We start from the raw sequence: 57671 nt of genomic DNA on the forward strand, positions 1-57671 counted from the left end.
AGGACAGACAAAAGTACTGAAAAATCAATAGAATGGGTAAGATTATAGAATCCTATAGGCGTTCTGGGAGCCAACAACCTAGTGCGGTAGCTTTGACATTTCATGGTTTTCCACCTCTATAAAGCATACATTACACAAATAACTTAATAAATTTATTAAAGATTCAGCTATTAAAGTAAAACTAATGAAAATAAATAGCATTCAACTAAAAACCAATGCTATTTATTTTCATTGGTTCATTTTTAAGTCATCATCCTTAAAGGCAAAATATGTCATCACTCAATATTCTCACCGATAAATTTGATAATAAAACAGCCATTATTGCCATTGTTGGCCTTGGTTATGTTGGCCTACCGTTAATGCTGAGATATAACGATATTGGCTTTAAAGTTATTGGATTTGATATTGATAAAACAAAAACAGATAAATTAAATTCAGGCCAAAGTTATATCGAACATATTCCTGCATCCAAAATTAATCAAGCAATCAATACAGGTTTCGAAGCAACGAATAATTTTGCCAAAATCGCTGAATGTGATGCCATCATTCTTTGCGTCCCAACGCCTTTGAATAAATATCGTGAACCCGATATGAGCTTCGTTATTAACACTACGGATATGGTAAAACCTCATTTAAGGACAGGACAAGTCCTGTCCTTAGAAAGTACCACTTATCCCGGCACCACCGAAGAAGAGTTATTACCCCGGGTGGAAGAAAACGGGTTAACAGTGGGTGAAAACTTCTTCCTGGTCTATTCACCCGAACGCGAAGATCCCGGTAATCCTGATTTCGAAACCCGCACCATCCCGAAAGTCATTGGCGGCCATACGGCGAACTGCTTAAAAGCCGGGATGGCCGTTTACCAACCTGCAATTGACCGGGTGGTTCCCGTCAGCTCAACCAAAGCAGCCGAAATGACTAAACTGCTTGAGAACATACACCGGGCGGTCAACATTGGTTTAGTCAACGAAATGAAACTGGTCGCCGACAAAATGGGCATTGATATCCACGAAGTTATCAGGGCTGCGGCAACCAAACCCTTCGGCTTTGTCCCCTATTACCCCGGCCCGGGATTAGGTGGTCACTGCATCCCGATTGATCCCTTCTATTTAACCTGGAAAGCCAGAGAATACGGTATCAATACCCGCTTTATTGAACTCTCCGGTGAAGTCAACTCATCCATGCCCGATTATGTTGTCACCAAAACGGTCTTAGCCCTGAATAAAGCGAATAAATCCATTAATAATAGCCGTATCTTAGTCTTGGGGATCGCCTATAAAAAGAATGTTGACGACATGCGAGAAAGTCCCTCAGTCCATATCATGGAAAAACTCAGGGATTTAGGTGCCAACGTGGAATATTCCGACCCTCACGTCCCGGTATTCCCTAAAATGCGTGAACACCATTTTAATTTAATCAGCCAGCCGGTAACTGAAAAGAGTTTAAAAGAATTTGACTGCGTTATTTTAGCCACCGATCACGACAAATTTAATTATGAATTCATCATCAATAACGCAAAATTAGTCGTTGATACCCGCGGTAAATATTCTCCAAATCACCAAAACGTCATAAAAGCTTAATCCAGGACAAACCATGCTTAACATAATTAAAGACAGAAAAATAAAATTCGCTTTAGTGGGTTGTGGAAGAATTGCTAAAAACCATTTTAATGCTCTGGAAACACATCAGGAACACGCGGAATTAGTGGCAATCTGTGATAACGACCAAGCGGTATTAACAGCGACGATAGAAAAAACCGGCGTCCCGGGTTTTAACAACCTCAATACCCTGCTGGATAATATCACCGCCGATATCATCATCCTGACCACCCCTTCCGGGCTGCATCCCGAGCAAGCTATTACCTGCTTTAATAAAGGCTTTCATGTCGTCACCGAAAAACCGATGGCGACACGACTGGCCGAAGGCGAAAACATGGTCAAAGCCGCCGATAAAGCCGGAAAACATCTCTTTGTCGTCAAACAGAATCGCTTAAACGCGACATTACAATTACTGAAACGGGCCGTCAGTGAAAAACGGTTTGGCAAAATCCATCTGGTTCACCTCAATGTTTTCTGGACCCGTCCGCAAGAATATTATGATCAGGCCGCCTGGCGGGGCACATGGGAATTTGATGGCGGCGCCTTCATGAATCAGGCGAGCCATTACGTTGATTTAATTGAATGGCTGATCGGCCCGGTCAAAGATGTGCAGGCCATGACATCAACACACCGGGATATCGAAACGGAAGATACCGGGGTACTGAACATCCGCTGGCGAGACGGGACCTTAGGCTCGATGGCCGTCACCATGTGCACTTACCCTCAAAACCTTGAAGGCTCTATCACCATTCTGGGTGAAAAAGGCACCGTCCGAGTGGGGGGTTTAGCCGTCAATGAAATCCAGGAATGGCGTTTTTCTGACGAAAAAGAGTATGACCGGCAAATCAAAGAAACAAATTATGAAACCACTTCCGTTTATGGGTTTGGTCACCCGCTTTATTATAAAAATGTCATTGATGTCATGAAAGGCGAAGCCCAACCCATCACGGATGGCCGGGAAGGCTTAAAATCATTAGAGTTGCTTATCGCCGCCTATCTCTCAGCCCGGGACAATAAAACCATTTCTTTACCTTTAACGTATTAAATAAAAGGAAAAGATATCATGTCAACCGAACACCTAATGATACATCCCAGCGCCATCATTGATGAAGGGGCCCAAATTGGGAAAAACAGCCGCATTTGGCATTTTACGCATGTCTGTTCCGGTGCCCAAATTGGCGAAAGCTGCTCTTTAGGCCAAAATGTCTTTATTGGCAATCAGGTCACCATCGGCAATCGCTGCAAAATACAAAATAACGTCTCTGTTTATGACAACGTTCATTTAGAAGAGGGCGTATTTTGTGGCCCAAGCATGGTGTTTACCAATGTCTATAATCCACGCTCATTGATTGAAAGAAAAAGTGAATATAAAACCACCCGGGTGAAAACAGGTGCCACGTTAGGCGCCAACTGTACCATTATTTGTGGTACCACCATTGGTGCCTATGCCTTTATTGGTGCCGGCGCGGTCGTCAATAAAGATGTGCCGGATTATGCCCTGATGGCCGGCGTGCCGGCCAAACAGATTGGCTGGATGAGTGAATTTGGTGAACAATTAGATTTACCCCTGCATGGACAAGCCATAACAACCTGCCCGCACACGCAGCATATTTATCAACTCAACCATCATACCGTGACCCGAATTAAAGTATAAAAGGTAAAGAAGAATGCAATTCACCGATCTCGCGGCACAGCAACGCAGAATTAAAGATAAAATTGACGCGAATATCCAGAAAGTCCTCACCCACGGCAAATATATTTTAGGGCCCGAAGTAGCAGAATTAGAAGAAAAGCTGATGGCCTACACGGGAGCCAAATATTGCATTACCTGTGCGAACGGCACCGATGCCCTGCAAATTGCCTTAATGGCGATTGGCCTCAAACCCGGCGACGAAGTTATCACCCCCGGGTTTACCTACATTGCCACCGCGGAAACCGTTGCGCTGCTGGGTGGCATTCCGGTCTATGTTGACGTCAAGCCCACAACCTATAATTTAGATCCGGCTCTACTGGAAGCCGCCATTACCCCGAAAACCAAAGCGATTATTCCGGTTTCTTTATTCGGCCAATGTGCCGATTTTGACGAAATTAATGCCATCGCCGAAAAACATAACCTGACTGTAATAGAAGACGCGGCCCAAAGTTTTGGCGCGACTTATAAAGGTAAAAGCTCCTGCAACCTAACCACAATTTCTTGTACCAGCTTCTTTCCCAGCAAACCCTTAGGTTGCTACGGTGATGGCGGAGCTATTTTCACCCACGATGAAGAACTGGCGAAAATTATCCGTCAAATTGCCCGTCATGGCCAAGACAGGCGATACCATCATATCAGAGTCGGCATTAACAGCCGCTTAGACACGCTGCAAGCGGCCATTCTGCTGCCCAAACTGGACATCTTTGAGGAAGAAATGGCATTACGTCAGACAGTTGCCACAAACTACAATCAGGCATTGAATAACATTGGCATCATGACCACGCCATATATAGAGCCACACAATCTTTCTGCTTATGCGCAATATACTATCCGGGTTAAAAACCGGGACGAATTACAGCGCAAATTAAAAGAACAAGGCATCCCAACCGCAATTCATTATCCAATTCCCTTGAATAAACAACCTGCGGTGGCCAGTAATCATATTCTGCCTATCGGTGATGAAATCGCCCAGGAAGTGATTAGCTTACCGATGCATCCTTATTTAGAAACATCTTCGATCATAGATATCTGCAAGCAAATACTATGACTATAAAAGTAAATGATTATTGGTCAAAGGTTGGGACAGTTTTTTCAGGAACACTGATATCACAATTAATTCCAATCTTTGGCTCTTTACTAATAGTCAGACTATACAGTCCAGGTAATATTGGTGAATTCGCAACTTGGCTTAGTATTACTATATTACTTTCAATAATACTCACAGCCAGATTTGAGTCTTCCTTTGGTATAGAAGAAGATGGCTATGAAAGAAATAATACATTAATAGTAACTTTAATAAATATAACACTAATATCATTTTCACTAATAATATTAATGTTATTCTATATTTATATAGAAAGTCCCGAAACCTCAAAGAATATTTTCCTTATAACAATTATTCCCGTAAGTATCTGTTATTCCATTTATACAACAACTCAATCATGGCTATCATGTGGAGGATATTTTAAAAAGTTAGGAATTATAAGAATCTCTCAGAACTTCTTTATTACAGTTCCACAAATAATATCTGGATATATAGAACCTAACTTATCAAATATAATCATAGGATATGTATCAGGAAGTATATTTTCTTGTATTTTTTGCCTAAAAGTATTACCTATAACTAGAAAAGAGTTAAAAGCTTTTACTTTTCCAATATTCAAGAAAAAATGGAGAAAGCATAAAAATTTCCTATTATATTCTTTACCAGCCGATGCGACTAACAACTTATCTGCTCAATTGCCAATCATCTTAGTGAATTATAGATTCGGTGCAGAATGGGCAGGATACCTTTCCTTAACTATCAGAACACTTGGTGCACCAATATCTCTACTCGGAGGTGCAGTAAGAGATGTTTTCATTAAAAGTGCATCTACAAGCTATCGTGTCAAAGGTTCATGTAGAGATGAATATAAGAAAACCTTTAATGTATTAATAATATTATCAATCATCATGATAGTATGTTCTATATTTCTTCTAAGACCAACATTTTCGTTATTATTTGGTGAAGAATGGGAAATATCTGGGCTAATAGGTGTATGGTTAATGCCAATGTTTGCTTTGCGTTTTGTTTCAAGTCCATTAAGCTATACCTTGTATATAGCACAGAAACAGCACATAGATCTTATCTGGCAGCTTTCTTTATTAACTTTCACATTATTCTCTTTTACTGTTATTTCAACAGTTAAGATAAGCATAATCTCATATTCTTTATACTATACAACCCTATATATTATTTATCTATATATTTCATATAAATATTCTAAATATGTCAATTAAATATATTCATAGATTGATAATTAACTTTGTGTTAATTCAGGTTTTTCTAATAACAACCCTTTTAATTTATAATTATCAAATACAGCCCAATAATTCATATTCTGGAATGAAAGAAGTAACATGGAATCAATATAGCACACTTTATTGTATAATAAGCTGTATTATATGTACATTGCTAATATCAAGAAAGATAAGAACTCCATCAGACATCTTCATTATTATATATACTATATTTACCCTATTATATACCAGTTACTTTTCTAATATCACTAAACTAGCATATAATAACTATATGTTATTTTATTTATTCCTATATATTCCTCCAATATTAATAGCAATTCTAAATAAGAAAATAGCGCATGAGTTAAGAAAGATAAAATTATATTATCCTATTTTACCAAGAAATACATTATTTCTTATATCAATACTTTTTTCTATAATCACTATATTCAATCTAATCATTGAGATCCCAGTTGGTTCTTTATCTCTAGATTCAATGTATCAACGAAGACTATTAGCAAGAGACTATTTAGGGAAGGATCTATTATTTCCTTATATATTAAATATTACAACAAATGGATTAATTCCACTACTAGCCTTTTATAGTATAATATACAAAAATAAAAAATGCTTCATTGCTTCTTTGTTATTTCCATTTGTAACTTTTTGGTTTATAGGTTTAAAGAGTCCCTTTTTATATGTCATAGCTATGATGATTTTTGCTGCTTATATGAAGAAAAATAAAATAGAAAATATGGCTTTACTCATAATAAAATTATTAGTTTTTATTAGCCTAACGTCACTAATAGAATTATTCATATTTGAGTACTCATACCTTGCTGATTATTTCATAAGGAGGTTGATTTTTGTTGCATCCTTAATACAGAATTATTATCTTAATGAAATCAGCATTCCTGATAACTTTTTATATGGAAAAAGACTCACCGACTCTGATGTTACTTTTTACATCGGTGAAAAATATTTTCATAATCAAAGCACCAATGCCAACACAAATACCTTTTTATATTATTTTTTAAAATATGGACTAATAGGATATATGATAAACCTAATTTGTATCTTTATAATTTTCATGTATCTAGATCTATTATGGTTAAAAACAAAAAAAATAGAAATAATAGCCGCATCAATTCTATATAGCTTTCTCCTAATAGAACAATCTTTTACAACTGCTCTAATAAGCTCGGGCATTTTATTGCTCATAATTATATTATCAATTACAAAAAAATCGGATAACATTTATAGTAGAAGATAAAACATGTTAATCACAATAATAGATTATGGAATGGGTAATAGCAGTTCCATTCAAAATATACTCAGAAAAGTCGGATATGATTCTGTCATTACTTCTGATTTAGAAATTATATCAAATTCTAATTTTATCATCTTACCCGGAGTTGGAAGTTTTGACTATGGGATGAAAAAATTATCCAATTCTGGTATACAGACTATACTTAGCAAAAAAGTAATTAAAGAAAAAACCCCATTCCTTGGAATATGTTTAGGAATGCAACTATTATTTAATACTAGTGAAGAAGGTACTGCAAACGGACTATGCTGGTTAAAAGGTAACGTTAAAAAATTTAACAACCAAGAAGATAGGAATCTAAAAATTCCACACATGGGATGGAATTATATATCATTAAAAACTAACAATAATTTATTTCAACAAGATCCTGATAATCCCGATAGATTCTATTTTGTACATTCTTATTATGTAGAATGCCAAGATAATGAAAATATACTAACAACGACAAATTATATTAATGAATTTGTAAGTTCAGTTAAAAAAGATAATATTTATGGTGTTCAATTCCATCCAGAGAAAAGCCATAAATTCGGAATGTTTTTCTTTAAGAATCTAATTGAGTCTCACTGTAAATGCTAAGACACAGAGTTATCCCCGTACTATTATTCAATAACGATGGTCTCCAAAAAGGTAGGATATTCAAAAATCATCGTTATATAGGAGATCCGATCAACGCTGTAAAAATATTTAATAATAAAGAAGTAGATGAATTAGTATTATTAGATATAGAAGCAAGTGTGAAAAATAAGGAAATTAATTTTGATATTTTAAAAGAAATTGCTTCAGAAGCATTTATGCCGCTTTCATATGGAGGAGGAATAAAAAATATTAAAGATATAGAAAAGATATTTTCTATAGGATTTGAAAAAATTATTTTGAATACAAGTGCAGTTAATAATCCTAAGCTCATTCAAGAAGCAAGCTCACTGTTTGGTTCTCAAAGTATAGTTGTCTCCATCGATGTCAAAAAGAATTTTATAGGTAAATATATTATATATACCAAATCTGGGACACAAAAGTGTACATTGAACTTCAAAGAACACATAAGAAATATAGAAAGTCTTGGTGCAGGAGAAATAATTTTAACCTCAATTAATAATGAAGGAACAAAAAAAGGATTTGACACCGTTTTAATAAAAGAAGCATCTCATTTCACAAATATTCCTATAGTTATTTCTGGTGGCGCAGGCTCATTTAATCATATAAGAGATGCAATTAATTCTGGAGCTCAAGCTTCAGCAATAGGAACCATGTTCACCTTTTATGGACCTAATGATGGAATTCTACTGACTTACCCCAATCATAAAGAAATTAATAGTTTATCATCGTAGTACTAAGTAGTACTAATTTTATTAAGAGCAAATTTATATGAAAAAATATCAAGTGTGCACGAGATGTGTAATGGATACCACAGATCCAACAATATCATTTGATAGCAATGGAATCTGTAATCATTGCAATGATTTTGATAATAAGACAAGCAAATTATGGTATCCAAATGATCTTGGGAAAGAAAAGCTAAATAATATAATTGATAAAATAAAATCATCTAAGAAAAACGAAAAGTATGATTGTATAATCGGTCTCAGTGGTGGGATAGACAGTGCATATTTGGCAGTTATATTAAAAGATTATGGATTAAATCCGTTAGTAATTCATATTGATGCTGGTTGGAATAGTGAATTAGCCGTCTACAATATAGAACAGGTTATAAAGCATACCGGATTCGACTTTCATACACATGTTATGAATTGGAATGAAATTAGGGATCTTCAAGTAGCATATTTAAAATCCGGAGTTGCAAACCAAGACGTAGTACAAGATCATGCATTCTTCGCCACCTTATATCACTACGCTATAAAACATAAAATTAAATATGTAATCAGTGGTGGTAATATAGCAACAGAATCAGTATTTCCAACTAGTTGGCATCACTCAGCAATGGATGCTATTAATCTCCATTATATACATAAAAAATTTGGCGTAAAAAAATTAAAAAACTATAAAACTATAAGTATATTCCAATATTATTTTACTTATCCATTTATACATAAGTTTAGAACTATACGACCATTAAACTATCTCCCTTACAATAAAAGAGATGCATTAATTTTTCTAAAAGAGAAAATAAATTACAAAGATTATGGAAGGAAACATGGGGAATCAGTATTTACAAAATTTTTCCAAAATCATTATTTGCCGACTAAATTCAATTACGATAAGAGAAGGCCTCACTTATCTAGTCTTATATTAAGTAAACAATTAACTAGAGAAGAATCACTATTAGAATTGGATAAGCCATTATATGATGAAGGTGAATTAAGAGAAGACTTTTCATATATCGCGAAGAAATTAAAAATCTCAGAAAATGATCTAAATGAATTCATTCGATCACCTGGAAAAAATTATAGTGAATATAAAAACTGGGATAGTTACTTTAAATTTTTCAAAAAAATTCAGCAAATTGCCGAAAAAATAATTAACAAGAATATAAAAAACTACTCTTAGAAAATTATAAATGATAAAATCAAATCATTTTCAGAGATAATTTTAAGTATATTATTCATAAACCTTATTTCTATTTTAGAATTTCATAAAAATTTATATTTTTCAACTTATAAAATTAAAACCAGAAGATACTTCGACATAGGAAATATTAATGAAAATAGCTCATATGACATCTGTTCATTCTCGTTACGATACTAGAATTTTTTTCAAAGAATGTATTTCCTTACAACAAGAAAAATATGATGTCTCTCTTATTGTTGCTGACGGAAGGGGAAATGAAACAAATAAAAATATTAATATTTATGATGTTGGTTTATTACCTAGTCGCTTAAATAGAATACTCAGAACAACAAAGCTAGTTTATAAGAAAGCCTGTGAACTAAATGCGGATATTTATCACCTTCATGATCCAGAACTAATCCCAATTGGACTTAAATTACTTAAAAAAAATAAAATAGTAATATTTGATGCTCATGAAGATGTACCAAAACAATTATTAAATAAACCATACTTAAATAAATATATACTTAAATTCCTATCAAAAGGATTTTCTTTATACGAGAGGTGGGCAATATCAAAATTTAGTGGTGTAATTACAGCAACACCTATTATTCGTGATAAATTTCTATCAGTAAATAAAAAAACCATAAATATAAATAATTACCCAATATTAGGGGAATTACAAGCTGAATATAAAGATTGGAATAATAAAAAAAATCAGATTTGTTATATAGGTGGAATAAGCAAGATAAGAGGTATAAAAGAAATAATTAACTCGATGGAATATATCACAACGCCGAATATACAACTTAAATTAGCAGGAAGCTTTGCGGAAAATGACTTTAAACAAGATGTAAAAAAAATAAAAGGCTGGAATAAAATTGACGAAACAGGATTTCTTTCTAGAAAAGAGGTAAAAAAAACCTTAGAGGAATCTTTGCTAGGTCTGGTTACTTTGCATCCTACTGACAGTTATGTGGAAGCTTTACCTATAAAGATGTTTGAATATATGAGTGCAGGCATTCCTATTATTGCATCCAACTTTCCACTTTGGAAAAGTATTATTGAAAAAAATAATTGTGGATTATGTGTTGATCCTTTAAATCCAAAGGAAATTGCAAAAGCCATTGATTATATTGTTAATAATAGAAAAATAGCGGAAGAAATGGGTAACAATGGACTTCTGGCAGTGAATAAAAAATACAATTGGGATATTGAACAGAATAAACTTATTAAATTCTATCAACAATTTGGAAGTTAATGAATATGAAGAAGATCATCACAGTATTAGGGGCAAGACCACAATTCATTAAAGCAAGTCCAGTATCTCGTGCTTTAAAAAAGCATAATAAATTTAAAGAAATTATCATTCATACAGGTCAACATTTTGATACTAACATGTCTGATATATTTTTTAATGAATTAAAAATTCCTCATCCTGATTACACTCTTAATATTCATGGCGGCTCTCATGGTGAAATGACCGGTAAAATGCTCATTGATATTGAAAAAGTACTAATTACAGAAAAGCCCGATGCGGTCATGGTATATGGTGATACTAACTCCACTTTAGCTGGTGCATTAGCGGCGTCTAAATTACATATTCCGGTTATACATGTTGAATCCGGTTTGCGTAGTTTTAATATGAATATGCCAGAAGAAATTAATAGAATATTAACAGATAATATTAGCTCAATTCTTTTCTGTCCAACAGATACCGCAATCAACAACCTACAGCGAGAAGGCTTCGATTCAAAACCGGTTGAGATAAGAAAAGTTGGAGATGTTATGGAAGATGCTGCTTTATATTTTAGCCAAATGGCAAAAAAACCTGATGGGCTGAATTCTATACAAAACTTTATATTAACTACACTGCATCGTGCTGAAAATACAGATAACCAAAAACGTTTAACTGAAATAGTTAGCTCATTAAATTATATACATAAAACAATTTATCCAGTTGTTTTTCCACTTCACCCAAGAACTAAAAAAATGTTAGAGAAATATGATTTACATTTAGATGTCCATTTAATTTAACCCATTGGATATTTAGAAATGCTCTGGCTACTTAAAAACACAACTATAGTTATCACAGACAGTGGAGGACTACAAAAAGAAGCTTTCTTCTTCCGGAAGCCTTGTGTAACAGTTAGGGATCAAACTGAATGGGTAGAATTAATTGAAGCTGGTGTGAACAAACTCTCAGATGCTGAAAGTAAAAAAATAACTCAATCAGTTCATGATATTATGGGTATTAATATAAACATAGTTCAATCCATGTACGGTGGTGGTGTCGCTGCTCTAAGAATTGCTAGTGAATTAGAACAATTACTATAAATTTATTATTCATAAATCACTATGAAAATTTTATAAATATTAAGGTAGAATCTTGATAGAATCATTTTCTATAATCGCCTATTACGAATATCTTACTTCCTATTCCCATAAGGCTATTTTATTTTTAACTTTGTCAGTGCCCTAACTATCCTTAATAATTACACCTATTTGGGATAGGATTCTAACCAATACAGATTAGTAAAAACCATATTTTATATACCCAAGAAACTTCAAGATGCAGTTTTTAGCACCTGAAAATGGTCGTTAATTCTAGACATCAGCGAGTCCGCTATATCCGGTAGCGTTGTGGTGAAAAATTTGAAGACTTTGTCTCGAAATTCATGTTTATCAGCGAAATAACGGTTATTTCGAATATGTTCATTCATGACCTTCCATAATCGCTCTATCGGGTTTAAATTTGGGCTATAGGGAGGAGGAAGGTAATGTAATTCAATATTGCTAACATAAGCCCACTCCTTCACAAGATGAGCTTTGTTGTCACCCACTCCATCCACAATAAGATGAATTTTTTGATGATAGTTAGGATAAGACTTTCTTATTTCATTGAAAAAACAGCAAATATTGTAGTCATTGAGGGTTTGATATTCCTGGAACACCGTATGACCAATGGCATTCAGGTTGAGTGCACCCAATATATTCAGGCGAGTTCGGCTTCCTGTTGTTTTGACTGTTTTTTTCTCGCCTTTTCGCATCCAGCCATAACCGAGTTTAGTGCCTTGAGTCGGGTGAACAGCATCAAGAAAAAGGATGGGTTCATCTTTCGCTGTGATTTTAAGATTTTCATAATATTCAATAAATTGTATCTGTTTTTCTGCCTCGAATTTATGAGGGACACCACAAGGTTTTTTATAAGAAAAACCCTGACGGTGTAGCCATTTATTCATGCCGGGAATGCTAAAGGTAATATTCCAGAGCTGAGCAACATAGGCCACGATTTCATGGGTGTGATGGAAAAGGTGTTGAGATAAGGGGTTGATTAAAAAATCAGTTTGTTCTCGGGAAAGCAAACTATCAGACCCTCCATTATCAGATTGAAGTTTCCCCTGATTGAGGTAATCACCGATATGGCGGTCAACGGTGGTCTGATGGAGTCGCAATGCCTAGGCTATCATCACAGAACTCCACCCTTCAGAAGCCAGAAGGATAGCTTTTATTCTGTCTCGTACCTGACCATCACGAGTGGTGTCGTGAAGACGTTCAAGTTTGATTTTTTGTTCTGATGTAATAAATATTTTCATAGCGAGGATAATGATCTCCATTTCGGATAAAATCAAGCATCTTCAATGATTACGGGTATATATCAAAAACATCGGCAATGAAATATGAATAGTTTAATTTCTATAATAATGCCCACATATAACTCAATTGAACATATTGAACATATTGAACATATTGAACATATTGAACATATTGAACATATTGAACATATTGAACATAGTATTAATTCAGTTTTAAAATAAACATACTCTAATTGGAAATTGTTAATTACAGATGATTATTCAACTGATAATACTTTTGATCTAATTTCAAAATATGCATCTATGGATTCTAGAATAAAGGTCTTTAGAAACGAAAAAAATTTAGGTGCTGGGGCAAAAAGAAATAATAGCATAAGAAATGCAAGCGGTATATTTATTGCCTTCTTAAATAGTGATGATATGTGGCATCCGGCCAAACTAGAAAAACAGATTTATTTTATGATCAATAAAAATTGTGCTCTCTCTTATAGTTATTACCAAAAAATAGACGAAAAAGGTCAACTATTAAGTGTTATTAATCCACCGATAACAACAAGCAGTAAAAAATTATTATTTACAAATGGTCATAGGCTGTTGGACAGCTATTTACGACACTGAGAAAGTTGGGAAGGTATATACCCGTAATCATTGAAGATGCTTGATTTTATCCGAAATGGAGATCATTATCCTCGCTATGAAAATATTTATTACATCAGAACAAAAAATCAAACTTGAACGTCTTCACGACACCACTCGTGATGGTCAGGTACGAGACAGAATAAAAGCTATCCTTCTGGCTTCTGAAGGGTGGCGTTCTGTGATGATCGCCCAGGCATTGCGACTCCATCAGACCACCGTTGACCGCCATATCAGTGATTACCTTAATCAAGGTAAACTTAAATCTGACAATGGAGGGTCTGATAGTTTGCTTTCCCGAGAACAAACTGATTTTTTAATCAATCACTTATCTCAACATCTTTTCCATCACACCCATGAAATCGTGGCCTATGTTGCTCAGCTCTGGAAGATTACCTTTAGCATTCCCGGCATGAATAAATGGCTACACCGTCAGGGTTTTTCTTATAAAAAACCGGGTGGCGTCCCTCATAAATTCGACGCAGAAAAACAGCGACAATTTATTGAATATTATGAGAATCTTAAAGTCACAGCGAAAGACGAACCCATCCTTTTTCTTGACGCTGTTCACCCGACTCAAGGCACCAAACTCAGTTATGGCTGGATGCGAAAAGGCGAGAAAAAAACCGTCAAGACAACAGGAAGCCGGACTCGCCTGAATATATTGGGCGCGCTCAACCTGAATGCCATTGGTCGTACGGTGTTCCAGGAATATCAAACCCTCAATGACTACAATATTTGCTGTTTTTTCAATGAAATAAGAAAGTCTTATCCTGACTATCATCAAAAAATTCATCTTATTGTGGATGGGGCGGGTGACAACAAAGCTCATCTTGTTAAGGAGTGGGCTTATGTTAGCAATATTGAGTTACATTACCTTCCTCCCTATAGCCCAAATTTAAACCCAATAGAGCGATTATGGAAGGTCATGAATGAACAGGTTCGAAATAACCGTTATTTCTCTGATAAACATGAATTTCGAGACAACGTCTTCAAATTTTTCACCACAACGCTACCGGATATAGCGGACTCTCTGATGTCTAGAATTAACGACCATTTTCAGGTGCTAAAAACTGCATCTTGAAGTTTCTTGGGTATATATGCCTTTAATAAGAAAAAGACAGGACATGGCTCTTTGGCTTAAAATAATGGATATGTCAAGGAAAACTTATGCAATACCTGAAGTTTTAGCTCAATTATAGGATATCTAAAAATAACCTGTCTGGTAATTCTATCGTAAAGTTTTAAATTTAGTATTAAAATAAAATCAATAATTTATTTCTCTTCACATGTTTTTTTCGGATTCCTGAAAAAAATAACCACTTTACTAGTAAAAAATCACTATATAAAGAAAAATTAGCATGAAAAAGATAGTTATCGCAGGGATTGGATACGTTGGTTTATCAAACGGAATCCTTCTATCACAAAACCACGAAGTTATTGCTCTAGATATTAATGGAGAAAAAGTTGATCTCCTTAATCAGAATAGATCTCCTATTTATGATAAGGAAATAGAATATTTTCTAAAAGAAAAAACTCTAAATTTCAGAGCAACTTTGAATAAAGAAGATGCTTATGATAACGCTGATTTCATTATTATAGCTACTCCAACTGATTACGATCCGAAAACTAACTATTTTAATACTTCATCTGTTGAAGCGGTTATTAAAGATGTTCTGAAATATAATCCAGAAGCTGTAATAATAATAAAATCTACAATCCCTGTAGGTTTCACAAATCAAATGAGAAAAAAATTCAGAACAGAAAATATCATTTTCTCTCCAGAATTTCTCCGTGAAGGTCGCGCATTGTATGATAATTTGCACCCATCAAGAATTGTAGTTGGCGAACGCTCAGAAAGAGCAACGGTTTTCGCCAATTTGCTTGTTGAAGGTGCTGTTCAAAAAGATATTCCAATCCTCTTTACTGACTCAACAGAGGCAGAAGCTATAAAACTATTTTCAAATACTTATTTGGCAATGCGTGTTGCTTATTTCAATGAATTAGATAGCTATGCTGAGGCCCAAAGCTTAGATTCTCGTCAGATAATTGAGGGTGTATGTTTAGATCCCAGAATTGGCTATCATTATAACAACCCATCTTTTGGTTATGGTGGTTACTGTTTACCAAAAGATACTAAACAACTTTTATCCAATTACCAAAATGTGCCTAATAATATTATTGGTGCCATCGTTGAAGCAAATCGTACTCGTAAGGATTTTATTGCCGACTCTATTCTCAGCAAAAATCCTAGAATTGTTGGGGTTTATCGCTTAATTATGAAATCTGGTTCAGATAACTTCAGGGCATCATCCATTCAAGGGATCATGAAACGTATCAAAGCTAAAGGAATAGAAGTGGTAATTTTTGAACCAGAAATAAAAGAAGAAGAATTTTTCCATTCAAAAATCATACGGAATCTCACTTATTTTAAGGATATCTCAGACGTTATCATTTCAAATCGAATGACTTTAGAGCTCAATGACGTAAAAGATAAAGTCTATACTAGGGATCTATTTGGTAGTGATTAATAAGCCAACACGTTATAATTTACATATTAATCCCTACGTGAAATTTTAATATATTCTTCAATATATATTATATAAAAAACTAATAGGATAGAAATTTATATCATGAAAGAAGGTAGCAATAAAGTAATAGTTTCCATTATTATGCCAAGCTATAATTCATCTAATTTTATTGAACAGTCAATAAATTCGGTATTGCAACAAACATTCTCTGATTGGGAGCTATTGATTATTGATGATTGCTCTAAAGATAACTCTATTGAAATAATAGAAAGATTCAAAGATGATAGAATTAAACTTCTCCCTTTAAGCAAAAATATAGGTGCAGGTGAAGCAAGGAATGTTGGCCTAAGATTAGCTAAAGGTAAATATATTGCATTTATAGACTCCGATGATTTATGGCTACCTAAAAAACTAGAAACTCAAATTAATTATATTATAGACAATCAGGAATTAGCTGCTATATGTACAGGTTATAGTTTTATAAATGAAGAAAATGAAGTTATTCGTGGAAAGGTTATTCCCAACAAAAAAATCACCCTTGATAACTATATGCAGAATACATGTATTGGCTTCTCAACATCAATGATAAACAAAAATGTCACAGGTGAATTCTATTTAAACAAAATAAGATTACATCAAGATGCCCATTTATGGATAAACTTATTATCACAAGGCTTCAAAATAGCCGGTTTACAAGAAGACCTAGTTAAATATAGAGTTAGAATTAATCAGATATCTGGCAATAAATTCATGTCAGCAATAAAAATACTAAAATTATATTGGTCTTTTAAAGAAATTCCTTGGAAAAATAGATTATTTAACTTTATATATTATAGCATCAATGGAATATTAAAAAGATTAAATAAATAAGAAGCCTATCTCTTCTTAAGTTTAGATAATTAATCTATTACTATGAATTTAGCGATTATAAGTCTATATATATTATTTTAATCCTTAAAGAAACTCTAAATATAAGTACCTCTAAATTTTATATTATCATGCTCTTATAAAAATTCTGAGGTTAAATATATGTACGCTATTGATGTCTAACTGATATGAAAAAATCACAAACTACCCTCAAGAGAACGTTTGATCTTATATTATCAATATCAATTATTTTGATTATATTTCCTCTAATATTTATAAGTTGGCTTATTTCTACCGTTGAAACAAGGTCTAATGGTTTTTTCTTACAAAAAAGAATAGGACGAAATGGGAAAATATTTTCAGTTATTAAAATAAAAACAATGCGACCAATTATTAAAAATGAAAGCAGATCGTCAATCACTTCTGAGAATAATCAATTGATTACGAAAAGTGGTCGTTTTTTTAGGAAGTACAAAATCGATGAACTGCCTCAATTAATTAATGTGATAATTGGTGATATGAGTTTTGTTGGGCCTCGACCTGACGTTCCTGGATATGCAGATAAGTTAATTGGGGATGATAGAATCATTCTTAAATTAAAACCAGGAATAACAGGTCCTGCATCAATAAAATATAAGAATGAAGAGGCCTTACTAAAAGAAAAACCTAATCCTAAAGAATATAATGACCTCGTTATCTGGCCTGATAAGGTAAATATTAATAAGGAGTATTACCTAAAATATTCCTTCCTTAAGGATATAAAATATATTATGTATACATTAAAATAATGAGATGAAAATGTTAAATACACATTTTTCCCCTTGGCCATCTTTTACAAATGAAGAAGCCAAAGCAGTTGAAAAAGTATTACTTTCTAATAAAGTTAATTACTGGACTGGAAATGAATGCAAGACTTTTGAGAAAGAATTTGCAGCATTTACTAAGTCAAAATATGCGATTGCTCTTGCTAATGGGACAGTTGCCATAGATATTGCACTACACGCATTGAATATTGGTGTTGGTGATGATGTTTTAGTCACTTCTAGAACATTTTTAGCTTCCGCATCATGTATTGTCAATGCTGGAGCCAACCCTATATTCGCTGATGTTGATTTAAATAGCCAAAATGTCACCTCTGTTACTCTTAATAATGCTCTAACACCAAGAACTAAAGCTGTAATAGTTGTACATTTATCAGGTATGCCAGCAGACATGGATGAAATCATCAATTTTGCCAATCAACATAATCTTTTTATTATTGAAGATTGCGCACAGGCTCACGGTGCAAAATATAAGGGCCGTTCAGTAGGTACTTTTGGTCATATTGGTGCATGGTCCTTTTGCCAAGATAAAATTATGTCAACAGGTGGTGAAGGTGGTATGGTAACAACAAATGATTTTAATCTTTGGTCTATAATGTGGAGTTATAAAGATCATGGAAAAAATTTTGATGTAGTACATAATCAAGAGAGTAAATCAGGTTTTAGATGGTTGCACGAGAGTTTTGGCACTAATTGGCGTCTTACAGAAATGCAAGCAGCTATCGGACGTATTCAATTAAAAAGATTACCAGAATGGATTAAAATACGTTCCGAAAACTCAAAAATACTCACTAATACATTAGAAAAATTTGACTGCATCAGAATTCCTATTGTTCCTGACTATATACAACATGCTTGGTATAAGTATTATGCATTTATTAAACCTGACTTATTATCAGAAAATTGGACACGAGACCGCATAATTGAAGAACTTAATAAACTTGGCGTTCCTTGTTATCAAGGAAGCTGCTCTGAAATATATTTAGAAAAAGCATTTGATAATACGATCTGGCGTCCCAAAGTTCGACTAAAGAATGCAAAAGAGCTTGGTGAAACAAGCTTGATGTTTCTGGTACACCCAACATTAACTCTGGAAGAGATGGAGTTAATGGGTAATTTGATATGTCAGGTATTAAATAATGCTAAAAGAAAAAAATAGTATCATGTTTTTATTTAAAATTTAATTACAAGATCAAATTAGCCGAATCTCTTTAGTGATCTTGAGCTGTATTAATAAGGCACTAAAGAGATTATTATTACTAAGTTATAGCCTATCATGATAGGCTCAACCTACGATCTAATAAAATATAATTCTTATTGATAAATGGGTAAAAATACTTATTTCTACTAAGTCAATATTGGTTTATTTTCTAATCATTAGATTTAGTTAATATATATATCTAATAAATACACTATTATAATATTTTGAGATTTTAATATTCTTATCATAAGAATTTCATATTTGTTAAAATATTATCTAATTAATCAAAAATTATGAATGAAAAAACAATTATTAATAAAAGTAAAGATAGATTAATAAAAACTATAATCCTTCTAATAGCTGATATACTGATGATTATTGCCTCATATTGGCTTAGTATGTGGTTACGTTTAGATAGAGAAATCCCAATTAATAGCTTTAAGCATTGGCTAGTAATCATATTCATAATACCTTGCACTCTATTTATCTTCTTAAAAATTGGCTTTTATAGATCTATAATAAAATACGTTAATATCAGTATATTAAAATGGGCGGTCATTGGTTCATTTCTATCTGCTCTATTATTAACAGCATTCTCTTTATATCAGCAGGCATTTCTACCAAGAACCGTACCTATTATTTATTTTTCTTTTCTGATTACATCACTCTGCGGTACAAGATTTTTATATAGAACACTACGTAATTTACTAAAAGATAAAGGAGTTCCCGTTATTATCTATGGAGCAGGAGAATCTGGTCGGCAACTTTTACCCATATTGAAAGAACATAGAGAATTCGACCCTGTTGCCTTTGTTGATGACAATGCTAAATTACATAATTTATCTATTCATGGGGTTTGCGTCTTCTCTCCAGAGAAAATAACATGTTTAGTAGAAAAATATAATATAAAGAAGATATTATTAGCCATACCCAGCGCTTCAATATCCGATAGAAAAAAAATAATTGAGAGACTACAAAAGAAGCATTGTGAAATACTTACAATCCCAAGCTTTAATGATCTGGTTGAAGGGAAAGCACAAATAAACTCACTAAAACGGGTTTCTATTAATGATCTTTTGGGAAGAGAACAAGTTAATCCACTACAAGATTTGCTATATGAAAATATTAAAAATAAAAATGTCCTTATTACAGGGGCAGGTGGCTCAATAGGATCAGAGCTATGCCGGCAAATCATCACTCAGTCTCCATCTCAAATGATATTATTTGAGCTAACAGAGTACTGTCTTTATTCAATAGAAAAAGAGCTACAAAAAATAAACTTAGAAAGAGAGCTTAATATAAAAATTATTCCTATTTTAGGTGATATAAAAGATTCAGATAAGATAAATAAAATAATAAATAAATTCAATATTAATACAATATATCATGCAGCTGCATATAAACATGTCCCACTTGTAGAAATGAATACGATAGAAGGTATAAATAATAATATCTTTGGTACACTTTCTCTTGCTAAAGCAGCAATTAATCAAAATGTTGACAAGTTCGTATTAATATCTACAGATAAAGCTGTCCGCCCTACCAATACAATGGGAGCAACGAAAAGATTTGCAGAGCTTATACTGCAAGCTTTTGCTAAAGAAAACAGCCATACAAAATTCTCAATGGTCCGTTTTGGTAACGTTCTTGGCTCATCTGGCTCCGTTGTACCACTGTTCGAAAAACAAATAAAAAATGGCGAACCAATCACGCTAACTCATAAAGATATTACGCGTTATTTCATGACAATTCCGGAAGCCGCCCAATTAGTTATCCAGGCCGGAGCGATGGGTAACAATGGAGATGTTTTTGTTCTGGATATGGGAGAACCAGTCAAAATATATGATCTTGCCTGTAAAATGATTAATCTGTCTGGTTTGACAGTTAAAGATGAAACCAATCCTCACGGTGATATAGAAATCAAAATTACTGGATTAAGACCAGGCGAAAAGCTTTATGAAGAGCTATTAATTGGTGATAACGTTTCTGGCACAAATCACCCTAGAATAATGACAGCAAATGAAGCTTTTTTGCCTTTGGAAAAATTAGATTCATTATTAAATGCTTTAAAGATATCTTGTGAAAATTATGATTTCGAGAGTATCAGGAAGATTCTTGTTAATGCTCCTATTGAATTCCACCCCAAAGATCATATTTACGATCTTTTAAAATAGCATCTAAACTTTCTAACCTGTTAAAAGAAACGATATGACCATACTAATCACCGGTGGAGCCGGCTACATCGGCTCACACACAGTATTAGCACTTCTGGAAAGAGGAGCTGATGTTGTTGTTATCGATAATCTCTGCAACTCATCACCAGAGTCTCTTCGTAGAATTGAAAAGATCACTGGCAAGTCAGTGAAGTTCTATCAAGGTGATGTACTTGATTTAAATTTACTGAATCAAATATTCCAAGAAAATAACATTGAATCTGTGATTCATTTCGCAGGCTTAAAAGCGGTTGGTGAATCCACCAGAAAGCCTCTTGAATATTATCAGAACAATGTTACTGGTACTTTAGTTCTGTTGCAGGCTATGCGTGCCAATGGCGTACATCAACTGATTTTCAGCTCATCTGCAACGGTTTATGGCGATCCTGAATTTGTCCCACTAACTGAAAATGCCAAAGTAGGTGGTACAACTAACCCCTACGGCACCTCCAAGCTGATGGTCGAACAGATTCTAAAAGATTTTGCCGCTGCCGAGCCAAGTTTCAAAATCACCAGTCTGAGATATTTCAATCCTGTTGGTGCACATTCATCAGGTATGATTGGCGAAGATCCTAATGGTATTCCTAATAACCTGTTGCCTTATATCACTCAGGTCGCGATTGGTCGTCTGGAATGTTTATCCATTTATGGCAACGATTACCCAACCAAAGATGGTACCGGTGTTCGTGACTATATTCATGTGATGGATTTAGCTGAAGGCCATATTGCTGCTATTGACTATCTGGCTAAACAACAATCTTATGAGGTATTCAACTTAGGCACTGGTACTGGTTATTCTGTACTTGAGCTACTTCATGCTTTTGAAAAAGCAGCAGGTAAAGCAATTCCATACAAGATAACAGATAGACGCCCTGGAGATATTGCTGAATGTTGGTCTGATCCATCCAGAGCTCGCAATACTCTTGGCTGGCAAGCGACACGTAATATTGATGATATGATGCGTGATAGCTGGAACTGGCAGAAGAATAATCCTAATGGTTTTCGTATCTGAGAAACTGTCACCCACGCCTAAATAAATCCCCCTGCATCCCTACTCAATTTCTGCTAATCTGTACCCCTCGTTTCTGGGGGGTATATGCTAAACATCGTCTTATTTGAACCTGAAATCCCGCCTAATACCGGTAATATTATTCGTCTTTGTGCCAATACTGGCTTTCAATTACATCTGATTCAGCCTCTGGGTTTTACCTGGGATGATAAACGGCTGCGTCGGGCCGGGCTAGATTATCATGAGTTTGCCAATATCAAACAGCATCATGATTATTATGCTTTTTTAGAAAGTGAAGGGTTAACAGGGGAATCTTCTGCCCGGCTGTTTGCACTCACCACGAAAGGAACGCCGGCACACAGTGCGGTAAGTTATCAGGATGGGGATTATTTGATGTTCGGGCCGGAAACCCGAGGGCTACCATCTTATGTTCTGGATAATCTGCCACCCCAACAAAAGATCCGTATCCCAATGCTGGCAGACAGCCGAAGCATGAATCTTTCTAATTCAGTTGCTGTTGTGGTTTTTGAAGCCTGGCGGCAATTGGGTTATTCAGGTGCTTTATTGAAAGCGTAATTGCCATTGATTAAAGTTAATGCCGTGCATCTAATCCACGGCATTTTTGACTATTCAGTTTTGTGAACGCTATTTCTCAATGCAGTTATTCACAAAATCAAATCCCATCACCATACTCAAAGCCATTGTTGATACCATTAAAATGCTGGTTCATATCCAATGATGGCTTTTCGCTTTCAGGTTTACCGACAATGCGGGCAGGCACACCAGCAGCTGTTGTGTGTGGTGGAACCGAACGAAGGACGACTGAGCCGGCACCAATTTTTGCCCCACGACCAATTTCTATATTACCCAGTATTGTCGAACCCGCGCCAATCATCACCCCTTCCCTGACTTTCGGATGACGATCACCCCCTGTTTTACCTGTACCACCAAGGGTGACGGATTGCAGGATAGAAACGTCATTCTCCACCACCGCCGTTTCACCAATCACGATGCCGGTAGCGTGGTCAAGCATGATGCCACAACCAATCTTGGCTGCCGGGTGAATATCAACACTAAAAGACATCGAGATTTGGTTTTGCAGGTAAATAGCCAGAGCCTTACGCCCTTCCCCCCATATCCAATGGGCAATACGATAGGCTTGCAAGGCATGGAATCCTTTGAGGTAAAGCAGAGGCGTTGAGTATTTATCTACCGCAGGATCACGTAAGCGCACCGCTATGATGTCGCGGGCAGCAGAGACTATCATTTTCTGATCTGAGCTATAAGCCTCTTCTACGATCTCTCTGACAGCAATAGCCGGCATAATCGGCGTAGCCAGTTTATTAGCCAACATATAACTTAGAGCACTACCAAGGTTTTCATGCTTGAGTAATGTCGCATGAAAAAAACTGGCTAACATCGGTTCACATTCAGCCAGTGCTCTCGCTTCTGTTCTTATGTTTTTCCAAACTTCGTCCAATTCTTCCAGCGACATGTTTTTTACTCTCACAGTTAGAACCTATCTTTTTTATTAGATTTTTTCTGATTCAAGAGCGTACATTATCGCTCTCGTCCTTTCTGGCTCTTCCTAATAATGCTTGAGCAGCTTCTATCACGTTTTTATTGCAATACAGTATTTGATAGATTTGTTCTGCAATCGGCATTTCCACACCGGCACGTTCGGCCAATGCGCGTACTTCTTTGGTGTTGCGGTAACCTTCAACAACCTGCCCAATCTGATTCTGAGCTTCTTCGACGCTAATTCCCTGCCCCAGCATCATGCCAAAGCGACGGTTACGTGATTGGTTATCTGTACAAGTTAAGACCAAATCGCCCAATCCCGCCATGCCCATAAAGGTTGAAGGATCAGCGCCAAGAGCGGTACCCAGGCGACTCATTTCTGTTAATCCTCGGGTAATCAGCGCAGTACGAGCATTAGCGCCAAACCCCATGCCATCAGATATCCCCGCACCTATAGCAATCACGTTTTTTACGGCGCCACCAAGTTGAACGCCAATAAAATCAGGATTTTTATAAACACGGAAGCTTTTGCCACAGTGGAACAGTTGCTGAAGTTCATCACTAAAAGCAGATTCAGTGGACGAAATCGCTATCGCTGTGGGTAAACCCGCCGCTAATTCTTTCGCAAAGGTTGGGCCAGAAAGCACCGCCAACGGTATTTTGTCGCCTAATATCTCTCGGGCCACGTCCTGTAATAATCGGCCAGTATCCGCTTCCAAACCTTTAGTTGCCCAAACGATCCGCGAATCAGGCAGCAGATGGGGTTTTACCTGTTTTAACACTTCACCAAACACATGGCTGGGAACCACAACAAGAATGTTGCGGCTTGCTGTCAGTGCTTTTGTCAAGTCTGTTTCAAGCAATAAGCTGTCAGGGAAGGAGACATCCGGCAGAAATTTCTGATTACAACGTGCCTGTTGCAATGCCTGAATATGCTCTGGGTCATGCCCCCAAAGCACAACATCATGACCATTACGTGCCAAGGTAATGGCTAATGCGGTGCCGTATGAACCGGCACCGATAACTGTCATAGAAACAGTACTATTCATTAAGCTTCCTGTGGAGCTTGTTCATCATTCTGAGGCTGCTCTGCTTGCTGTTGCAGGTAGTTCATGAACAGAGCATCAAAGTTTACCGGAGCCAGGTTGAGTTGTGGGAAGGTACCACGGCTCACCAAGTTGGTGATGCATTCACGGGCATATGGGAACAGGATATTCGGGCAATATGCACCCAGGCAATGAGCCAGCTGAGTTCCTTCGATACCTTCAATAGAGAAAATACCGCCTTGCTGTATTTCACACAGGAATGCCGTCTCTTCACCCAGAGCTGCTGTCACAGTTACACGCAGAACAACTTCATAAACCCCCTGTGCCAACTCACTGGAAGCCGTATCCAGATCGAGCTTTACTTCCGGCTGCCATTCCTGTTGGAACACCTGCGGTGCGTTTGGCGCTTCAAAAGAGATATCTTTGGTGTAGATACGTTGGATCTGGAAAGCCATTTCTGTGTTGTTTTGTTCTGACATAATAATTGTTACCTTTAGATGTCCTTATTAAATTTTTTACGTGAATGTCTCCACTCACACCCAAAATGATTACTTTTTACCACGCGCCAATGGTAAGTTTTCGCCTGTCCAACCCACCAGACCTTCTTTCAGGGAACATACGCGATCAAAACCAGCACGCAAAAGATTCTCAGCCGGAGTACGCGATTCAGTGCCATTCGCTGAAACAACAATCACCGGCTGCTTTTTATGTTTTTCCAACTCAGCCAGGTTATTGTCTTTGATTTCAGATGGGGTCAGGTTTATTGAACCAATGATATGCCCTTTGCGGAAATCTTCACGGGAACGTAAATCCACGACGATGGCTTCTTCTTTATTGATCAGATTAATCGCTTGTGCACGGGTTATCTCTTTGGTTTTAGAGAAGAGACTTTTCATCGTAGTCACAATAACGGCAACCAGCAACGCAATCCAGATGAGGCTTAACATCATGTGCTGATTAATAAATTGCATGATTTCTTGCAGCATGGGGGCAAAAACTCCCGTTGGTTATTAACAAATATCTAAGGCTCCAGAGTATACCTTTGTGTTGCGTCAATTACAGCCAAATAGCATAAGCTCAATGCAAATTTTGCGGAGAGTTTCGAGAAAAAATAAAAATACGCTGGAAATGGAACGCGTTAAGTACACGATCAGAAGATTCTCTGCCACACTGAATGAATACAAGAATTTAGACAATAAATAGGCTAAAGTGGCTAATGTGCCCAGTTATTATCTGATTTCAATATTAAAACTATATTATCCGGATTATCCGGAAGTGTAAAAAATCAGCACAGCATCTGGTAACCAATTGTTCAACATGAAATAATCTGAGGCTATACAATCGCAAGGTATATTGACAACAATGGCAGACAATAAGGAAGTCCCTGGCCGAAATTATCGGCTCAATCAGAACTCATGGCAGAATAAAATTCGTGCCTTTTTGTTCTGTACTTTCCTGTCCGCTATTTTCAGCTTTCATACCTTTGCCAATCAGATTATCGACAATAAAAATCAGCTTAAAAATATTCAGCAAGACATTGCAGAGAAAGAGAAGAGCGTGCAGCAGCAACAGCAAAAACGCAGTACGTTGTTGAGTCAACTGAAAGATCAGGAAAATACAATTTCTAAGGTTGGCCTCTCTCTGCACAGTACCCAAACTCAACTCAGTAAGCTGCATAAAGAGATTGCCGCGCTTAATGCCAATATCAAGAAACTGGCAAAACAACAAACAGCGCAACGGGATATGCTGGCACAACAATTGGATGCCGCTTTTCGTCAAGGGCAGCATCAAGGGCTTGAGCTCATGTTCAGAGGTGAGGAAGGCAAGAGGGGGGAGCGCATCCTCGCTTACTATAGTTACCTTAATCAAGCCCGCCAGGATACTATTGTTAAGCTTGAGCAAACTACCGTTGATTTAACTGAACAAAAAAAACTTGAGCAGCAAAAACAGGAAGAGCAGAAACAAGTTCTGACGGAACAACAACAACAAAAGCAGCAGATGGAAGTGGCCCGCAGCGCCCGGCAGAAAACCCTGACTGAGCTGGAGTCTTCCCTGAAGAAAGACCAAAAAAGTCTCGCTGAACTAAAACAAAATGAAACCCGTCTACGGGATAAAATTGCTAAGGCAGAACGGGAAGCAAAAGCACGCGCTGAACGGGAAGCCAGAGAAGCTGCGCGTGTCCGTGCTCAGATTGCGGCGAAACAGAAACAAGCGCAGAAAAAAGGTGCCAGCTATAAACCCACTGAAGATGAACGCGCATTAATGGCGCGGACGGGTGGCCTTGGCCGTCCGGCGGGTCAGGCAATCTGGCCTGTCCGTGGTAAGGTAATACATGAGTTTGGTGAAGCACTGCAAGGTGAACTGCGCTGGAAAGGCATGGTGATTTCTGCCACAGAAGGCACTGAAGTCAAAGCGATATCCGATGGCCGGGTACTGTTAGCTGATTGGTTGCAAGGCTATGGGCTGGTTGTCGTTATAGAGCACGGTAAAGGTGATATGAGCCTTTATGGCTATAATCAGAGCGCTCTGGTCAGTGTCGGCCAGCAAGTTCGGGCCGGGCAACCCATCGCCCTAGTCGGCAACAGTGGCGGTCAGGAACAACCCGCCCTGTATTTTGAAATCCGCCGTCAGGGTAGAGCAGTAAACCCACAACCTTGGCTTGGGAGATGATCAGGTGAGACAACACAAGTTTACAAAACTCATTGGCACTATCGTCCTGTTACTCTTGAGCCTACAAGCCAGTGCTGCCCGTCTGGCAATTGTTATTGATGACTTTGGCTACCGTCCTCATAATGAAAACAAAATATTGCAGATGCCTGTTGCGGTTTCTATCGCAATTCTGCCGGATTCTCCCCACGGCAGGGAAATGGCTGAAAAAGCCCATAAACAAGGACGGGAGATTTTAATCCACCTTCCAATGGCACCGTTAAGTAAGCAACGGTTAGAACCGGATACTCTCCAGCCCACAATGAGCAGTGAAGAGATTGATCGCATTATTCAGCGCGCAATACAGAAGGTCCCTTATGCGGTAGGAATAAATAACCATATGGGCAGCGCGATGACGTCAAGCTTGTCGGGAATGCGGAAGGTTATGCGCTCGCTGTCCCGCTATGAGCTTTATTTTCTCGATAGTGTGACGATTGGCAATACTCAAGCAACAAAGGCAGCACAAGGCACTCCTGTTCGCGTTATCCGCCGCAATATTTTTCTGGATGATGTGCAGTCAGAAGCGGAAACCCGCTATCAGTTAAACCGGGCAATTTCCATTGCCCGTAAGAATGGTTCAGCTATTGCTATCGGTCATCCTCATCCGACAACTATTCGCGCATTACAACAGATGCTGCCAACGCTTCCCGCTGATATTGAATTGATCAGCCCAAGTAGGCTGTTAAGTAGCACATCTGTTGGCGACAATCACCGTAAATGGGGCGGGCAGTGTGAAATAAAAGAGGCGCCAACGACGGTTACCACCCAAGACTATCTGGCGGTCATTAGTAATACTCTGATTGATAACCCTGTTGTGAATACAATGAACCAACATATCCGGAAACTGGCTGGCGATAAATTTCAGGGTAGAACAGAATAAAAAGTCATCCAAAAAAATGACTAATAAAACAGGCGCCCAAAAAACTGCAAGCGCCTGTTAATTTTAGTAGTAATTTATTGATTAATCCCAGCTCAGAATAACTTTACCAGACTGCCCTGAACACATGGTGTCAAAGCCTTTCTGGAAGTCATCAATAGAGAACCGATGAGTGATAATCGGGGTTAGATCCAAGCCAGATTGGATCAATGTCGCCATTTTGTACCAGGTTTCAAACATCTCACGGCCATAAATGCCTTTAATAAACAATCCTTTGAAAATCACCTGACTCCAGTCGATTGCCATATCTGATGGTGGAATACCCAACAGTGCGACACGGCCACCGTGATTCATGGTATTCAATAAGGTACGAAACGCCGCCGGTGCGCCGGACATTTCCAAACCAACATCAAAACCTTCAGTCATGCCTAACTCTGCCATGACATCTGTCAGATTTTCCTTGCTGACATTCACCGCACGGGTAACCCCTATTTTACGGGCCAGTTCAAGGCGATATTCGTTAACGTCAGTAATAACAACATGACGCGCACCAACATGTTTACACACTGCCGCAGCCATAATACCAATTGGGCCTGCACCGGAAACCAGCACATCTTCACCAACCAGATCAAAGGAAAGCGCGGTATGAACAGCATTGCCAAATGGGTCAAAAATAGAAGCCAGCTCATCAGAGATGTTATCTGGGATTTTAAACGCATTAAACGCCGGGATAACCAGATATTGAGCAAAACAACCCGGGCGGTTTACTCCTACGCCAATGGTATTACGGCACAAGTGAGTACGACCACCGCGACAGTTACGGCAGTGACCACAAGTGATATGCCCTTCACCAGACACCCGATCACCCATTTTAAAACCTTTCACTTCCTGACCAATCGCAACAACTTCACCCACATATTCATGACCAACAACCATGGGTACAGGAATGGTTTTTTGCGACCAGTCATCCCAATTATAGATGTGCACATCCGTACCACAAATCGCCGTTTTACGGATTTTGATCATCACATCATTGTGCCCCAATTCCGGCTCAGGCACATCAGTCATCCAGATGCCTTCTTCTGCTTTTAACTTTGACAATGCTTTCATAGAGATGCCTTATGCAATTACTTTTAATTGCTTACCAATTCGCGTGAACGCCTCAACCGCACGTTCAATTTGTTCTTCCGTATGTGCCGCTGACATTTGCGTACGGATACGAGCCTGATTTTTAGGTACTACCGGATAGAAGAAACCGGTGACGTAAATGCCTTCTTTCAGTAATTCTGCGGCAAATTCCTGTGCCAGCTTTGCATCGCCTAACATGACCGGGATAATCGCGTGATCAGCACCTGCCAAAGTGAAACCTGCCGCCGTCATTTTTTCACGGAACAGATTGGCGTTCTTCCACAGGCGATCGCGTAACGCATCACCCTCTTTCAGCATATCCAGCACTTTAATGGATGCCGCAACAATCGCCGGTGCCAGTGAGTTGGAGAACAGGTATGGACGTGAACGCTGGCGCAACCACTCAACAACTTCTTTACGTGCCGCAGTATAGCCACCGGAAGCACCACCCAACGCTTTACCTAATGTGCCGGTAATGATGTCAATACGATCCATGACGTCACAATATTCGTGAGTACCACGACCATGTGCACCAACAAAACCTACGGCATGGGAGTCATCCACCATCACCATTGCGCCAAATTCATCCGCCAGATCACAGATAGATTTCAGGTCAGCAATGACACCATCCATCGAGAACACACCATCTGTTGCAATCACAATATGACGCGCGTTATCTGCTTTTGCTTGCTCCAATTGTGCTCTCAGTTCCTGCATATCATTATTGGCATAGCGATAACGCTTCGCTTTACATAAGCGGACACCATCAATAATAGAAGCGTGGTTCAGAGCATCCGAGATAATGGCATCTTCCGGCCCAAACAGCGTTTCAAATAAACCACCATTGGCATCAAAACAAGAAGAATAAAGAATGGCATCTTCCATACCCAAAAATTGGGCCAGTTTTTGCTCCAGCGCTTTATGAGTATCCTGAGTCCCACAAATAAAGCGAACAGATGCCATACCAAAACCGTGGCTATCCATTCCCGCTTTAGCGGCAGCAATAAGATCAGCGTGATTAGCCAAACCTAAGTAGTTATTTGCGCAGAAGTTAATAACGTGGCTGCCATCGGCTACAGCAATGTCAGCATGTTGGGCAGAAGTGATGATGCGCTCATTTTTAAATAGCCCTTCAGAATGGGCTTGCTCTAATTGTTCATTAATTTGCTGATAAAATGATGCTGACATTTATTTTCTCCTGATTTAAGTGAAGGGTCGTTACATATTTTACTCATTGATCAGGCAACTGACGACTCTATCAGGCAGTTAATATTAACTTTGCTGTATCCGTCACGTCATGCAACCTGAATGACCATAATATTTCAATATATTCCCCTGTTTAAGCTGCTGTCGTCATAGATGTTAGATGTTATTATAGAAGCAATTTGCTTCATTAACCCGATTGATAGAGGTAAGTCTGATGATCATTGTCACTGGCGGTGCTGGATTTATTGGCAGCAATATTGTCAAAGCACTAAATGACGAAGGATATAAAGATATTCTGGTCGTAGATAATCTGAAAGATGGTACTAAGTTCGCCAATCTGGCTGACCTGGATATTGCTGATTACATGGACAAGGAAGAGTTTATTGTTAGCATCCTGGCCGGTGATGATTTAGGTGATATTGACGCTGTTTTCCATGAAGGCGCTTGCTCATCCACAACCGAGTGGGATGGTAAGTATATGATGGATAATAACTATCAATATTCAAAAGAATTGTTGCACTATTGCCTTGAACGTGGAATTCCCTTCTTGTACGCCTCTTCCGCAGCAACCTATGGTGGCCGCAGTGATAATTTTATCGAGGAGCGTCAATATGAAAAACCTCTCAATATTTACGGCTATTCTAAATTCCTGTTCGACCAGTATGTCCGGGAGCTCTTGCCTCACGCTGATTCACAGATTTGTGGTTTCCGTTATTTCAATGTGTACGGACCACGCGAAGGGCACAAAGGCAGTATGGCCAGTGTAGCATTCCATCTGAACAATCAAATCAATCAGGGGCAAAACCCCAAACTATTTGCTGGCAGTGAAGGCTTTCAACGTGATTTTATCTATGTTGGTGATGCCGCAGCGGTTAATCTGTGGTGCTGGAAAAACGGCGTTTCCGGTATTTATAATTGTGGAACAGGTCGCTCTGAATCTTTCCAGGCAGTTGCAGATGCAGTCGTTGAATGTCATAAAGATAAATCACCAGCCGTTGAATATATTAATTTTCCTGAACATTTGAAAGGCCGTTATCAGCGCTTCACTCAGGCAGATCTGACTAAACTCCGCGCGGCGGGTTATGATAGACCATTCAAAACAGTCGCCGAAGGCGTCACGGAATATATGCATTGGCTTAATCAGGATAAATAATCTACTCGTTATGAAAATATTGGTGATCGGCCCTTCGTGGGTGGGTGACATGATGATGTCGCAGAGCCTTTACCGGACATTAAAGGCCCTGCACCCTAATGCAGAAATTGATGTGATGGCTCCAGTCTGGTGCCGTCCATTGCTGGCAAAAATGCCGGAAGTCAATCAGGCACTGGCAATGCCATTAGGCCACGGAGCACTGGCATTGGGAGAGCGCCGTCGTCTTGGCGTCGCACTACGTGAACATAAATATGATCGCACTTATGTGCTACCCAACTCGTTTAAATCAGCGTTAGTGCCTTTCTTCGCCAATATTCCTCTGCGTGCCGGCTGGCGCGGTGAAATGAGATATGGATTGCTCAATGATATTCGTATATTGAATAAAAAAGCGTTCCCATTAATGGTTCAACGCTATGTCGCATTGGCTTACGATGCAAAACTCAGTAGCGCAGCGGAGCTTCCTCAACCATTACTGTGGCCTCAGTTGGCTGTCAGTGATGAAGATGTTGCTGAATCTACCGCAGCATTCAATATTTCTGATCACCGGCCGATTATCGGTTTCTGTCCCGGAGCAGAGTTTGGCCCGGCAAAACGTTGGCCGCACTATCATTATGCCGCGTTGGCTCAACAGCTTATTACTAAAAAGGGATATCAAATTCTGCTGTTTGGTTCCGCCAAAGATCATGAAGGTGGAGAAGATATCCGCAAGTCACTAACTGAAGAAACCCGTGAATACTGTATCAATCTTGCCGGACAAACATCTCTTGAGCAGGCGGTCAATATTATTGCAGCCTGTGATGCTATTGTGACCAACGATTCCGGTTTGATGCATGTTGCCGCAGCACTCAATCGCCCTCTCGTTGCACTCTACGGCCCAAGTAGCCCAGATTTTACGCCACCATTGTCTGATAAAGCAGAAGTTATCCGCCTTATTACTGGCTATCATAAGGTCAGAAAAGGTGACAGTGCACACGGCTATCATCAGAGTCTGATTGATATTCAACCAGAGCAGGTTATGGCTTCTCTGGATAAATTATTACAAACGGAGAACCAGGATTAATGCGGGTTTTACTGGTTAAGACGTCTTCCATGGGGGATGTACTCCACTCTCTCCCCGCACTGACTGATGCAGAAAAAAACCTGCCTGGTGTCCGTTTTGACTGGGTGGTAGAAGAAGGATTCGCACAAATTCCCGGCTGGCACAGTGCCGTTGATCAAGTTATTCCTGTGGCTATTCGCCGCTGGCGTAAGAACTGGTTTGGTAAAGAGATCCGCGCAGAACGTCGTTTATTTAAAGAAAAACTAAAATTACATCATTATGATGCCATTATTGATGCTCAGGGGTTATTAAAGAGTGCATTTCTGGTTACTCGACTAGCTCATGGCCCTAAACATGGTTTCGACCGTAAAAGTATCCGTGAGCCATTAGCAAGTTTTTTTTATGATTACCGCCATGCAGTCAGCAAGCAACAACATGCCGTAGAACGTATCCGCGAGCTGTTTGCTGTCAGCCTTGGTTATGCTAAACCCGCAGAGCGGGGCGATTATGGTATTGCCCGTCACTTTTTAAAGCAGCAATCAGAAAATCAAGGGGATTATCTGGTCTTTCTCCATGCCACTACCCGTGATGAAAAACACTGGCCGGAAAGCCATTGGCGCCAGCTTATTGCTGAAATTCAGCCGACGGGTGTGCGAATTAAACTGCCTTGGGGGGCAGAACATGAGCACCAACGTGCACTGAGACTGGCGGAAGATCTCCCTCATGTGGAAGTTCTGCCAAAACTGACTTTGGCACAAGTCGCTCAGGAATTGGCGGGGGCACAAGCCGTTATCTCTGTTGATACTGGCCTGAGCCACCTCACCGCCGCACTGGATCGCCCTAATATTACGCTGTTTGGCCCAACCGATCCGGGCCTGATTGGAGGATACGGCAAGGAACAGATGTCCTTGAAAGCAGAAGATGGGAATATCAAAAGTATTACGCCATCGAAAGTATTCGCCTATCTCCGGCAAAAAATATGAGATTAATTTCAAAATACTGGCTAAAGGCTCCCTTTAACCCGTATTCAATCTTTTTTAATTTTATATATTTTTCTAACAAAGATTTTCCATAATATATTTTTAATCTTTACCGAAAAGGGCCTTCTTTTCCTTATTTCTTTCCAAATTTTTCCTGCCTTAATATTATGTTCACTATCTCTCCCCGATATGGTTGTGTTAATAGCATCCTCACTTTCTGTAACCAAAACGGGTACTGTACAACATAATTTTATAACTCCATTCTCCCTGAAAAACGCCCAACGATCTGCAACCAACCAGACAGGATAAAGGAAAGCAATGAGGTTTTTAGCTGCCTGATTATTCAAAACATAACCACAGGTTAATGAAGCGTCCAATACCGATTTAATATCCACACCACAAGGAAGCTTATATTTGGAGCGTTCAAAATATTGACTGGCTTTACTCAAAAGAATAGTAGAAGGGGCTATTATCTTTTCTTGCTGAATTTCACTTAAGAATTCAGACAAACGTTCATTTAAGATAACATCATCCTCTAATATTAATGCTATCGAAATATTATTTTCAACTATCTTCCTGTAGATTTTTATATGACTTAAAGCACACCCAATCTCACCAGGCGTTATAGCATCACTTAATTCTCTTGTTTGCTTTTGTAACTCCTCCTGTGATAACAGGCGGCCATCAACAGCTTCAATAAATTCATAATCTAAGTTTAGTTTAATACATTGTTCTTCTATTCTTTTCCTTCTCTCTGTAGAATGTTTAAGGTTAATAATAAAAGTTTTCATACTCTGTGCTAATGCTCCATTATTATCATAACGATTAAGGAAAAATCACTCTTTGTAAGTTGTCTCTATTACACCACCTATTTTTATATTCAAATGTTGGCCTTCCAAAACTAAATCTCATCTCCAAATTATTTTCACGACTATATTCAATAGCATCCTTAACATTAACCCATGTAGAAACCGTTCCTAGCGATAGATTTGGATAACTCAAATCCATTCCACTATTAACGTAGTCATAACAAATCCATTTTTCACATTGTTTTTTAACAATAAATTGCATTGCGCAAGGATTTCCTTCTAACCATAAAATATTGCCAAAATTTATAGAGGGTATTTCTTCCAGAATTTCCTGCATTTCATTTTTATATGCATGTTCATTCCTGCGTTTAAAATAGAGATAATCATAAATATCTGTTAATTCTTTCGAATCATAATGATCAACATTAACAACACTACCCCCACTTTTTATAAAACGATTCAGCTCTCTATTTCTTGTTTCTCTTGTTTTTCTAGAGATATCCTTAACCAGACAGATCTGTCTTTTAGAATTTAATTTATCCGAACAGTTAATAATATTAACTTTATTTTTTGACGACATAAACTTTGATTTAAATGGAATAATAGATCTAACATCCGATCTAATCGGCAATATTATCTCATCAAAATTAAGTGGATATTTGTTAATTCTTTCTTTAATGACAATTTTCTGCTCACCCGCGAGGTAACGATCTCTCCAGCTACAGATACCACCAATGATATTCCCTGAACTATCTCTTTTTATATAGAATTTCTCATTTAGCTGAAAACGCTTATGGAAAAAATCCAAGACTTTTGGAGAAGTGATCACACTTCCCCCGTATAAATTATAAGCCTCTCGATAATCATCAAAAGAACCTAATTTCCAACCAAAACTCAGTAACATCAATTAATCCTGTCAGTTTTATTTTCTCAATTATTACGACTTCTTTAACTGGTAATATTCAGCCAATGTCATCCCTTGAACCCGAGATTTCAAATAGTTAAATAATTCCTCCAAATCCTGATAAAGATGCTCAATTTGTTCTTCATTTTTAAATGTCGGGCTACCACCAGGCATAAATTCGGATGAATGCAGCATAAATTCAACATAATCACCGCCTTCTGCCAATGTTTGCTGAATAACTTTCTTCATTTGCGCCAGATTGCCGCCTTTTGGCCGTAACCAGTTAACCGAAGGAGAGCGCTGCTTTCCGCGCAAATTATCGTATTTCTGTTTCAGGGAGTTCATCAACGGAGAGTGCTTATACTGGATGCTCATTGGCACTTCCAGCAAAGAAGAACGGCCTTCTTTGGCGATATCCTGCAAATCCATAAAATAGGCATAAGATGGAAAGTGACTATAATCAGTTCCACCGTTACCATTAGGATCACCTTTTGTAAAACGCCAATTAACCCGCGGCGTTACCGAACAATCGACTTGATAACCATATTCCACTAACAATTCAGCATAATATTCATTAAATGCCCAACGACCCGCCCGATGGCTTAACATTTTAGTTTGTAGTTTATCTTCTAATAACTGAGTCATTAGACCAACTTTGGCTCTGACTTGTTCTTTTGGAAATTCAATCAGATAAGGTTTATAGCGCATATCATCGTCGGTAAGAGGAACAAGAGGGGGATTATTCCAGGCATGTAAATGCATACCTATTTCACCTTGACCTCTGGCAATAACATCTTTAGCAAAGTCAATATATAAATCATCCATAGCCATCTCATAGTTCGTCAACCAAACTGGTTTAAAACCAAAATGCTCACATAGACTCTGAAATCTTGGTAAATAACGCGTATTTTCTGTCGAAATCTGACTGTGGTTTTGCCACAAGTCATCACCTTCAGTATCAATCGTGATAATAAATGCGGGTAAAGTCATTAGAGGTGTGCCCAAAACAGACCCAAAATAATGTCATTATGGTACGCAGGTCAGCGATACAGCGCAATTAACTTATCGCGAAAAGAGTAGCGATGTGCAACTTTATTTACTAATATTAAACAATGAGTTAGCTGATCCGGTGTTATAAAGATAAATATTTTACCAAAACAATATCTAAATCAAACTTCTTATACATATCCTCTGTGATCACAGGAGGCTCCAGGAAAACAAGTTTCATTTTCTCTGCAAGTGAGTCAACGGTCAGTTCTGATTTATATTTTTCCAACTCACCAACCATAATTTCATTCACACCACCTGGACATGCAACACTGACAATTGGAGTATCGCAAATCAATGATTCAATCAGTACATTACCCAGCCCTTCACTATCAGAACTCAAGACAACCGCTTTAGCGCCACGAATAACAGGTAATGGATTTTCGAGGAATCCGGTTAAGATGACTTTAGATTGTAAGTTTAAATCCACAACCTTTTGTTTTATCTGTTGAGTAATAGACTCATCTCCATGACCAACAATTAATAAATTACATGGCAGAGCTGCTTTCGCAAAAGCCTCCAATAAACGATCATGCCGCTTAACCTGGTGAAATCGGCCAACATGTAATAAATACGTTTCATCCGAATAAGGATTATTTTGCCAAGATTTTTCTTTAATATCAGGAATGTTGAAGGGATTATAAATTGTCACCATTTTCTTAGGCTTGAGTGACAGATTAATGGCTAAATCTTCCCCGACAGCATCAGAGACACAAATTAGATTCCGATTATTATATGTCCATTTGATTTTTTGCTTCTTTATCCAACGGGGTAATCCGCTTTTATTGCCAAGGTACGAACTCGAGAACACACCATGAAGACAAAACCACACATTTAATCCCGCCAGCACCTTTGATTTCACGACAATGCGATCGGTTTTATGCAAATTTGATACAATCAATGAGGGGATTCCCTTCCGAAGAAATATTTTTTCTAAAATTTTATCCATAGATTTAGCCCTACGGCAAATCTCAGTCTGTCTTCTGAAAGGCCCATTGTACTCATCAGCATCAATAATCAGTTCAATGCCATCAGGCACTAAATACTCACATTTTTCCGCCAGAGAAAGCAGCGTAATATCATACCCTTTCTGTCGCAGGCCATCACAAAGCCGGATAGTGACATTTTCTGCACCTCCACCAGGTAATCCATCAATGATAAATAATATGTGTCCTTTCATGATGAGAGCACCCTTTCGTATAGTCCAATCAGCTGTTGTGATAAATGTTCCGGTGTATAAGGCAGCACCTTAGTTCTCGCTAATTCTGACATTTTATTATTCAAATGATCAGAAGGTGTATTTTGAATCGCTTCTGTAATATCCCGGATATCCAAAGCATCACATATAAACCCGTTACTTCCAGAGGTAACAAATTCAGCACCACCGCATGTCGTACTGGTTATAACCGGAAGCCCACAAGCCATTGCCTCCAATATCACATTGGGGAATGGATCATATAAGGTAGGTAACAACAAGCCATCTGCAATCTGATAAAAAGGCAGTGTCTTTTTCTGAATGCCCATAAACCTGATCCGCTCATTGCACCCCAGAGAATTGGCTAATTGCTTATATTTTTTCTCTTCTTTATCCTGACCCACAACAATTAAATATGCATCAGTAGCACTAATCGCTTGAATCGCTACTTTTAGCCCCTTTCGCTCAAACCCGGAACCAACATAAACGAAACATTTCGCTTGTCGGGGAAGATCATATTCTTTTCTTAACAGCATCCTCTGAGATTCTATTGCCGGAAAAAATTGCTTATGGTCTATCGCATTATAAATAACTGATATTTTTTTCTCCGAAAGCCCAAAATCCGCCATGACCTCCCATTTTACCATTTCCGAGTTACAAATAACCATTTTTAGTTCTGGTGCCGAATACATTTTTTGCTCCGCATCCATAACATAACGATGGTAATGACTCGCAAAAAGTAATTTACTTCTCCAGGAGGATAAAACCCGGGTACGCTGCTGCAACCACCGCTGATGAACACCATCACCCGCACGGTAAATATCGCAACCAGCAATGCGTTCGTGACTTTGAACAAGATCAAATTGCTCTTTTTCCCATACTGCTCTGGCCGCTTTAGCAAATCCTCTCTCTCGGCTGATTCTTCCCCATTTATGAGGATTTGCTAAATGAACATACCAGTCAGGGTTAATGTCTCCCTGCCAGGAACGAGTAATAACATTAAGCTCCAGATTTTCATTACCTAAAGCCTCTAAGGCGCGGGAGACAAAACGTTCTGCACCACCATCCGGGCGATATTTCTGCCGAACAATCGCAAGACGTACTGATTTCATAATAAATTTCTCCGGGCAGCAGCAATAACTACATCACTGGGAATGACATTCAGATAACGTATGCCCGTTTTAGTATCAACATCATCAGGATCAGGTAAATCACCATAATCACCAGCCCAAATTACTTCACCCTTCGCTTCCCATGGGTGCCAGAATACTAATTTTGATGGCCCAAATAAAGCAATACAAGGTGTTTTCAATGCTGCGGCCATATGCATAGAAATAGAGTCTACCCCTATGAATAAATTAGCGTCATCAATCAGCGCTGCAAGTTGAGGCAAGGTTAATAGGCCAGCAAAAGAAATAACGCTTCCTTTTGGGCAACTTGATAAAATAGTCTCGACCATATCTTCTTCCTTACGATCTGGCCCAGAGGTAACAACAATTGTCCAACCATCAGCCTGTAATGCACTAATCGTTTCACTCATCTTTTTCTCATCCCAACATTTGAAAAACCAGCGGGATGTTGGCTGCACAACAATATATTTTTGATTTACCCCGTGCTGTTCAAGAAGTGCCCAAGCAGCTTCTCTATCCTCCTGGCGGTAACTCATTGTCACTTTAGTACTGGTCGATGGAAGATTTAACAGCGAAAGAGCTGACAAATTTTGCTCAACAATATGCAAAAATTCACTATGCTCTGTCGGCACTAGATTTGTGAAACATTTTTCCCAAAACAGGCTTCGTCGTTTGGCTAAATCAAACCCAATACGTACTTTTGCTCCAGTAAAACGTGTCACAAACGCACTATACCATTGATCAGAGAGATTAATAACTATGTCATATTTACGACTCCTTAATTGTTTAAGTAATCTCCATTCATGACTGAAATGTGCTCTGACTCCTTGCTTCTTCCATTGTCTATCCATAGAAAATATATTCGCCACAGAATAAAAATTAGCCAGTATCGGTTCTGTTTCTTTGTAGAGTAAAACATCAATTTCTACTGAGGGATAATTATCCTTCAGAGTATTAATAACAGGTGTCACTAATAGCACATCACCATGATGTCGTAACTTTATTATCAGAATACGGCTAAATTGAGTTGGTAATTTACTCATGGCATTCCCAGTATAAAGATACAGATAATAAGGAAGAAGCTGTCTCTATATGTTCGGAAGCTGCAAGAAACTCCTGCTACTTTTATATATAATAGAAGCACAATTTTACCCAAAAAACCTAATTTACCGTTCTTATTCTGTTCAGATCCTAGAAGCCATACGCATTTTCACACTTTCTTTGAAGCAGTGTGATACTATTGGCGCTAATTTATATAAATGAATTTGATAGAATGTTACTGCGTTTATATCAGGTACTTCTCTACCTTATCCAACCTCTGATTTGGTTGCGTTTATTACTTCGCAGCCGCAAGGCTCCTGCTTACCGTAAACGTTGGGGTGAACGTTATGGTTTCTGTGCCGGTAAAGTTGCCGCTGGCGGCATTCTGCTTCATTCAGTCTCCGTGGGTGAGACGCTGGCGGCAATCCCTTTAGTGAGAGCGTTACGCCATCATTACCCTTTTTTACCGATTACAGTGACGACGATGACACCAACGGGCTCAGAAAGAGTACTCTCCGCTTTAGGAAATGATGTCAATCACGTCTATTTGCCATACGATCTTCCCGGTTCCATGGAACGCTTTCTCAATCAAGTTAATCCAAAGTTAGTCATCATTATGGAAACAGAACTTTGGCCTAATCTGATTTTTCAACTCCACCAACGTAACATTCCTCTGGTTATTGCTAATGCCCGTTTATCTGCACATTCAGCCGCGGGATACCAGAAAGTCGGTAATTTCGTAAAAATAATTTTACGAAAAATTACCCTGATTGCGGCTCAGAATCAGGAAGATAGCGAACGTTTTATTGAACTGGGTTTGAGACGCTCTCAACTGGCTGTCACCGGTAGTCTGAAATTCGATATCTCAGTAACACCTGAATTGGCGGCTAAGGCTGTGACATTACGGCGCCAATGGGCTGCTCGCCGTCCTGTCTGGATAGCGACTAGTACTCATGATGGAGAAGAGAGCATTATTCTGGATGCTCATTGCAAATTGCTAAAACAATGTCCAAATCTGCTACTGATCCTGGTACCACGCCATCCTGAACGTTTTGCTAAAGCTGAAGAATTAACAAAGAAAGCCGGGCTAAGTTATATTCTTCGCAGCTCCGATAAAATTCCTGACGCCAATATTCAGGTTGTTATCGGTGATACTATGGGTGAGCTGATGCTGCTCTATGGTATTGCTGATCTGGCTTTTGTTGGTGGCAGCCTGGTTGAACGTGGTGGGCATAACCCACTGGAAGCCGCAGCCCATGCCATTCCAGTGTTGATGGGACCACATACCTTTAACTTTAAAGATATCTGCACCAAACTGGATCAGGCTAATGGTCTGATTACCGTTACGGATAGCCAGTCTTTGTTCACTGAAATCAATAGCTTACTAACTGACGAAGATTATCGCCTGTACTACGGCCGCCACGCAGCAGAAGTATTACATGAAAATCAGGGAGCTCTTCAACGTCTGCTTAAATTATTGGCGCCCTACCTCCCGCCGCGGAGCCACTAAATGAATGAGAAAAAACGCCTTTCCGTTGTAATGATTGCCAAGGACTCGGCGGATCTGATAGCAGATTGCCTAGCCTCGGTCAGTTGGGCTGATGAGATCATTGTGCTTGATTCTGACAGTTCAGACGATACCTGCCAGATAGCACAGGCAATGGGGGCAAAAGTCTTTTCTAATATTCACTGGCCAGGGTTTGGCCGTCAGCGTCAACTGGCTCAACAATATGCTTCTGGCGATTATATTTTTATGATTGATACCGATGAGCGTGTAACGCCAGAACTGAGAGTATCCATAGAGCAAGTCCTGGCACATACTGATGACAACAAGGTCTATAGTTGCGCCCGCCGAAATCTGTTTCTTGGTCGCTTTATGCAACATAGCGGCTGGTACCCGGATCGGGTTATTCGCCTCTACGCCCGCAATCGTTACCAATACAATGATAATCAGGTTCATGAATCCCTTGAAACTCATGGCGTTCCGGTTGTTATTTTGAAAGGGGATTTACGCCATCTTACTTGCCGTAATTTGATGGAGTTTCAGATAAAACAACTGAATTACGCTAAAGCATGGGCAAAACAGCGTCACGAACAAGGTAAACAGTGCAGTTATTTTTCGATTTTCAGTCATACTTTTGGCGCTTTCTTTAAAACTTGGCTGTTGCGTGCTGGCTTTCTTGATGGTAAACAGGGGTTGGTACTGGCTATTGTCAACGCTCAATATACGTTTAATAAGTACGTCGCATTGTGGGAAAAGAGACAACAAAAGGGTAAAAATTGATGACAACCAAAGCTATTTATCCCGGAACATTTGATCCTGTTACCTACGGCCATATTGATATCATCACGCGCGCCTCAGGCATGTTTAACCACGTTTTGTTTGCTATTGCCAATAGTGCCAGAAAGAACCCAATGTTTACTCTGGATGAGCGCATTAGTTTAGCGAAAGAGGTGACCTCACATCTGGATAATGTAGAAGTGGTCGGTTTTTGTGAATTGATGGCTAATTTCGCCAAAAAACAGCAGGTAAATGTTCTCATCCGTGGTCTTCGTTCAGTATCTGATTTTGAGTATGAATGGCAGCTCGCCAATATGAACCGCCACTTTATGCCTGAATTAGAAAGTGTCTTTTTACTGCCATCACAAAATCTCTCGTTTGTCTCTTCATCCTTGATTAAAGATGTCGCCCGCCACGATGGCGATATCTCATCATTCCTACCAGAACCTGTTGCACAAGCCATGCTAGAAAAACTCGGCAAGTAATTTACTGAGTTCACTGGGAGCGCACACAGTAGGATTTCTCCCTATGCTATGCCTCCCCAAGTCTCCGGTATCAACTAAAACTGACAGCGACGACAAAAGAAAGTACTGCGCTGCCCAAGTTTAATACTTGCTATTTTTTCACCACAAATCCGGCATGGCTCTCCTGCCCTGCCATAAACAAACAGTTCCTGAGCAAAATATCCCGGTTTACCATCAGATTGCAGGAAATCCCTGAGTGTTGTCCCGCCCTGCTCAATCGATCGTTGCAGGACCTTTTTAATCGTTTCTGTCAGTAAATCTGCCTCACGTTCAGTCAACGTATGTGCCGGGCGATCAGGCCGAATATGGGCAGTAAACAACGCTTCATTCGCATAGATATTACCGACACCAACAACCAGTTTATTATTCATTAACCAAGGCTTAATCAATGTTTTTTTACTACTTGATCGGGTGTAGAAATAAGCACCATTAAAATCATTAGAAAGTGGTTCAGGCCCCAAATGAGTTAATACTGAGCACTGGTTGAGATCATCACTCCATAACCACGCTCCAAACCGTCTTGGGTCGGTATAACGCAAAACCTTGCCGTCTGCCATGACTAAATCCACATGATCATGTTTCTCCGCTGGACGTTCCTCCAACAAGATCCGCAAACTGCCCGACATGCCCAAATGGATAATAATCCAACCATCTGCCAATTCAATCAGCAAATATTTGGCCCGGCGCTGAACACTGAGCACAAGCTTATCACTCAGCTTCATAATTTCTTCCGCTACCGGCCAGCGTAACCTTCCATTCCGGACTACCGCATGTTGAATCACGTTCCCTACCAGATGTGGTTCTATCCCTCTCCGGCTGGTTTCTACCTCTGGTAGTTCTGGCATGATAATAACTCCTGTATTATGTCTGTTTGTTTCAACTCTATTGCATCTCAGCAGATTAAGATAATCTTTTCATGTATCATTTCCAACCAAGTTCAACAGAAATGAAAACAGATTGATGAATATGTTTAATCTTAAAAGTTGTGATAAAAAATCATTATGGAATTTATCCCTTATTGGGATTTATATCGCCCTTGTTTATCTGCCTGATATAACAAGATATAAGAACCTGGTCATTATCCTGATTGGCATTACCGCGCTGACCTATCTGGTAACAGATTTTCGTCAGGTAATGCACTCTATGCGTAATTCGCTATTTCTATCTATTCTGTTATTCATCTTAGCAATGTTCTATTCAGTCGCGATCTCAGTCGATCCCGCATTGAGTTTTCAAGAGATGAATAAACCTATTCTGAATGGATTGCTGTTGTTCAGTTTTACTTTTCCGGTTGTATTGTACAAAGAGAATAAAGAAAGCATTGCCAGGATGATTCTGTTCTCATTCGCCATTGGGATGCTGGCAATATGCTTGACTGATATCGGTAAATACATTATTAACTATAATCAGGGTGAAATGCCTTTCACCGGCTATAGCCACCGGGAATTTTCTTACGGTTTTATTTTTTATTTCCCAATTTTACTTTGCACCTGGGCATTGTGGAAAAAGCATACTTTAGTTAGCTGGCTGATATTGGCTATCACTTCAGCTATTAGCCTGTTTCTGTTGTTAGGTACCCTAACCCGTGGTGCCTGGGTAGCCGCTGTTGTTATAACGGCCTTGATCATCATTATTAACCGGGAATGGAAACTGACACTTGCAGCAGCAATATGTTTGGGTTTATTAGCAGTCACAACACACTTAACCACTATAGATAATGGAGCTACCAAACTATTAGTTTATAAGCTCACACAAACAGACAGTACACATCGATATACCAATGGCGTACAAAGCTCTGCTCTGACTTTAATCATGGAAAACCCTATCAAAGGCTATGGCTATGGCAATAAAGTCTACCATAGGGTCTACAACGAACGAGTTAATGACTATCCAGACTGGGTATTTCGCACATCCATCGGCCCTCATAATATCTTTCTGGCACTCTGGTTTGCTGGTGGAATTATCGGCCTGATCGCAACTTTCCTGATGACCTTCTCAGCACTATACACAGGTAGTCATATTATTGGCCGTAACAACGAAATAGTGAAGCAGGCTGGAATTATTCTGCTGACTGGGTTTATCGGACTATTTATCGTCCGTGGAGCCTTCGAAAATACCTACATCAATGAAATAGGTATTTTATTTGGTTTGATGATTGCGCTGTATAAAAAGAGAAGTGACTAGCAAAATATCCCAGCCATATCATCAGTGGCTGTATATGACATCTCTACACCGATTATTATGCAGAAATATCCTTTGATATCGTCTGCATAATAAGCCTGGCCCGCTTATCCCAGTTAAGATGCTCTGTTACCAACATTTTTGCATAACCGACTTGCGCCTTAACTTTTTCTGGATTGTCTCTTAATAACTGGATTTGCTGAGCAAAACTTTCCGCATTCTCACTGTCAGCAAAACTGACCGCGTTTTCATCAACCACATCACGAATAGAAGGAAAATCGGAAATAACCACAGGTTTATCCATCGCCATATACTCAAATAGCTTCAGGGGTGAGGTATAGCGGCTGCCAATGCTGGTTTTAGTTAATGGCAACAGACAAATATCATTATCTGCAATTATCTGGAAACGCAATTTAGGCTGAATAAACCCAAGAAAATTGACTCGGTCACAAACACCAATCTGTTGAGCAATCTGCTGTAGCTGTTGAATTTGTTCTGGCTCACCACCCGCAATATTCAGCTCTGCATTTTCAAGATGACTCATCGCCTTAATCGCCGTCGGAACACCCTTCCAATGATGCAGACTTCCCAGATAAAGAATCTGGGTTGGGAATTCACTCTTAGTTGATGCAAGCTTATTTGATGTCATCGACTCTGCTGCCAACATATCTACACCATCTGGCGCAATAACAATAGAGGTGTCGACATGATATTCACCGATAATGTCATCACGCAGTAGCGAAGTCAGAACAAAAACAATCCTGGATTGACTATAAACAAAGTGTTCAGTTTCTCTCAACTTCTGATATTTACGCTGATTTTTATTTTTGCCCAAATCATGTGACTCCTTAAATGACTGGGCAAAAATCTCATGACTTTCGAAAAACAGCGGAATTTCTGGGTGATTACATAACAGATACTTCGCAATTTTCAGATTACGGGTAAACACGACATCTACCTCATTCTTTCTCAACCAGCTGGAAACCTGAAAATAGAACATCTTTTGGGTATTCAACGGAAAATACCATTTACGCCGGATATTGCGTAACGATATCAGCTTAGCTGATGATGGTAATGAGCGCCCAAGTATCTCCTCTACAGTATTTTTACCCTCAGGCACAACCAGATAAACATCAGCCCCCTGACGAGCAAACGCATCAACATTTTGCAGAATTTGTAGTGACGCAACCCGATAATCAGGAACCGGGTAGGGATCAATATAGGCAATCTTCATTGTTTATTGCTTTCAGTAAACGATTTGCTGAATGTTCCCAGGTATACATTGTTTCAATCCGCTGGCGAGCTTCTTTTCCCATTCTTTGCCCTTTGTCTGGCTGAGACAATAAAAAATTAACTGCATCGACAATGGCTGAAACATCCCCTGGTGTGACCAAAATACCTGACTTATTCTCGTTACCGACAACTTCCGGTATGCCTCCGATATAACTGGCAATAACAGGTCTGCCACACGCCATAGCTTCCGCGATCGTTATTCCAAACGCTTCATCACCAATACTTGGGAAGATCCCAGCATCACCAGCGGCATAATATTCAGGCAGTTGATCATGTTCTACAGGTGGGTGAAAAATTACCTGTTTTTCCAGTCGCAGTGCCGCAACCCGTTTTTCCAGACGTTTTAGATCTTCACCCACTCCGATAATCAGTAACTTAACATCTTTATCCTGTAGTTGAACCATTGCATCAATCGCCACATGCATACCTTTCCAACCAACCAAACGCCCGGCAAAGGTCAGCAAAAATGTTTTATCACTGATTCCAAGACGCGTTCTGACAGCAGAGTCAGCCGGCCTGAATTTATTAATATCAACTCCATTGTAAATAATCTTTGGGAATTGTTTAAAATGGTGCTGAATCTGCCAGGCATTAAAATGACTGCATGCCACCCAGGCTGAAATTCGTTTACTCAGCATTCTGTCACCCTTGAAGAAACTGGTACCGCCGCTCATATAACAAAACTTAGTACGACTCCCTTTTGGCATCATTCGTGGCCAGAAAAAATCAAATGGCTTAGTCAGAATAATCCAGTCAAAATCTTCATTAATAACCGTATTACGGGCATGGCGGGCAAACGAGTAACGTTCAATAATACGCTGAAAACGCCGACCGATATTAATCACTTTCTCTCTGGGAGTGAATGGAAAAGTATGAATCCGTATTGCTCTTCCATTTAGTTCTGGCCGGACATCACCCGTTCCACCCAAAATATGGATCTCATGACCGGCATCAGTCAACGCTTTCGCAAGTTCCCAGACTGCCGTCTGAATACCACCGTAAGACATAGTCACAGTGACATCAACTAAACCTATTTTCATCTGTTTATTACCCTGCCGACTTGGTTGCCAATAATTTCTGAGTTGCCTGCCAGACTTGCTCAACAGATATAGCAGACATCGGATCTTCACGTGTGGCTTGCATATAATGAACGGGATGCTCAATAACCACCAAATGTGCATGCTGTTGAGGCGCTAAAAAACGGCCCGGATGAAAACTGTGATACATCGCAACCATCGGGATACCTAATGCGCCGGCTAAATGTGTCGGCCCAGTATCAACACCAACGTACAAATCAAGTTTGCTCATCATTGCAGCATTCTGTCGCATTGTCAGTCTCCCTACCAGCGAAGTACATTTTTCAACACCGAGTCTTTCTGCCAATGATTGAGCAACAATTTCACCATCAGTGCTGCCTAATAACATAATATGCGAATATGGATAACAGCGATAAATGTATTGAGCTAATTTATAAAAATGTTCAACCGGCCAATCACGATAAGCTTTTGCCGGGAAACTTTGTAACTGAAAACCAATCAGAAGCTTATTATCCAAATGATGCTGCCGCATAAAATCATCGGCAAAACGTAGTTCTCCTTCACTAACACAATAATTCAACCGCCAGTCACTCACCTCAACATCTACCGCATTAGCAAGCATCGCCCGTTCTTGCTGAGCTGGCACCAAGACTTCTGACTTTTTCACTACTATCCAACCCGATTGCAACGAAGATTCATCTGAAAATGAAACTGTTGAGTGTGATTTGCGTTTTGCATACTGTAATAACGGTTTATCATCGCTATATACTAAAGCCAAATCATAATGCTTACGGGTAAACCAACCACACCATTTTGCCTTGCTTTTTGAAAAAGCAATCAATCTATTGATATCACCTATATTTTCAAGGATCTGTTTGGTTCTTTTATGCGCCATAACATCAATATTCGCACCAGGCCACTTCTGTTTTAAAGCACGAAGAACTGGTGTCACCAGTAAGGTATCACCGAAACGCGCTATGACAATGACCAGAATATTTTTGATTTGCATAAGACGATTATCTAATTAATCTGCTATAAAATTCAACAAAATATACAACAAAGCTTTTTTGTATGCTATCACTCGAGTACAGGGTAATTAAACTACAGTCAACTTCATAGTCATTTAATATCAACAAGTTAATTTTAGTCCAGAACCATAAACCAAAGAATAACACTGAGAAAAATCTTAAATAATGCTAATGATTTATACCTTTAATGCTGTGAAAAAAGATCTTTTCCATTTTATCCAGCATATTATCCATTCCAAACAAAGCAATTGCCCGCTCTAATGAAGAATGACTGAATTGCAAGCGCAGTTCATTATTATGAATCAACAACTCTAAACTTTCTGTCAATAGCGCTGCGTTTCTGGGTTCCACAATATAACCCGTTTCACCATCAACTACCGCTTCGGTAATTGCACCAACCGAGGTTGACACCACAGGTATCCCACACGCCATTGCCTGCATAATCCCTTGTGGCACGCCTTCATTACCAAAAGAAGGTAATGCAAATAAATCCATCGCATTCAAACAATCAGGAACATCCTGACGGTTACCTAAAAAAATGACACTATTCGACAAACCTTCTCGCTTCACCAACGGTTCCAGCGATTTACGTTGTGGGCCATCACCAACAAACAAAAGCTGCCAGTCAGGATATTTCTGGTGCAGAACTTTCCAACTTTCTAACAGATAACGATGCCCTTTCCAAGTTCTCATCGTCGCAACAACACCTAATGTCGGTTTATCCTTAATACCAATCCGCTGACGACAAACTTTCTTATCTTCCGGTCGGAAACGATCTAAGTTGATACCGGTGGGTACTGATGTCATATGTTGTAATGGATAACGATTATTGGCATGCAAATGCTGGCGTAGTTTTTCACCGGTAGTCGCAATATGCCGGCACGCTTTCAGATACAACCAACGGGTTGTCATTGAATTAGAAACCTGGGTTGAGACATGCCGTGTTCTGACCATCGGCGGCATATACCTCAACGTTACACAAGCCAAAGCAACCAACCATGAATCTGTCGAGCTGTGTGTATTAATAACGTCAAATTGCCGGCCTTCTTTTTTCAACCAATTACGCATAGCAAGAAAGCTGGACCGACGTTTTTTCTCAATGGGCAAGGCTACAACCGGCACATCATAAGATTTTGCTTCACGGTAGATGTTAGAATTTGGACAACAAACAATAACCACCTTGTGCCCGCGTTTTATCATTCCCTGGGATTCCGTCAGAATACGGATTTCCTGACCTCCCCAACCACAAGAAGATTCTGTATGTAAAATATTTAGTTTTTCTTTAGCCATTTCAGTTTCATATCCAGCCTGCCGGAAGGTGCTAGTATAGCGAAACAGCATTTTACGTCTATGAATAACCAGATATATATGAAACGTTGAGAAGAATGAGTGAATATCGACTATAAAACCTATAGCAACAAAAAACCCGGCCAAAGCCGGGTTTTTATCAAATCAACCAAAATTATTTAATCTTAGCTTCTTTGTACATTACATGCTGACGAACAACTGGATCAAACTTTTTCATTTCCAGTTTCTCAGGCATAGTGCGCTTGTTCTTCGTAGTGGTATAGAAGTGACCAGTACCAGCTGAAGAAACCAGCTTGATTTTATCGCGAATACCTTTAGCCATTTTTCAGCTCCTTAGTACTTCTCACCACGGGTACGAAGTTCAGCCAAAACTGCATCGATACCCTTCTTATCAATCACACGCATACCTTTAGCAGATACACGCAGAGTTACAAAGCGCTTCTCGGACTCAACCCAGAAACGGTGGGAATGCAGGTTAGGCAGAAAACGACGCTTAGTCGCATTCAATGCGTGAGAGCGGTTGTTACCACTCATCGGGCGTTTGCCAGTAACTTGGCAGACTCGGGACATGTCTATTCTCCAAAAATCAAATCAGCTCGAGCTTTGTATTGGGTATGGCCGCCTCGTCAGGCTTAGGAGCCCATCTCAGCAAATTCTACTGAAAAGACTCACATTTACTCAGAAAATGTGCTGAGATAGGCTCTTCTCGCCAAACCAAAGATCCTCAAAGGTGGCGTAGTATACGCTCTCAATCGCTGACGCTCAAGTCCCGCACAACTAAAGATCCCCAAGGATCTTGAAAAAATTGGCTAAATCCAGCCTCGCTCAGCAAATGAGACACAACATTGCCGACCAATAACCAGATGATCCAGCACTTGTACACCAACCAAATTGCAGGCATCAATTACTTTGTCTGTAACAATTTTATCCGCCAGGCTAGGCTCTGCGTGACCTGATGGGTGATTATGCGCCAAAATAATAGATGAAGCATTTACCTTTATCGCCGATCTGACAATTTCACGAGGATGAACTTCAACTTTATTGATTGTGCCTTTAAACATCTCCTCATGACAGATGACTTTATTTTGATTATTGAGAAACAACACAACAAATACTTCCCTGTCCCGCCCTGATAACAAGTTTTGCAAATACTCTTGAGTCACACTTGGACTACTCATAATATCTTCATGAACGAACTGACTGGAGAAAAAACGTTTTGCCAATTCTGCAATAGCCTGCAATTGTGCATATTTGGCTAATCCCATCCCTTTATGAGAACAGAAGGTGTCATAATCAGCAGAGAGTAAATGGTACAGAGACCCAAATTCTTTCAGCAAGAATTCAGCCATCTTCAAAACCGGGATCCCTCTGGTGCCAGTACGCAGAAAAATAGCCAGTAGCTCCGTATCCGTTAAAGAAACTGAACCATATGCCAACAATTTTTCTCTGGGAGCTAAATTTGAATATATTTCTTCTGTATTTTCAGTAATACCAACTTCCATATATTCATCTCCCTGCCCTTGTTTCATCTGATACAAACAGTATTCCATGCCTTAAAAATAAGGACTAACGTCATATTCATAAGCTGCGTAGCCGCTCGCAAACTTACCTTTTTTCACTATCAAAGTTCAGACTATCCTCAACTCTGTAATCTCTTGTGATAAAATTCAGAATCCTTGCAACTTAATATTCGGACAACCACGATGGCAGGACTTTCCGGCAAACAGATTGTGCTCGGTATTAGCGGAGGGATCGCCGCTTACAAAACTCCCGAACTGGTACGCCGCCTGCGTGATCGCGGCGCACAGGTACGTGTAGTGATGACACCAGCAGCAGAAGCATTTATTACGCCACTGACGTTGCAAGCAGTTTCCGGTTACCCCGTCTCCGACGACCTGTTAGATCCGGCAGCGGAAGCTGCTATGGGGCATATAGAACTTGGCAAATGGGCTGATCTCATTATTCTCGCCCCAGCTACGGCTGATTTACTGGCTCGTCTGGTAGTTGGTATGGCAAATGATCTAGTGACAACTGTCTGTCTGGCTTCCCCGGCACCTGTTGCCGTGTTACCTGCAATGAATCAACAAATGTTTCGTGCTCAGGCAACACAACATAATCTCAAGATTCTTGAAGAGCGAGGGGTTTTCCTGTGGGGTCCGGACAGTGGCAATCAGGCTTGTGGTGACATTGGCCCTGGTAGGATGTTGGAGCCAATGGCGATTGTTGAACTGGCTGAACAACATTTTCAAGCCAGCCAGGACTTAGCTCACCTAAAACTTGCTATTACCGCCGGACCAACCCGTGAAGCACTGGATCCTGTCCGTTTTATCAGCAATCACAGCTCCGGCAAAATGGGGTTTGCCATCGCCCACGCCGCAGCGGCACGTGGCGCAGAAGTCACCCTTATCACAGGCCCCGTTAATTTACCGACCCCACCGGGTGTCAAACGAATCGACGTAACTAGCGCCCTGGAAATGAATGGACAAGTACAGGCAGTAGCCGGTTCACAGGACATTTTTATTGGTTGTGCTGCGGTTGCAGATTACCGTGCTAAACAAATTGCCCCAGAAAAAATCAAAAAACAGGGGGAAGAAATTACTTTTACTCTGGTTAAAAACCCTGACATTGTTGCTAATGTAGCCACAATGCAAGAAAATCGCCCTTTTGTTGTTGGATTTGCGGCTGAAACCCAGAATGTGGAAGAATACGCACGTAACAAACTGAACCAAAAACATTTGGATCTGATTTGTGCGAATGATGTATCCCTTACTGGTCACGGCTTTAACAGTGATACTAATGCACTACATTTGTTCTGGCATGAGGGGGATATTCGCTTACCTCATAGTAGTAAGTTATTACTCAGCCACCATTTATTAGATGAGATAGTCAGACGCTATGATGAAAAAAATCGACGTTAAAATCCTTGATCCACGTATCGGGCAGGAATTTCCTCTGCCAACTTACGCAACTCCCGGCTCCGCAGGTTTAGATTTGCGGGCTTGCCTTGACAACGCGGTAGAACTGGTGCCAGGACAAACTGAACTTCTTCCGACCGGGCTTGCCATTCATATTGGCGATGAGCAGCTGGCAGCGGTTATTCTGCCCCGTTCAGGCCTTGGACATAAACATGGCGTCGTTCTGGGTAATCTGGTTGGTTTGATTGATTCTGATTATCAAGGTCAGCTGATGGTTTCTGTCTGGAACCGTGGTGATAAAACTTTCACTATCAAGCCAGGCGAACGTATCGCTCAGATGGTTTTTGTACCCGTCGTTCAGGCTGAATTCAATCTGGTGGAAGATTTTGAAACCAGCGAAAGAGGCAGCGGTGGTTTTGGTCATTCCGGTCGCCAATAAATCTCTGTAAAACCTAATATCATTAACCAATTATCATATTCTTTGCTCAAAATACCCTTGGGCAAAGAATTGCTGGTTTGTTTGTTTTGCTGTTTTTAGCAGGGGTCTTATCAGACATGGCAGAAAACGAAAATACGAAGAAAAGAAACAGGCGCGAGGAGATTTTGCAGGCCCTTGCGCATATGTTGCAATCCAGTGATGGTAGTAATCGGATAACCACCGCTAAACTGGCCGCCAACGTGGGCGTTTCCGAAGCTGCACTGTACCGGCATTTTCCCAGCAAAACCCGGATGTTTGACAGCTTGATCGAGTTTATTGAAGACTCATTAATTTCACGGATTAACCTGATTCTGCAAGACGAAAAAGACACCATTACTCGTATCCGCCTGATATTGGTTCTAATTCTGGGCTTCTCAGAAAAAAACCCAGGTCTGACCCGCATCATGACAGGCCATGCTCTGATGTTTGAACAAAACCGGCTGCAAGGGCGTATAAATCAATTATTTGAACGAATTGAAGTACAGATCCGTCAAGTTTTGAAAGAGAAAAAATTACGTGATGGACAAGGTTTCAGTTATGATGAGTCGTTATTAGCTTCCCAGTTGCTGGCGTTTTGTGAAGGGATGCTATCACGCTTTGTTCGCTCAGAATTCCGCTATCGCCCAACACAGGAATTTGAAGCGCGCTGGCCATTGTTACTGGCTCAGTTACAATAAGCTATTCTACTACTCACCCCGCCCGTTATTGGGCGAGGGCTTTTTTTTTAAAGCTTACCGGTCAGATACCGTACTGCTCACGATATGCTTTCACTGCATCCAGGTGATCTTTCATCTCTGTCTGACTACCTAAATAACTAATCAAATCATTCAGGGTAATAATGGAAAACACGTTGCAACCATAATCTCTTTCAATTTCTTGAATTGCTGAGATTTCACCCTTCCCGCGTTCCTGACGATCAAGACAAATCATCACGCCGGCAAGCGTCGCATTATGCTGCTTGATAATCTCCATGGATTCACGGATGGCTGTGCCTGCGGTAATAACATCATCAACCAGAACAACATTTCCTTTAAGTGGACTACCGACTAAAGTGCCACCTTCACCATGATCTTTAACTTCCTTACGATTAAAACAATATGGCATATCAATATCATGGTGATCCGCCAATGCAACCGCCGTTGTTGTTGCGATTGGAATACCCTTATAAGCTGGTCCAAACAACAAATCACACTGAATACCGCTATCCAATAATGCTGCTGCATAAAAACGCCCGATTAACGCCAAATCACGCCCGGTATTAAACAGCCCGGCATTAAAAAAATACGGGCTTTTACGTCCTGATTTCAGGGTAAATTCCCCAAACTTCAGTACCTGTTTTTTTAGCGCAAGCTCAATAAATTCGCGCTGATAGGCTTTCATTGGTGCTTCTCCTCTTATTTAGTTTGGTTATCCGCTACACGACAGACACAAAAAAGGCGACTATTACGTCGCCTGATCAACTTATTGTTTTAACGCATTTCTCTGCGCTTCAAAAATGTCCTCTAATCCCCCCTTGGCAAGGGACAACAAGGACAACAATTCATCATGACTAAACGGCTCGCCTTCTGCAGTGCCTTGCACTTCAATCATCCGGCCATCTTCCATCATCACGACGTTCATATCAGTTTCAGCGGCTGAGTCTTCCACATATTCCAGATCACAACGGCCTTCACCATCCACAATACCGACAGAGACCGCAGCAACCATTGATTTCAGAGGACTTTCTTTTAGCTTACCCGCTGCAACTATTTTATCCAGCGCATCAACTAGCGCTACACAAGCACCTGTTATAGAAGCTGTACGGGTACCGCCATCAGCCTGAATCACATCACAATCCAGAGTAATGGTGTATTCACCCAGTTTTTTCAGATCAACAGCGGCACGCAGCGAACGGGCGATTAAACGCTGGATTTCCATAGTACGCCCCCCCTGTTTTCCTCTGGCTGCTTCACGGGCATTTCGGGTATGAGTAGAGCGCGGTAACATGCCATATTCAGCCGTAACCCAACCTTGTCCCTGACCTTTCAGGAAACGGGGAACCCCTTCTTCAACGGATGCATTACATAACACTTTGGTATCCCCAAACTCCACCAGAACCGAACCTTCAGCATGCTTAGTGTAATTACGGGTTATAGTGATAGGGCGCACTTGCTCTGCCGCTCGTCCTGCTGGGCGCATGGTGTTATCTCCGTTGTTAAATCATTATTGGGGGCGCATTATACGGCCTAACAGGGCTAATGCCTATCCTGCATCTACAACGAGCGTTATAATCCCTTAATCTTTTATTTAAATGGGAACGAATCATGATTCGTAGTATGACGGCTTTTGCACGGCGAGATATCAAAAGTGAATGGGGCAATGCGGCTTGGGAACTGCGCTCCGTTAATCAGCGTTATTTAGAGACTTATATCCGCCTGCCAGAACAACTCAGAAGCTTGGAACCGGTGATCCGTGAACGCATTCGTTCCCGTCTGACTCGCGGAAAAGTTGAGTGCAACCTGCGTTTTGAACTGGACTCACACACTCAAGGCGAACTTATTCTAAATGAAACTTTAGCGAAACAGCTGGTAAATGCGGCGAATTGGGTTAAACAACAGAGTAATGAAGGTAAAATCAATCCTGTTGATATCCTCCGCTGGCCAGGTGTCATGGCAGCGGAAGAGCAGGATTTGGATGCTATCAGTACCCAACTGCTGGAAGAATTGGAGAAAACACTGGATGCTTTTATTCAAAGCCGTGAAACCGAAGGTACTGCACTTAAGACCATGATTGAACAGCGTCTGAACGCTGTCACCGAAGAAGTCAGTAAAGTTCGCCAGCAAATGCCTGAAATCATGCAATGGCAGCGGGAACGCCTGCAAACTAAACTGGAAGAAGCTCAGGTACAGATCGAAAATAACCGTCTTGAGCAAGAATTAGTTTTGTTGGCTCAACGCCTTGATGTGGCGGAAGAATTAGATCGCCTCGACGCCCATGTTAAAGAAACCCACAATATCCTGAAGAAAAAAGAAGCCGTCGGCCGTCGTCTGGATTTTATGATGCAGGAATTTAACCGCGAGTCTAATACCCTGGCATCTAAATCTATTAATGCCGAGATCACCAATTCCGCAATTGAATTGAAAGTGCTGATTGAGCAGATGCGGGAGCAGATTCAGAATATTGAGTAACATTTTACAAAGAATCACAAAGTCGCAAAGAACCAAGAAGTTCGTGTAACAGCGAGCTTTTTTAATGGCATAGCCTGTCATACATTATTGAGATATGTCAATTGCAGCAATTACACCCCGTTGACTGATTAATGTACATGTTAATTATACACTTAATATGTACACTTCAGGAGGCGCAACATGCGTACATACACCTCAGTATCTCAGAAGTACCGGACGCAGCGACCCACGGTGAACCCGTTGAAATCACTCGCAGTTGACTGAGACGGGATCTCTACCAACGGTCAGATGCTCCCCCTCCTCCACTGGAGCCACCACCACCGTGGAAATCACCACCAGAACGGCTACTTGAGCTACCACCGCCGTAGAAATCACTACTAGCACTGCTGCTTGAGCTACCACTATCAGATCTTCTTCTTTTTCTTCTGTTATTGCGAGAACCATGTCTTGATATCTTAGAGGTCCCGACGAGCTGTCTGCCGGTAAATGCAGCAACAAGCGCGAAAAACATCATCAGAATAAACGTAGATATCAAAAAGATGCTGAAATAACTCATAAAACCACTTACGGAAGCAGCCCCCATAAGATCAATCAATAGAGCAGAAACGGCAATAGTTAGACCACACATTATTGGATATCGTTATACCCACAGCCGGAAAGCATAAAAACAATAATAAATAACAATGGATAACGTAGCATTAAATATCCTTAACCATAATAAGCCTGCAAGATATCTCTGTTTCGCGGGGTGTTCCCGAATTTCAGAAAATATCTCAGCTTTTTCGCCTATAATACCCCTAGTATTCATGAAGATTCCTCATAACTTTGATCTACATGCTTCCTAGTACTACAGCCGTAGATACCAGAAAGTTGCATTTTCCTTGATGCTCACAATTCTGAGAAACCGCATGAATTAAGCTTTTCTATGAGTGTCTTTTCTGTTGAAAAAAGTAAGTACGGCTGTAGTATTAGGTTCACTTTTGCGGTAAATGTACACGGCTCACTGCCGATTCTTCGGCTTTCCCAGTTATGCCTTTAATCAATTGCTCAATATCAATGCCAGAGATATTCTTCAACATTTCCGGTGCCGTCGCCATCAATTGGGTAACATAGTTACTAACGCGGGCAGCCCCATCACCATTGCCAGTATCAACAACGGTCAGCTTATCAATTGATGAAAGCGGTGCGGCAATTTTGCCTGCAAGTTCTGGTAGCATCTTCACAATGATGTCGAGTACAGCAGCTTCGCCAAACTTCTGGAAAGCTTCAGCCAGTTTTTCCTTGGCTTCCGCTTCCGCAAGGCCGCGAAGACGGATAACTTCGGCGTCCGCAGTCCCTTTTGCTCGCTCCGCATCCGCAATCGCCATCCCATCAAGCCGTTTCTGTTCGGCATTCGC

55 protein-coding genes and 2 pseudogenes (1 of these 57 cut by a window edge) are annotated in these 57671 nt (G+C 39.7%); 32 read left to right on the top strand and 25 right to left on the bottom strand.

All coding sequences use genetic code 11. The features are described from left to right. Nucleotides 1-269: 269 nt before the first annotated feature. From ACUN2T_RS25325 to wecB, 10 genes and pseudogenes are all read left to right on the top strand, one after another. Complete coding sequence (locus ACUN2T_RS25325; RefSeq protein ID WP_445495598.1) at nucleotides 270-1580, top strand: nucleotide sugar dehydrogenase; 1311 nt, start codon at nucleotides 270-272, stop codon at nucleotides 1578-1580. A 13-nt stretch (nucleotides 1581-1593) separates the two neighbouring features. After that, nucleotides 1594-2643, top strand: a complete 1050-nt coding sequence (locus ACUN2T_RS25330) for a Gfo/Idh/MocA family protein (protein WP_445495599.1) — start codon at nucleotides 1594-1596, stop codon at nucleotides 2641-2643. 18 nt (nucleotides 2644-2661) lie between these two features. Continuing rightward, nucleotides 2662-3252, top strand: coding sequence for an acyltransferase (locus ACUN2T_RS25335; RefSeq protein WP_445495600.1), 591 nt, complete (start codon nucleotides 2662-2664; stop codon nucleotides 3250-3252). A 13-nt stretch (nucleotides 3253-3265) separates the two neighbouring features. Continuing rightward, the gene (locus ACUN2T_RS25340) at nucleotides 3266-4339 is read left to right on the top strand and encodes a DegT/DnrJ/EryC1/StrS family aminotransferase (protein WP_445495601.1); all 1074 of its coding nucleotides are present in this window, start codon (nucleotides 3266-3268) and stop codon (nucleotides 4337-4339) included. Next, on the top strand, nucleotides 4336-5571 hold the full coding sequence (locus ACUN2T_RS25345) for a lipopolysaccharide biosynthesis protein (protein WP_445495602.1): 1236 nt from the start codon (nucleotides 4336-4338) through the stop codon (nucleotides 5569-5571). Before ACUN2T_RS25340 ends, ACUN2T_RS25345 begins: the two co-directional genes overlap by 4 nt. Before the next feature lie 1276 nt (nucleotides 5572-6847). Continuing rightward, nucleotides 6848-7477 (top strand): imidazole glycerol phosphate synthase subunit HisH, encoded by a 630-nt coding sequence (gene hisH / locus ACUN2T_RS25350; RefSeq protein ID WP_445495603.1) that lies wholly within the window; start codon nucleotides 6848-6850, stop codon nucleotides 7475-7477. After that, nucleotides 7471-8229 carry an AglZ/HisF2 family acetamidino modification protein gene (locus ACUN2T_RS25355; protein ID WP_445495604.1) on the top strand — a complete coding sequence of 253 codons (759 nt, stop codon included), beginning with the start codon at nucleotides 7471-7473 and terminating at the stop codon, nucleotides 8227-8229. Before hisH ends, ACUN2T_RS25355 begins: the two co-directional genes overlap by 7 nt. A gap of 70 nt (nucleotides 8230-8299) precedes the next feature. Beyond that, complete coding sequence (locus ACUN2T_RS25360) at nucleotides 8300-9406, top strand: N-acetyl sugar amidotransferase (RefSeq protein WP_445495605.1); 1107 nt, start codon at nucleotides 8300-8302, stop codon at nucleotides 9404-9406. A 151-nt stretch (nucleotides 9407-9557) separates the two neighbouring features. After that, complete coding sequence (locus ACUN2T_RS25365; protein WP_445495606.1) at nucleotides 9558-10667, top strand: glycosyltransferase family 4 protein; 1110 nt, start codon at nucleotides 9558-9560, stop codon at nucleotides 10665-10667. Between the two features lie 5 nt (nucleotides 10668-10672). After that, nucleotides 10673-11743 (top strand): annotated as a pseudogene (gene wecB, locus ACUN2T_RS25370) (non-hydrolyzing UDP-N-acetylglucosamine 2-epimerase). A gap of 230 nt (nucleotides 11744-11973) precedes the next feature. Here the strand turns inward: wecB and ACUN2T_RS25375 are convergent. Continuing rightward, a pseudogene (locus ACUN2T_RS25375) lies at nucleotides 11974-13002 on the bottom strand (IS630 family transposase). 240 nt (nucleotides 13003-13242) lie between these two features. On the opposite strand from ACUN2T_RS25375, the gene ACUN2T_RS25380 reads away from it, so the two are divergent. The 9 genes from ACUN2T_RS25380 (at nucleotide 13243) to trmL (ending at nucleotide 22856) form a co-directional block, all read left to right on the top strand. Then, nucleotides 13243-13620 (top strand): glycosyltransferase family 2 protein, encoded by a 378-nt coding sequence (locus tag ACUN2T_RS25380; protein WP_445495607.1) that lies wholly within the window; start codon nucleotides 13243-13245, stop codon nucleotides 13618-13620. Between the two features lie 76 nt (nucleotides 13621-13696). After that, nucleotides 13697-14722, top strand: a complete 1026-nt coding sequence (locus ACUN2T_RS25385; protein WP_445495608.1) for an IS630-like element ISPlu3 family transposase — start codon at nucleotides 13697-13699, stop codon at nucleotides 14720-14722. A gap of 277 nt (nucleotides 14723-14999) precedes the next feature. Beyond that, on the top strand, nucleotides 15000-16169 hold the full coding sequence (locus ACUN2T_RS25390) for a nucleotide sugar dehydrogenase (RefSeq protein ID WP_445495609.1): 1170 nt from the start codon (nucleotides 15000-15002) through the stop codon (nucleotides 16167-16169). 102 nt (nucleotides 16170-16271) lie between these two features. Continuing rightward, nucleotides 16272-17039: a glycosyltransferase family 2 protein gene (locus ACUN2T_RS25395; RefSeq protein WP_445495610.1), complete on the top strand. Its 768-nt coding sequence runs from the start codon at nucleotides 16272-16274 to the stop codon at nucleotides 17037-17039. 185 nt (nucleotides 17040-17224) lie between these two features. Next, on the top strand, nucleotides 17225-17824 hold the full coding sequence (locus ACUN2T_RS25400; RefSeq protein ID WP_445495611.1) for a sugar transferase: 600 nt from the start codon (nucleotides 17225-17227) through the stop codon (nucleotides 17822-17824). 10 nt (nucleotides 17825-17834) lie between these two features. Then, nucleotides 17835-19016: a DegT/DnrJ/EryC1/StrS family aminotransferase gene (locus ACUN2T_RS25405; protein WP_445495612.1), complete on the top strand. Its 1182-nt coding sequence runs from the start codon at nucleotides 17835-17837 to the stop codon at nucleotides 19014-19016. Nucleotides 19017-19351: 335 nt separating this feature from the next. Further along, complete coding sequence (locus ACUN2T_RS25410) at nucleotides 19352-21232, top strand: polysaccharide biosynthesis protein (RefSeq protein ID WP_445495613.1); 1881 nt, start codon at nucleotides 19352-19354, stop codon at nucleotides 21230-21232. Between the two features lie 34 nt (nucleotides 21233-21266). Next, a complete protein-coding gene (galE, locus tag ACUN2T_RS25415; protein WP_445495614.1) occupies nucleotides 21267-22283 on the top strand; it encodes a UDP-glucose 4-epimerase GalE in 1017 nt (338 codons plus the stop codon). An 84-nt stretch (nucleotides 22284-22367) separates the two neighbouring features. Further along, nucleotides 22368-22856, top strand: a complete 489-nt coding sequence (trmL, locus tag ACUN2T_RS25420) for a tRNA (uridine(34)/cytosine(34)/5-carboxymethylaminomethyluridine(34)-2'-O)-methyltransferase TrmL (RefSeq protein ID WP_445495615.1) — start codon at nucleotides 22368-22370, stop codon at nucleotides 22854-22856. A gap of 97 nt (nucleotides 22857-22953) precedes the next feature. Here the strand turns inward: trmL and cysE are convergent, their stop codons facing one another. The 4 genes from cysE to ACUN2T_RS25440 form a co-directional block, all read right to left on the bottom strand. Further along, the gene (cysE, locus tag ACUN2T_RS25425; RefSeq protein ID WP_046974528.1) at nucleotides 22954-23775 is read right to left on the bottom strand and encodes a serine O-acetyltransferase; all 822 of its coding nucleotides are present in this window, start codon (nucleotides 23773-23775) and stop codon (nucleotides 22954-22956) included. A gap of 52 nt (nucleotides 23776-23827) precedes the next feature. Continuing rightward, a complete protein-coding gene (gpsA, locus tag ACUN2T_RS25430) occupies nucleotides 23828-24850 on the bottom strand; it encodes an NAD(P)H-dependent glycerol-3-phosphate dehydrogenase (protein WP_445495616.1) in 1023 nt (340 codons plus the stop codon). Further along, entirely contained in the window at nucleotides 24850-25326 is a 477-nt protein-coding gene (gene secB / locus ACUN2T_RS25435) for a protein-export chaperone SecB (RefSeq protein WP_445495617.1), read from the bottom strand. Before secB ends, gpsA begins: the two co-directional genes overlap by 1 nt. A gap of 69 nt (nucleotides 25327-25395) precedes the next feature. Then, nucleotides 25396-25833, bottom strand: coding sequence for a rhodanese-like domain-containing protein (locus ACUN2T_RS25440; protein ID WP_445495618.1), 438 nt, complete (start codon nucleotides 25831-25833; stop codon nucleotides 25396-25398). A 376-nt stretch (nucleotides 25834-26209) separates the two neighbouring features. Here ACUN2T_RS25440 and envC point away from each other — a divergent pair, with 376 nt between their 5' ends. Together envC and ACUN2T_RS25450 are read left to right on the top strand one after the other, a co-directional pair. Next, nucleotides 26210-27517 (top strand): murein hydrolase activator EnvC, encoded by a 1308-nt coding sequence (gene envC / locus ACUN2T_RS25445; protein ID WP_445495619.1) that lies wholly within the window; start codon nucleotides 26210-26212, stop codon nucleotides 27515-27517. A 31-nt stretch (nucleotides 27518-27548) separates the two neighbouring features. Further along, nucleotides 27549-28433: a divergent polysaccharide deacetylase family protein gene (locus ACUN2T_RS25450; protein WP_445497981.1), complete on the top strand. Its 885-nt coding sequence runs from the start codon at nucleotides 27549-27551 to the stop codon at nucleotides 28431-28433. Between the two features lie 81 nt (nucleotides 28434-28514). Here the strand turns inward: ACUN2T_RS25450 and tdh are convergent, their stop codons facing one another. Further along, nucleotides 28515-29540: an L-threonine 3-dehydrogenase gene (gene tdh, locus ACUN2T_RS25455; protein ID WP_445495620.1), complete on the bottom strand. Its 1026-nt coding sequence runs from the start codon at nucleotides 29538-29540 to the stop codon at nucleotides 28515-28517. A 9-nt stretch (nucleotides 29541-29549) separates the two neighbouring features. Next, on the bottom strand, nucleotides 29550-30746 hold the full coding sequence (gene kbl, locus ACUN2T_RS25460; protein WP_445495621.1) for a glycine C-acetyltransferase: 1197 nt from the start codon (nucleotides 30744-30746) through the stop codon (nucleotides 29550-29552). A gap of 232 nt (nucleotides 30747-30978) precedes the next feature. On the opposite strand from kbl, the gene rfaD reads away from it, so the two are divergent. From rfaD to rfaC, 3 genes are read left to right on the top strand one after another with little or no spacing between them, the layout of a single operon-like run. Beyond that, on the top strand, nucleotides 30979-31917 hold the full coding sequence (rfaD, locus tag ACUN2T_RS25465; RefSeq protein ID WP_445495622.1) for an ADP-glyceromanno-heptose 6-epimerase: 939 nt from the start codon (nucleotides 30979-30981) through the stop codon (nucleotides 31915-31917). 10 nt (nucleotides 31918-31927) lie between these two features. Further along, nucleotides 31928-32977, top strand: a complete 1050-nt coding sequence (gene rfaF, locus ACUN2T_RS25470; RefSeq protein WP_445495623.1) for an ADP-heptose--LPS heptosyltransferase RfaF — start codon at nucleotides 31928-31930, stop codon at nucleotides 32975-32977. Then, nucleotides 32977-33939 (top strand): lipopolysaccharide heptosyltransferase RfaC, encoded by a 963-nt coding sequence (rfaC, locus tag ACUN2T_RS25475; RefSeq protein WP_445495625.1) that lies wholly within the window; start codon nucleotides 32977-32979, stop codon nucleotides 33937-33939. The genes rfaF and rfaC overlap by 1 nt, the downstream gene beginning before the upstream one ends. A gap of 44 nt (nucleotides 33940-33983) precedes the next feature. On the opposite strand, the gene ACUN2T_RS25480 is transcribed toward rfaC, so the two are convergent. The 6 genes from ACUN2T_RS25480 to rfaQ form a co-directional block, all read right to left on the bottom strand. Continuing rightward, the gene (locus tag ACUN2T_RS25480) at nucleotides 33984-34727 is read right to left on the bottom strand and encodes a glycosyltransferase family 25 protein (RefSeq protein WP_445495626.1); all 744 of its coding nucleotides are present in this window, start codon (nucleotides 34725-34727) and stop codon (nucleotides 33984-33986) included. A 34-nt stretch (nucleotides 34728-34761) separates the two neighbouring features. Then, nucleotides 34762-35649, bottom strand: a complete 888-nt coding sequence (locus ACUN2T_RS25485; protein WP_445495627.1) for a hypothetical protein — start codon at nucleotides 35647-35649, stop codon at nucleotides 34762-34764. 33 nt (nucleotides 35650-35682) lie between these two features. Further along, nucleotides 35683-36639: a polysaccharide deacetylase family protein gene (locus ACUN2T_RS25490; protein ID WP_445495628.1), complete on the bottom strand. Its 957-nt coding sequence runs from the start codon at nucleotides 36637-36639 to the stop codon at nucleotides 35683-35685. Nucleotides 36640-36781: 142 nt separating this feature from the next. Next, on the bottom strand, nucleotides 36782-37876 hold the full coding sequence (locus tag ACUN2T_RS25495; RefSeq protein ID WP_445495629.1) for a glycosyltransferase: 1095 nt from the start codon (nucleotides 37874-37876) through the stop codon (nucleotides 36782-36784). Further along, nucleotides 37873-39003, bottom strand: coding sequence for a glycosyltransferase family 4 protein (locus tag ACUN2T_RS25500; RefSeq protein WP_445495630.1), 1131 nt, complete (start codon nucleotides 39001-39003; stop codon nucleotides 37873-37875). Before ACUN2T_RS25500 ends, ACUN2T_RS25495 begins: the two co-directional genes overlap by 4 nt. Further along, nucleotides 39000-40064 (bottom strand): putative lipopolysaccharide heptosyltransferase III, encoded by a 1065-nt coding sequence (rfaQ, locus tag ACUN2T_RS25505; protein WP_445495631.1) that lies wholly within the window; start codon nucleotides 40062-40064, stop codon nucleotides 39000-39002. The genes ACUN2T_RS25500 and rfaQ overlap by 4 nt, the downstream gene beginning before the upstream one ends. Nucleotides 40065-40294: 230 nt before the next feature. Here rfaQ and waaA point away from each other — a divergent pair, with 230 nt between their 5' ends. Genes waaA through coaD form a run of 3 tightly spaced genes read left to right on the top strand, consistent with a single transcriptional unit; the run spans nucleotide 40295 to nucleotide 42828 of the window. Continuing rightward, entirely contained in the window at nucleotides 40295-41572 is a 1278-nt protein-coding gene (gene waaA, locus ACUN2T_RS25510; RefSeq protein WP_445495632.1) for a lipid IV(A) 3-deoxy-D-manno-octulosonic acid transferase, read from the top strand. Further along, nucleotides 41573-42346: a glycosyltransferase family 2 protein gene (locus tag ACUN2T_RS25515; protein ID WP_445495633.1), complete on the top strand. Its 774-nt coding sequence runs from the start codon at nucleotides 41573-41575 to the stop codon at nucleotides 42344-42346. It begins immediately after the preceding gene. After that, on the top strand, nucleotides 42346-42828 hold the full coding sequence (coaD, locus tag ACUN2T_RS25520) for a pantetheine-phosphate adenylyltransferase (protein WP_445495634.1): 483 nt from the start codon (nucleotides 42346-42348) through the stop codon (nucleotides 42826-42828). Before ACUN2T_RS25515 ends, coaD begins: the two co-directional genes overlap by 1 nt. 74 nt (nucleotides 42829-42902) lie before the next feature. Here coaD and mutM read toward each other — a convergent pair whose 3' ends face one another. Then, the gene (mutM, locus tag ACUN2T_RS25525) at nucleotides 42903-43712 is read right to left on the bottom strand and encodes a bifunctional DNA-formamidopyrimidine glycosylase/DNA-(apurinic or apyrimidinic site) lyase (protein ID WP_445495635.1); all 810 of its coding nucleotides are present in this window, start codon (nucleotides 43710-43712) and stop codon (nucleotides 42903-42905) included. 115 nt (nucleotides 43713-43827) lie between these two features. Here mutM and rfaL point away from each other — a divergent pair, with 115 nt between their 5' ends. After that, nucleotides 43828-45051 carry an O-antigen ligase RfaL gene (rfaL, locus tag ACUN2T_RS25530; RefSeq protein WP_445495636.1) on the top strand — a complete coding sequence of 408 codons (1224 nt, stop codon included), beginning with the start codon at nucleotides 43828-43830 and terminating at the stop codon, nucleotides 45049-45051. 55 nt (nucleotides 45052-45106) lie between these two features. Here the strand turns inward: rfaL and ACUN2T_RS25535 are convergent, their stop codons facing one another. The 7 genes from ACUN2T_RS25535 to radC form a co-directional block, all read right to left on the bottom strand. Then, a complete protein-coding gene (locus ACUN2T_RS25535; protein ID WP_445495637.1) occupies nucleotides 45107-46282 on the bottom strand; it encodes a glycosyltransferase in 1176 nt (391 codons plus the stop codon). Next, on the bottom strand, nucleotides 46263-47381 hold the full coding sequence (locus ACUN2T_RS25540; RefSeq protein WP_445495638.1) for a glycosyltransferase family 4 protein: 1119 nt from the start codon (nucleotides 47379-47381) through the stop codon (nucleotides 46263-46265). The genes ACUN2T_RS25535 and ACUN2T_RS25540 overlap by 20 nt, the downstream gene beginning before the upstream one ends. Before the next feature lie 7 nt (nucleotides 47382-47388). Then, complete coding sequence (locus ACUN2T_RS25545) at nucleotides 47389-48387, bottom strand: glycosyltransferase family 9 protein (protein WP_445495639.1); 999 nt, start codon at nucleotides 48385-48387, stop codon at nucleotides 47389-47391. 187 nt (nucleotides 48388-48574) lie between these two features. After that, on the bottom strand, nucleotides 48575-49696 hold the full coding sequence (locus tag ACUN2T_RS25550) for a glycosyltransferase family 4 protein (RefSeq protein ID WP_445495640.1): 1122 nt from the start codon (nucleotides 49694-49696) through the stop codon (nucleotides 48575-48577). Between the two features lie 172 nt (nucleotides 49697-49868). Then, nucleotides 49869-50036, bottom strand: a complete 168-nt coding sequence (gene rpmG / locus ACUN2T_RS25555) for a 50S ribosomal protein L33 (protein ID WP_010847629.1) — start codon at nucleotides 50034-50036, stop codon at nucleotides 49869-49871. An 11-nt stretch (nucleotides 50037-50047) separates the two neighbouring features. After that, entirely contained in the window at nucleotides 50048-50284 is a 237-nt protein-coding gene (gene rpmB, locus ACUN2T_RS25560; RefSeq protein ID WP_004265123.1) for a 50S ribosomal protein L28, read from the bottom strand. Between the two features lie 239 nt (nucleotides 50285-50523). Beyond that, on the bottom strand, nucleotides 50524-51216 hold the full coding sequence (radC, locus tag ACUN2T_RS25565) for a RadC family protein (protein WP_445497982.1): 693 nt from the start codon (nucleotides 51214-51216) through the stop codon (nucleotides 50524-50526). Nucleotides 51217-51417: 201 nt separating this feature from the next. Here radC and coaBC point away from each other — a divergent pair, with 201 nt between their 5' ends. The 3 genes from coaBC (at nucleotide 51418) to slmA (ending at nucleotide 53784) form a co-directional block, all read left to right on the top strand. Beyond that, nucleotides 51418-52632 carry a bifunctional phosphopantothenoylcysteine decarboxylase/phosphopantothenate--cysteine ligase CoaBC gene (gene coaBC, locus ACUN2T_RS25570; protein ID WP_445495641.1) on the top strand — a complete coding sequence of 405 codons (1215 nt, stop codon included), beginning with the start codon at nucleotides 51418-51420 and terminating at the stop codon, nucleotides 52630-52632. Beyond that, nucleotides 52610-53068: a dUTP diphosphatase gene (dut, locus tag ACUN2T_RS25575; protein WP_445495642.1), complete on the top strand. Its 459-nt coding sequence runs from the start codon at nucleotides 52610-52612 to the stop codon at nucleotides 53066-53068. Before coaBC ends, dut begins: the two co-directional genes overlap by 23 nt. Nucleotides 53069-53184: 116 nt before the next feature. Further along, the gene (gene slmA, locus ACUN2T_RS25580; protein ID WP_445495643.1) at nucleotides 53185-53784 is read left to right on the top strand and encodes a nucleoid occlusion factor SlmA; all 600 of its coding nucleotides are present in this window, start codon (nucleotides 53185-53187) and stop codon (nucleotides 53782-53784) included. A gap of 61 nt (nucleotides 53785-53845) precedes the next feature. On the opposite strand, the gene pyrE is transcribed toward slmA, so the two are convergent. Together pyrE and rph are read right to left on the bottom strand one after the other, a co-directional pair. After that, a complete protein-coding gene (gene pyrE, locus ACUN2T_RS25585; RefSeq protein WP_445495644.1) occupies nucleotides 53846-54487 on the bottom strand; it encodes an orotate phosphoribosyltransferase in 642 nt (213 codons plus the stop codon). An 81-nt stretch (nucleotides 54488-54568) separates the two neighbouring features. After that, nucleotides 54569-55285, bottom strand: a complete 717-nt coding sequence (gene rph, locus ACUN2T_RS25590; protein WP_445495645.1) for a ribonuclease PH — start codon at nucleotides 55283-55285, stop codon at nucleotides 54569-54571. 125 nt (nucleotides 55286-55410) lie between these two features. Between rph and ACUN2T_RS25595 the strand changes: the two genes are divergently transcribed. Then, entirely contained in the window at nucleotides 55411-56274 is an 864-nt protein-coding gene (locus tag ACUN2T_RS25595) for a YicC/YloC family endoribonuclease (protein WP_445495646.1), read from the top strand. Nucleotides 56275-56548: 274 nt separating this feature from the next. Here the strand turns inward: ACUN2T_RS25595 and ACUN2T_RS25600 are convergent, their stop codons facing one another. After that, a complete protein-coding gene (locus ACUN2T_RS25600; protein WP_445495647.1) occupies nucleotides 56549-56902 on the bottom strand; it encodes a hypothetical protein in 354 nt (117 codons plus the stop codon). A gap of 346 nt (nucleotides 56903-57248) precedes the next feature. Next, nucleotides 57249-57671, bottom strand: partial view of an SPFH domain-containing protein gene (locus ACUN2T_RS25605; protein ID WP_445495648.1) — the end only. The gene runs 1077 nt beyond the window's last position; only the last 423 of its 1500 coding nucleotides appear in the window; the start codon falls outside the window, past its right edge; it ends in the stop codon at nucleotides 57249-57251.

This window comes from Photorhabdus machadonis, assembly GCF_052657765.1.

Excerpts from the sequence above, each read along its gene's own strand:
- ACUN2T_RS25395 (WP_445495610.1), top strand. The coding sequence starts at position 16,272 with ATGAAAGAAGGTAGCAATAAAGTAATAGTTTCCATTATTATGCCAAGC.
- ACUN2T_RS25600 (WP_445495647.1), bottom strand. The coding sequence starts at position 56,902 with ATGTGTGGTCTAACTATTGCCGTTTCTGCTCTATTGATTGATCTTATG.
- rfaD (WP_445495622.1), top strand. The coding sequence starts at position 30,979 with ATGATCATTGTCACTGGCGGTGCTGGATTTATTGGCAGCAATATTGTC.
- waaA (WP_445495632.1), top strand. The coding sequence starts at position 40,295 with ATGTTACTGCGTTTATATCAGGTACTTCTCTACCTTATCCAACCTCTG.
- ACUN2T_RS25385 (WP_445495608.1), top strand. The coding sequence starts at position 13,697 with ATGAAAATATTTATTACATCAGAACAAAAAATCAAACTTGAACGTCTT.
- hisH (WP_445495603.1), top strand. The coding sequence starts at position 6,848 with ATGTTAATCACAATAATAGATTATGGAATGGGTAATAGCAGTTCCATT.
- ACUN2T_RS25550 (WP_445495640.1), bottom strand. The coding sequence starts at position 49,696 with ATGGCTAAAGAAAAACTAAATATTTTACATACAGAATCTTCTTGTGGT.
- ACUN2T_RS25365 (WP_445495606.1), top strand. The coding sequence starts at position 9,558 with ATGAAAATAGCTCATATGACATCTGTTCATTCTCGTTACGATACTAGA.
- ACUN2T_RS25545 (WP_445495639.1), bottom strand. The coding sequence starts at position 48,387 with ATGCAAATCAAAAATATTCTGGTCATTGTCATAGCGCGTTTCGGTGAT.
- ACUN2T_RS25440 (WP_445495618.1), bottom strand. The coding sequence starts at position 25,833 with ATGCTGCAAGAAATCATGCAATTTATTAATCAGCACATGATGTTAAGC.
- ACUN2T_RS25340 (WP_445495601.1), top strand. The coding sequence starts at position 3,266 with ATGCAATTCACCGATCTCGCGGCACAGCAACGCAGAATTAAAGATAAA.
- ACUN2T_RS25595 (WP_445495646.1), top strand. The coding sequence starts at position 55,411 with ATGATTCGTAGTATGACGGCTTTTGCACGGCGAGATATCAAAAGTGAA.
- galE (WP_445495614.1), top strand. The coding sequence starts at position 21,267 with ATGACCATACTAATCACCGGTGGAGCCGGCTACATCGGCTCACACACA.
- dut (WP_445495642.1), top strand. The coding sequence starts at position 52,610 with ATGATGAAAAAAATCGACGTTAAAATCCTTGATCCACGTATCGGGCAG.
- gpsA (WP_445495616.1), bottom strand. The coding sequence starts at position 24,850 with ATGAATAGTACTGTTTCTATGACAGTTATCGGTGCCGGTTCATACGGC.
- coaD (WP_445495634.1), top strand. The coding sequence starts at position 42,346 with ATGACAACCAAAGCTATTTATCCCGGAACATTTGATCCTGTTACCTAC.
- ACUN2T_RS25540 (WP_445495638.1), bottom strand. The coding sequence starts at position 47,381 with ATGAAAATAGGTTTAGTTGATGTCACTGTGACTATGTCTTACGGTGGT.
- rfaF (WP_445495623.1), top strand. The coding sequence starts at position 31,928 with ATGAAAATATTGGTGATCGGCCCTTCGTGGGTGGGTGACATGATGATG.
- mutM (WP_445495635.1), bottom strand. The coding sequence starts at position 43,712 with ATGCCAGAACTACCAGAGGTAGAAACCAGCCGGAGAGGGATAGAACCA.
- secB (WP_445495617.1), bottom strand. The coding sequence starts at position 25,326 with ATGTCAGAACAAAACAACACAGAAATGGCTTTCCAGATCCAACGTATC.
- trmL (WP_445495615.1), top strand. The coding sequence starts at position 22,368 with ATGCTAAACATCGTCTTATTTGAACCTGAAATCCCGCCTAATACCGGT.
- ACUN2T_RS25480 (WP_445495626.1), bottom strand. The coding sequence starts at position 34,727 with ATGAAAACTTTTATTATTAACCTTAAACATTCTACAGAGAGAAGGAAA.
- ACUN2T_RS25330 (WP_445495599.1), top strand. The coding sequence starts at position 1,594 with ATGCTTAACATAATTAAAGACAGAAAAATAAAATTCGCTTTAGTGGGT.
- radC (WP_445497982.1), bottom strand. The coding sequence starts at position 51,216 with ATGGAAGTTGGTATTACTGAAAATACAGAAGAAATATATTCAAATTTA.
- ACUN2T_RS25515 (WP_445495633.1), top strand. The coding sequence starts at position 41,573 with ATGAATGAGAAAAAACGCCTTTCCGTTGTAATGATTGCCAAGGACTCG.
- envC (WP_445495619.1), top strand. The coding sequence starts at position 26,210 with ATGGCAGACAATAAGGAAGTCCCTGGCCGAAATTATCGGCTCAATCAG.
- ACUN2T_RS25410 (WP_445495613.1), top strand. The coding sequence starts at position 19,352 with ATGAATGAAAAAACAATTATTAATAAAAGTAAAGATAGATTAATAAAA.
- ACUN2T_RS25335 (WP_445495600.1), top strand. The coding sequence starts at position 2,662 with ATGTCAACCGAACACCTAATGATACATCCCAGCGCCATCATTGATGAA.
- ACUN2T_RS25400 (WP_445495611.1), top strand. The coding sequence starts at position 17,225 with ATGAAAAAATCACAAACTACCCTCAAGAGAACGTTTGATCTTATATTA.
- ACUN2T_RS25490 (WP_445495628.1), bottom strand. The coding sequence starts at position 36,639 with ATGACTTTACCCGCATTTATTATCACGATTGATACTGAAGGTGATGAC.
- ACUN2T_RS25500 (WP_445495630.1), bottom strand. The coding sequence starts at position 39,003 with ATGAAATCAGTACGTCTTGCGATTGTTCGGCAGAAATATCGCCCGGAT.
- rfaL (WP_445495636.1), top strand. The coding sequence starts at position 43,828 with ATGAATATGTTTAATCTTAAAAGTTGTGATAAAAAATCATTATGGAAT.
- ACUN2T_RS25485 (WP_445495627.1), bottom strand. The coding sequence starts at position 35,649 with ATGTTACTGAGTTTTGGTTGGAAATTAGGTTCTTTTGATGATTATCGA.
- ACUN2T_RS25355 (WP_445495604.1), top strand. The coding sequence starts at position 7,471 with ATGCTAAGACACAGAGTTATCCCCGTACTATTATTCAATAACGATGGT.
- tdh (WP_445495620.1), bottom strand. The coding sequence starts at position 29,540 with ATGAAAGCATTGTCAAAGTTAAAAGCAGAAGAAGGCATCTGGATGACT.
- rpmB (WP_004265123.1), bottom strand. The coding sequence starts at position 50,284 with ATGTCCCGAGTCTGCCAAGTTACTGGCAAACGCCCGATGAGTGGTAAC.
- ACUN2T_RS25495 (WP_445495629.1), bottom strand. The coding sequence starts at position 37,876 with ATGAAAGGACACATATTATTTATCATTGATGGATTACCTGGTGGAGGT.
- rfaC (WP_445495625.1), top strand. The coding sequence starts at position 32,977 with ATGCGGGTTTTACTGGTTAAGACGTCTTCCATGGGGGATGTACTCCAC.
- ACUN2T_RS25360 (WP_445495605.1), top strand. The coding sequence starts at position 8,300 with ATGGATACCACAGATCCAACAATATCATTTGATAGCAATGGAATCTGT.
- ACUN2T_RS25535 (WP_445495637.1), bottom strand. The coding sequence starts at position 46,282 with ATGAAGATTGCCTATATTGATCCCTACCCGGTTCCTGATTATCGGGTT.
- coaBC (WP_445495641.1), top strand. The coding sequence starts at position 51,418 with ATGGCAGGACTTTCCGGCAAACAGATTGTGCTCGGTATTAGCGGAGGG.
- rfaQ (WP_445495631.1), bottom strand. The coding sequence starts at position 40,064 with ATGAGTAAATTACCAACTCAATTTAGCCGTATTCTGATAATAAAGTTA.
- rpmG (WP_010847629.1), bottom strand. The coding sequence starts at position 50,036 with ATGGCTAAAGGTATTCGCGATAAAATCAAGCTGGTTTCTTCAGCTGGT.
- pyrE (WP_445495644.1), bottom strand. The coding sequence starts at position 54,487 with ATGAAAGCCTATCAGCGCGAATTTATTGAGCTTGCGCTAAAAAAACAG.
- kbl (WP_445495621.1), bottom strand. The coding sequence starts at position 30,746 with ATGTCAGCATCATTTTATCAGCAAATTAATGAACAATTAGAGCAAGCC.
- ACUN2T_RS25405 (WP_445495612.1), top strand. The coding sequence starts at position 17,835 with ATGTTAAATACACATTTTTCCCCTTGGCCATCTTTTACAAATGAAGAA.
- rph (WP_445495645.1), bottom strand. The coding sequence starts at position 55,285 with ATGCGCCCAGCAGGACGAGCGGCAGAGCAAGTGCGCCCTATCACTATA.
- slmA (WP_445495643.1), top strand. The coding sequence starts at position 53,185 with ATGGCAGAAAACGAAAATACGAAGAAAAGAAACAGGCGCGAGGAGATT.
- ACUN2T_RS25345 (WP_445495602.1), top strand. The coding sequence starts at position 4,336 with ATGACTATAAAAGTAAATGATTATTGGTCAAAGGTTGGGACAGTTTTT.
- ACUN2T_RS25390 (WP_445495609.1), top strand. The coding sequence starts at position 15,000 with ATGAAAAAGATAGTTATCGCAGGGATTGGATACGTTGGTTTATCAAAC.
- ACUN2T_RS25325 (WP_445495598.1), top strand. The coding sequence starts at position 270 with ATGTCATCACTCAATATTCTCACCGATAAATTTGATAATAAAACAGCC.
- cysE (WP_046974528.1), bottom strand. The coding sequence starts at position 23,775 with ATGTCGCTGGAAGAATTGGACGAAGTTTGGAAAAACATAAGAACAGAA.